The 57,671-nt window shown below is 68.1% G+C and carries 43 protein-coding genes (1 of these 43 running past the window's edge); 14 read left to right on the top strand and 29 right to left on the bottom strand.

The window, feature by feature from the left end:
- From H6726_31745 to H6726_31665, 17 genes are all read right to left on the bottom strand, one after another.
- On the bottom strand, positions 1-1,833 hold the 5' portion of the coding sequence (locus H6726_31745) for a phenylalanine--tRNA ligase subunit beta (protein ID MCB9662259.1). 720 nt of this gene lie to the left of the window's left edge; only the first 1,833 of its 2,553 coding nucleotides appear in the window; its start codon is at positions 1,831-1,833; its stop codon lies beyond the left edge, outside the window.
- A gap of 9 nt (positions 1,834-1,842) precedes the next feature.
- Positions 1,843-2,931, bottom strand: coding sequence for a phenylalanine--tRNA ligase subunit alpha (gene pheS / locus H6726_31740; GenBank protein ID MCB9662258.1), 1,089 nt, complete (start codon positions 2,929-2,931; stop codon positions 1,843-1,845).
- Between the two features lie 84 nt (positions 2,932-3,015).
- Positions 3,016-3,360 carry a 50S ribosomal protein L20 gene (rplT, locus tag H6726_31735; GenBank protein ID MCB9662257.1) on the bottom strand — a complete coding sequence of 115 codons (345 nt, stop codon included), beginning with the start codon at positions 3,358-3,360 and terminating at the stop codon, positions 3,016-3,018.
- A gap of 9 nt (positions 3,361-3,369) precedes the next feature.
- A complete protein-coding gene (gene rpmI / locus H6726_31730; GenBank protein ID MCB9662256.1) occupies positions 3,370-3,564 on the bottom strand; it encodes a 50S ribosomal protein L35 in 195 nt (64 codons plus the stop codon).
- Positions 3,565-3,652: 88 nt separating this feature from the next.
- Positions 3,653-4,351: a translation initiation factor IF-3 gene (locus H6726_31725; GenBank protein MCB9662255.1), complete on the bottom strand. Its 699-nt coding sequence runs from the start codon at positions 4,349-4,351 to the stop codon at positions 3,653-3,655.
- A gap of 169 nt (positions 4,352-4,520) precedes the next feature.
- A complete protein-coding gene (locus H6726_31720; protein ID MCB9662254.1) occupies positions 4,521-5,390 on the bottom strand; it encodes a serine/threonine protein kinase in 870 nt (289 codons plus the stop codon).
- Between the two features lie 19 nt (positions 5,391-5,409).
- Positions 5,410-7,362, bottom strand: coding sequence for a threonine--tRNA ligase (gene thrS, locus H6726_31715; protein ID MCB9662253.1), 1,953 nt, complete (start codon positions 7,360-7,362; stop codon positions 5,410-5,412).
- A gap of 140 nt (positions 7,363-7,502) precedes the next feature.
- Positions 7,503-7,706: a hypothetical protein gene (locus tag H6726_31710; GenBank protein MCB9662252.1), complete on the bottom strand. Its 204-nt coding sequence runs from the start codon at positions 7,704-7,706 to the stop codon at positions 7,503-7,505.
- A 585-nt stretch (positions 7,707-8,291) separates the two neighbouring features.
- Positions 8,292-10,406, bottom strand: a complete 2,115-nt coding sequence (locus H6726_31705) for an enoyl-CoA hydratase/isomerase family protein (GenBank protein MCB9662251.1) — start codon at positions 10,404-10,406, stop codon at positions 8,292-8,294.
- 88 nt (positions 10,407-10,494) lie between these two features.
- Positions 10,495-11,706, bottom strand: a complete 1,212-nt coding sequence (locus H6726_31700; GenBank protein ID MCB9662250.1) for an acetyl-CoA C-acetyltransferase — start codon at positions 11,704-11,706, stop codon at positions 10,495-10,497.
- Between the two features lie 287 nt (positions 11,707-11,993).
- Positions 11,994-22,133: a tetratricopeptide repeat protein gene (locus H6726_31695; GenBank protein ID MCB9662249.1), complete on the bottom strand. Its 10,140-nt coding sequence runs from the start codon at positions 22,131-22,133 to the stop codon at positions 11,994-11,996.
- 88 nt (positions 22,134-22,221) lie between these two features.
- Positions 22,222-23,088: a tetratricopeptide repeat protein gene (locus H6726_31690; protein MCB9662248.1), complete on the bottom strand. Its 867-nt coding sequence runs from the start codon at positions 23,086-23,088 to the stop codon at positions 22,222-22,224.
- 156 nt (positions 23,089-23,244) lie between these two features.
- Positions 23,245-25,311 (bottom strand): TonB family protein, encoded by a 2,067-nt coding sequence (locus H6726_31685; protein ID MCB9662247.1) that lies wholly within the window; start codon positions 25,309-25,311, stop codon positions 23,245-23,247.
- Positions 25,312-25,356: 45 nt separating this feature from the next.
- Complete coding sequence (locus H6726_31680) at positions 25,357-25,704, bottom strand: hypothetical protein (protein ID MCB9662246.1); 348 nt, start codon at positions 25,702-25,704, stop codon at positions 25,357-25,359.
- 135 nt (positions 25,705-25,839) lie between these two features.
- Entirely contained in the window at positions 25,840-27,255 is a 1,416-nt protein-coding gene (locus H6726_31675) for a tetratricopeptide repeat protein (GenBank protein MCB9662245.1), read from the bottom strand.
- Positions 27,252-30,848: a tetratricopeptide repeat protein gene (locus tag H6726_31670; protein ID MCB9662244.1), complete on the bottom strand. Its 3,597-nt coding sequence runs from the start codon at positions 30,846-30,848 to the stop codon at positions 27,252-27,254. Before H6726_31670 ends, H6726_31675 begins: the two co-directional genes overlap by 4 nt.
- A gap of 3 nt (positions 30,849-30,851) precedes the next feature.
- Entirely contained in the window at positions 30,852-32,510 is a 1,659-nt protein-coding gene (locus H6726_31665) for a hypothetical protein (protein ID MCB9662243.1), read from the bottom strand.
- A 376-nt stretch (positions 32,511-32,886) separates the two neighbouring features.
- Here H6726_31665 and H6726_31660 point away from each other — a divergent pair, with 376 nt between their 5' ends.
- Positions 32,887-33,297 (top strand): hypothetical protein, encoded by a 411-nt coding sequence (locus tag H6726_31660; GenBank protein MCB9662242.1) that lies wholly within the window; start codon positions 32,887-32,889, stop codon positions 33,295-33,297.
- 78 nt (positions 33,298-33,375) lie between these two features.
- Here H6726_31660 and H6726_31655 read toward each other — a convergent pair whose 3' ends face one another.
- The 3 genes from H6726_31655 to H6726_31645 form a co-directional block, all read right to left on the bottom strand.
- Positions 33,376-33,741 carry a YraN family protein gene (locus H6726_31655; GenBank protein MCB9662241.1) on the bottom strand — a complete coding sequence of 122 codons (366 nt, stop codon included), beginning with the start codon at positions 33,739-33,741 and terminating at the stop codon, positions 33,376-33,378.
- Positions 33,742-33,804: 63 nt separating this feature from the next.
- Positions 33,805-34,422, bottom strand: a complete 618-nt coding sequence (locus H6726_31650) for a hypothetical protein (protein ID MCB9662240.1) — start codon at positions 34,420-34,422, stop codon at positions 33,805-33,807.
- A gap of 127 nt (positions 34,423-34,549) precedes the next feature.
- Positions 34,550-35,380, bottom strand: coding sequence for a HEAT repeat domain-containing protein (locus H6726_31645; protein ID MCB9662239.1), 831 nt, complete (start codon positions 35,378-35,380; stop codon positions 34,550-34,552).
- A gap of 253 nt (positions 35,381-35,633) precedes the next feature.
- On the opposite strand from H6726_31645, the gene H6726_31640 reads away from it, so the two are divergent.
- Positions 35,634-36,125, top strand: a complete 492-nt coding sequence (locus tag H6726_31640; protein ID MCB9662238.1) for a UPF0262 family protein — start codon at positions 35,634-35,636, stop codon at positions 36,123-36,125.
- Positions 36,122-36,805 carry a hypothetical protein gene (locus tag H6726_31635; protein ID MCB9662237.1) on the top strand — a complete coding sequence of 228 codons (684 nt, stop codon included), beginning with the start codon at positions 36,122-36,124 and terminating at the stop codon, positions 36,803-36,805. The genes H6726_31640 and H6726_31635 overlap by 4 nt, the downstream gene beginning before the upstream one ends.
- An 81-nt stretch (positions 36,806-36,886) precedes the next feature.
- Here H6726_31635 and H6726_31630 read toward each other — a convergent pair whose 3' ends face one another.
- The 5 genes from H6726_31630 to H6726_31610 all read right to left on the bottom strand — a co-directional run bounded on the left by H6726_31630 (position 36,887) and on the right by H6726_31610 (position 42,915).
- Positions 36,887-37,696: a 4-hydroxy-tetrahydrodipicolinate reductase gene (locus tag H6726_31630; protein MCB9662236.1), complete on the bottom strand. Its 810-nt coding sequence runs from the start codon at positions 37,694-37,696 to the stop codon at positions 36,887-36,889.
- Positions 37,697-37,879: 183 nt separating this feature from the next.
- Positions 37,880-38,806, bottom strand: a complete 927-nt coding sequence (locus H6726_31625; protein ID MCB9662235.1) for a methyltransferase domain-containing protein — start codon at positions 38,804-38,806, stop codon at positions 37,880-37,882.
- Between the two features lie 36 nt (positions 38,807-38,842).
- Positions 38,843-39,988, bottom strand: coding sequence for a citrate synthase (locus H6726_31620; protein MCB9662234.1), 1,146 nt, complete (start codon positions 39,986-39,988; stop codon positions 38,843-38,845).
- Between the two features lie 57 nt (positions 39,989-40,045).
- Complete coding sequence (locus H6726_31615) at positions 40,046-40,534, bottom strand: DUF2752 domain-containing protein (GenBank protein ID MCB9662233.1); 489 nt, start codon at positions 40,532-40,534, stop codon at positions 40,046-40,048.
- 482 nt (positions 40,535-41,016) lie between these two features.
- Positions 41,017-42,915, bottom strand: a complete 1,899-nt coding sequence (locus H6726_31610; GenBank protein MCB9662232.1) for a protein kinase — start codon at positions 42,913-42,915, stop codon at positions 41,017-41,019.
- Positions 42,916-43,070: 155 nt separating this feature from the next.
- Between H6726_31610 and H6726_31605 the strand changes: the two genes are divergently transcribed.
- Together H6726_31605 and H6726_31600 are read left to right on the top strand one after the other, a co-directional pair.
- The gene (locus H6726_31605; protein ID MCB9662231.1) at positions 43,071-43,838 is read left to right on the top strand and encodes an RDD family protein; all 768 of its coding nucleotides are present in this window, start codon (positions 43,071-43,073) and stop codon (positions 43,836-43,838) included.
- Complete coding sequence (locus H6726_31600) at positions 43,838-44,833, top strand: stage II sporulation protein M (protein MCB9662230.1); 996 nt, start codon at positions 43,838-43,840, stop codon at positions 44,831-44,833. Before H6726_31605 ends, H6726_31600 begins: the two co-directional genes overlap by 1 nt.
- Before the next feature lie 15 nt (positions 44,834-44,848).
- Here the strand turns inward: H6726_31600 and H6726_31595 are convergent, their stop codons facing one another.
- The 3 genes from H6726_31595 to sppA form a co-directional block, all read right to left on the bottom strand.
- Positions 44,849-46,246: a gliding motility protein gene (locus H6726_31595; GenBank protein MCB9662229.1), complete on the bottom strand. Its 1,398-nt coding sequence runs from the start codon at positions 46,244-46,246 to the stop codon at positions 44,849-44,851.
- Between the two features lie 3 nt (positions 46,247-46,249).
- Positions 46,250-46,834, bottom strand: coding sequence for a hypothetical protein (locus H6726_31590; GenBank protein MCB9662228.1), 585 nt, complete (start codon positions 46,832-46,834; stop codon positions 46,250-46,252).
- A gap of 97 nt (positions 46,835-46,931) precedes the next feature.
- On the bottom strand, positions 46,932-48,788 hold the full coding sequence (gene sppA, locus H6726_31585) for a signal peptide peptidase SppA (protein MCB9662227.1): 1,857 nt from the start codon (positions 48,786-48,788) through the stop codon (positions 46,932-46,934).
- 361 nt (positions 48,789-49,149) lie between these two features.
- Here sppA and H6726_31580 point away from each other — a divergent pair, with 361 nt between their 5' ends.
- Both H6726_31580 and H6726_31575 read left to right on the top strand, forming a co-directional pair.
- Complete coding sequence (locus H6726_31580; GenBank protein MCB9662226.1) at positions 49,150-49,632, top strand: roadblock/LC7 domain-containing protein; 483 nt, start codon at positions 49,150-49,152, stop codon at positions 49,630-49,632.
- Between the two features lie 9 nt (positions 49,633-49,641).
- Positions 49,642-50,238: a GTPase domain-containing protein gene (locus H6726_31575; GenBank protein ID MCB9662225.1), complete on the top strand. Its 597-nt coding sequence runs from the start codon at positions 49,642-49,644 to the stop codon at positions 50,236-50,238.
- A 117-nt stretch (positions 50,239-50,355) separates the two neighbouring features.
- Here H6726_31575 and H6726_31570 read toward each other — a convergent pair whose 3' ends face one another.
- The gene (locus H6726_31570; protein ID MCB9662224.1) at positions 50,356-51,099 is read right to left on the bottom strand and encodes a hypothetical protein; all 744 of its coding nucleotides are present in this window, start codon (positions 51,097-51,099) and stop codon (positions 50,356-50,358) included.
- 116 nt (positions 51,100-51,215) lie between these two features.
- Here H6726_31570 and H6726_31565 point away from each other — a divergent pair, with 116 nt between their 5' ends.
- The 7 genes from H6726_31565 to H6726_31535 form a co-directional block, all read left to right on the top strand.
- Positions 51,216-51,866 (top strand): polyhydroxyalkanoate synthesis regulator DNA-binding domain-containing protein, encoded by a 651-nt coding sequence (locus H6726_31565; GenBank protein MCB9662223.1) that lies wholly within the window; start codon positions 51,216-51,218, stop codon positions 51,864-51,866.
- An 81-nt stretch (positions 51,867-51,947) separates the two neighbouring features.
- Positions 51,948-52,688, top strand: coding sequence for a sigma-70 family RNA polymerase sigma factor (locus tag H6726_31560; protein MCB9662222.1), 741 nt, complete (start codon positions 51,948-51,950; stop codon positions 52,686-52,688).
- Positions 52,685-53,473 carry a zf-HC2 domain-containing protein gene (locus H6726_31555; protein ID MCB9662221.1) on the top strand — a complete coding sequence of 263 codons (789 nt, stop codon included), beginning with the start codon at positions 52,685-52,687 and terminating at the stop codon, positions 53,471-53,473. Before H6726_31560 ends, H6726_31555 begins: the two co-directional genes overlap by 4 nt.
- A 119-nt stretch (positions 53,474-53,592) precedes the next feature.
- Positions 53,593-53,934 carry an ATP-dependent Clp protease adaptor ClpS gene (locus tag H6726_31550; protein MCB9662220.1) on the top strand — a complete coding sequence of 114 codons (342 nt, stop codon included), beginning with the start codon at positions 53,593-53,595 and terminating at the stop codon, positions 53,932-53,934.
- Positions 53,934-56,309, top strand: a complete 2,376-nt coding sequence (gene clpA, locus H6726_31545; GenBank protein MCB9662219.1) for an ATP-dependent Clp protease ATP-binding subunit ClpA — start codon at positions 53,934-53,936, stop codon at positions 56,307-56,309. The genes H6726_31550 and clpA overlap by 1 nt, the downstream gene beginning before the upstream one ends.
- Positions 56,306-57,022, top strand: coding sequence for a DUF1669 domain-containing protein (locus tag H6726_31540; GenBank protein MCB9662218.1), 717 nt, complete (start codon positions 56,306-56,308; stop codon positions 57,020-57,022). The genes clpA and H6726_31540 overlap by 4 nt, the downstream gene beginning before the upstream one ends.
- The coding region (locus tag H6726_31535) for a leucyl/phenylalanyl-tRNA--protein transferase (protein ID MCB9662217.1) at positions 57,007-57,671 on the top strand (665 nt) is incomplete at its 3' end. The genes H6726_31540 and H6726_31535, both read left to right, overlap by 16 nt.

Genomic DNA, 57,671 nt, shown 5'->3' with positions numbered 1-57,671 from the left:
GAACAACGCGATGGACCGTGCCTGGTGTCGCTGCGCCGCCCCCGCCGCCATGAGGAGTGAGGGCAAGAGCGACGTCCGCATGACGCTGCGCTCTTCGGAGAGCGGGTTCGCAAGGGGGACGGCGTCCGTCGCGACACGGGCCCGCGCAAGATCGGGCGGGGCAAGGAAGCGATAGTTGATGGCCTGGTGCATGCCAGCCGCCGTGCCCGCCAAGAGTGCTCGGCGACGGAACGTCACGGCCGGTGGGGTCCCGATCTCGGACGGTCGGACACGCGGGGTGCGCGCGGGGATGCGATCGAAACCGTGGATGCGCGCGACCTCCTCGATCAGGTCCACCTCGCGGCCGAGGTCTGGGCGGAAGGTGGGTGCGTCCACCACGAATCCATCGGCCGTCGCCTCCAGCGGATCGCAGCCGATGCCGCGCAGGACGCGCTCGGCCACCTCGCGCGGGATGGCGACACCGAGCAAGGCTTCCAGAGCATCCGTGCGCAGCGGGATCCGCGCGGCGGGGACGTCACTGGCGACCACCTCGGCCGCGGCGGCGTAGGCCACGCCGCCGCCCAGGTCCGCGATGAGCTGCGCGGCGCGCGCGAGCACGCGACGCACGGCGCGGCGGTCGACGCCCCGCTCGAAGCGGTGGCTGGCGTCCGTGTGCAGGCCCACCCGCCGAGAGGTGCGCCGCACGCACTGGGGCTGAAAGTACGCGCACTCGATCAAGACGTCGCGCGTGTCGTCCTGGATCTCGCTGTCGAGCCCTCCCATCACACCGGCGAGCGCCACCGGGCGCTCGTCGTCGCAGATCAGGAGGTCGCCCTCGGCCAGCGTGTGCTGGACGCCGTCGAGGGTGTGCATCTGCTCGCCCGCATGGGCGCCGCGTACGATGATGTGCGATCCCCGCACGCGCCCCAAGTCGAAGCCGTGGATGGGGTGTCCGTGCTCGAGCATCACCAAGTTGGTGGCGTCGACGAGGTTGGAGATGGCCCGCACCCCGAGGTTCTGCAGTCGGTAGCGCAGCCAGAACGGACTGGGAGCCACCGAGACGCCACGCACGAGGGCCGCGCCATACCGGGGGCACCTCTCCGCATCCTCGATGGTGATGCGCACAGGCGCTGCGCCCGACCCAGCGTCCGTGCCGCCCCCGTCTGGCTCACTCACAACCGTCGCCGCAGCGAAGGAGAGCTCGAAGCGCGCGTCGTCAGCGACGTCGAAACACGCGGAAGCCGCTCGCACGACTCCGGCACGCGGGGCCGGCGCGACCGGCGCGACGAAGGGCGCACCTGCGGCAAGCGCGACCTCGCGTGCGAGACCGATGTGCCCGAGGCAGTCCGGGCGGTTGGGGGTCAGCCCGATCTCGAAGATGACGTCGCGCAGCCCGAGCGCGTCTGCGACGGGCGTCCCCGGAGCGGCGTCCGCATCCGCGGGGAACACATAGATGCCCTCACCGCCGGGGCCGATCTGCAGCTCGCCCTCGCTGCACAGCATGCCGCACGAGACGATGCCGCCCAGCTCGCGCTCGGCGATGACGAAGTCTCCGGGCAGCACAGCCCCGAGCTTGGCCAGGATCACGCGTCCACCAGGGGCGGGGACGTTCGCCGCGCCGCACACGACCTCTTGCTCGCCCTGGCCGTCGAAGACGGTCACCAGGCGCAGCTTCTCGCGCGCGGGATGCGGACGAATCGCGCGCACCTCGGCTACGACGACGTGGTCCAGCCCCTCGCCTTTGCGGGTGAGGGACTCCACCTCGAGCCCCCCGGAGGTCAGCTTCTGGGCCATCTCCTCGGCGGAGATGTCGACGCCGCTCAGCGCCTTCAGCCATTCGTAGGATGCAAGCATGGGAGGTCCTCAGAACGCGGAGAGAAAGCGCACGTCGTTTTCGTAGAGCAGCTTGATGTTGGGGATGCCGTACTTGAGCATCGCGAGGCGGTCCATGCCCATGCCGAGCGCGAAGCCGCTGACCTCGGTGGGGTCGTAGCCGACGTTCTCGAACACGACGGGATGGATCATCCCGCAGCCCAGCACCTCGACCCAGCCAGAGCCCTTGCAAACGCGACAGGCGGCGGTGCGTGCGGCGTCGCCTTCCCAGGCGCGACAGAACACGCAGCCGAAGTCCACCTCGCCGCCAGGCTCCACGAACGGGAAGTAGCTGGGGCGCACGCGCACGCTGATGTCCTTGTGGAACAGGCGCTGCGCGAACAGCTGGAGCACGCCCTTCAGGTCCGCGAAGGTCACGTCCGTGTCCACCACGAACGCCTCGATCTGGTGGAACATGGGCGAGTGTGTCGCGTCGTCGTCGCGGCGGTAGACCGTGCCGGGCGCGACGATGGCGAGGGGCGGCTTGCGTCGCGACATCTCGCGCACCTGGATGGTGGACGTGTGCGTGCGCAGGAGCGTGGTCGCCGCGTCTCCCCGCTCGCGCTGGGTCACGAAGAACGTGTCCTGCATGTCGGTCGCGGGGTGATCCGGCGGGAACCCCAGCTTGTCGAAGCAGTTCTCGTGGAAGTCGATGTCCGGCCCATCCGCCACCTCGAAGCCGAGCGTCTCGAAGATGTCGAGCAGCTCGTGCTGGATGCGCTGGATGGGGTGCAGCCGCCCGATGGGGCGCGCCCGCGAAGGCAGGCTCACGTCCAGCGCCGGCCCCTCGAGCTCGGCCTGCCGGATGGCGCGCGCGATGCGGTCGAGGTGCCCCTCGAACGCCGCCGCGATGGCCTGCTTGAGCGCGTTGCCCTTCTGGCCGAACTCTTTGCGCCGGTTCCCCGGCAGCTCGGGCATGCGCTTCATCAGCAGCGTCAGCGAGCCCTGGGCGCCCACGAAGCGCGCGTTGGCAGCGCGCAGCGCGTGCTCGTCCGCAGCCTGCGTGAGGGCCCCCTCGTACTCGCCCTCGATCTGCGCGAGGACCGCCTCGAACTCCACCATCGGGTCGACTTCACTCATGCACGTAACTCCAAACAGAGACGCCGTGACCAGGAACCAACGGTTGTTCCCGAGTCACGGCGTGCTGCACTTGTCCTGCGGAAACTAGCGGGCGGCGTCGACGACGGCCTTGAACCCAGCCGGCTCGTTCATGGCGAGGTCAGCCAGCACCTTGCGGTCGATCTGGATGTCCTTGCTCTTGAGCGCGTGGATCAGCTTGGAGTAGCTGATGCCGTGCTGGCGGGCGCCTGCGTTGATGCGCGTGATCCACAGCTTGCGGAAGTTGCGCTTCTTCTGGCGGCGATGCGCGAAGGCGTCCTTCCACGCGTGGCGCACCTGCGACACGGCGCTGCGAAACTGACGGCTGCGAGCGCCGTAGTAGCCCCGGGCGAGCTTGAGGACACGGTTACGGCGGCGGCGGGCTTTGAACCCTCGTTTGGCGCGTGGCATGTCTTTACCTCAGCCCTGCAGCAGACGAATGATGCGCGGCGCGTCGGCGCTGCTGACCATGTCGTTCTTCTTGAGGTTGCGAAGGCGGTTGGCGGACTTGCCGCGCATCAGGTGCTGCTTGCCAGCCTTGCTGCGCCGAATCCGGCCTGTACCGGTGAGCTTGAAGCGCTTGGCCGCGGCCCGCTTCGTCTTCATCTTGGGCATCTGTGTTCCTCACTGAAAAGCTCGGACGCCAGCGAACACGCAGCGGCGAGCGGAAGGGGGCGTGGTGTACGAGGCAACGAGGCCTGAGTCAAGTCTCGTCGGACTCGTCCTCGTCCATGTCGTCGTCATCGTCGTCGTCGAGGACGTCCTCCACGTACTCCTCGTCGTCATCCGCCGCGGCGTTCGCCTGGTCGGAGCGGCCGCCACCATCACGCTGCTCGCGCGCGGGGCGCGGCTTGGGCTTCATGCGCGGCGCCAGCATGGCCGTCATGGTCCGGCTCTCCATGCGGGGGTAGAGCTCCACCACCGCCACGTCGCTCACCGCCTCGACGATGGCCGCGATCTGACGCTCGGCCGTCTCGGGGTGGGTGATCTCGCGGCCGCGGAAGCGCACCGTGATCTTCACCTTGTTCCCGTCCTCGAGGAAGCGCCGGGTGTGCTTCACCTTGAACGCGATGTCGTGATCATCGGTCTTCGGGCGGAGCTTGATCTCCTTGAGCTCGACCTGCGCCTGCTTCTTCTTGGCCTCGTTCTGCTTCTTCTTCTCTTCGTACTTGAAGCGACCGTGGTCCATGATCTTGCAGACCGGGGGAACCGCCTTCGGGTTCACCTCGACCAGATCTAGATCAGCCTCCCTCGCGATGCGACGCGCCTCGTGGGTCTCGAGCACCCCGAGCATGGCGCCGTCGGGTCCGATGACACGGACCTCGGGGACGCGGATGCGCTCGTTGACTCGGGGACCAAAAGGACTCTGGCGGTCACGGGGATCAAATCGACGGCTAGCGATGGTGGCTTCTCCTGAAAGGATTCTGGCGCCTCTTCTACTCACTTTCGGCTCTGTGGCAAGTGAAGCGGCGCGCGTAGCCTACCCCGGGCCCCTGGAAAGCGGAAGCGTCCTCGCGCGGGGCCGCGACGAAGGCATCGAGCGCATGGCACGTGGCGAGCGGGCGGCCCACTCAGGCGAGGAGGCCGCGCAGGGCCGCGAGCGAGGCCCGCGCGCTCAAGAAGCGGTCACTCGGGTCGACCGCTAGCGCCATCGCGACCCAGTCGTCCACCGCAGCCGGGAGCTCGGGTCTGCGCTGGTGCAGGCTCGGCCGTGGCGCCTCGGTGCACAGCCGAAAGGTCTCGATCGGGTGCTTCCCACGGAAAGGCGGCTCTCCCGCGAGCACACGGTAGATCATCGCGCCGAAGCCGTAGACGTCCATGCTGGGCATCACGGGCTGGTTGCGCCATGCCTCGGGCGACAGATAGCTGGGGGAACCTGCGACGAAGCCATCCGCCGTCAGGCTGCGTAGGTGGCCAAACTTCGCGAACCCGAAGTCCATGAGCCGCACGTTGCGGCCCGCCTGCTGCGTGAGAAACACGTTGGCCGGCTTGAGGTCGCGGTGCACGATGCCGAGCGCGTGCGCGCGCCCGAGGGTGTCGGCGATGGGCTCGAAGATGGCCAACGCGTCCGGCACCGCCATGCGACCTCCGCCCTGCTCGTTGCGCGTGAGGAAGTCGTCGAGCTCTTCGCCGTCCAGCAGCTCGGTCACGAGCGCGAGGTTGCCGTCGTCGGTGAAGCCCTGGTCGAGCACCTCGAGCGCAGCCGTACCGGCCAGCACCATCAGCGCCCGCGCCTCGCGCACGAGGCGTTCGCGCTGGTTCGGGTCCTCGGCCACCTCCGCGTGCAGGATCTTCACCGCGACGTGGTCTCCGTCACGCTCGTCCACGGCGCGATAGACGGCGCCCTGCCCGCCCGACCCGACCACGTCCACCAAGCGGTAGCGCCCCTTGACCCGCTGACCGAGCCGTCGCCTGAGCGTCTGTGGAGATGGTCCCGCCATGCGCGCCCGAGCCGCTCGCCTAGGAGCGACGGCTCGGTGGCAAGGACTCTACACGCATACGGGCGATGACGTCGGCGAGAGACATGAAGCCGAGGTCTTTGTTCTCGTCGCGCGAGCGAATGGCCAGGCCGCGCCCTGCCGCCTCGGCCTCGCCGATGACGCCGATGTAGGGGATGCGCATCAGTCGGCCGTTGCGGATCTTGGCCCCGAGGCGGTCGCGCGAGAGATCGACCGTCACGCGAAAGCCCTGCTTGCGCAGCTCGGCCGCTGCCTCTTCGGCGTAGTCGTTGTAGTCGGTCGCGACCGTCACAAGGTGCAGCTGCTCGGGCGCGAGCCACGTGGGGAACGACCCCCCCACGTGCTCGATGAGGACGCCCAGGAAGCGCTCGACGGACCCGAGCACGGCACGGTGCAGCATCACGGGCTGATGCGTCGTGTTGTCCTCGCCCACGTACGTCAGCTCGAAGCGCTCCGGCATGTTGAAGTCCGCCTGGATGGTGCCGAGCTGCCACGGACGACCCAGCGCGTCCTTGAGGTGGAACTCGATCTTCGGGCCGTAGAAGGCGCCCTCGCCTTCCGCGATGGTGTACGGCAGGCCCTTGGCCTTGACCGCCTCCTCCAGCGCGCGCTCGCTCTTGTCCCATACCTCGTCCCCGCCCATGCGCTCGTCGGGGCGCGTGGCGATGACGATGCGGACCTCGTCGAACCCGAAGTCCTCGTAGACCTTGTAGACGAGGTCGAGGAACTGCTGGATCTCGCCCTGCACCTGGTCGAGCGTGCAGAAGATGTGCGCGTCGTCCTGCGCGAACGTGCGCACGCGCGTGAGCCCCTGGACCACGCCGCTGCGCTCGAAGCGGTGCAGGCGTCCGAAGTCGGCCACGCGCCACGGCAGATCGCGGTAGCTGCGGTGCCGCATGCCGAACACCAGACAGTGGCTGGGGCAGTTCATGGGCTTGATGCCAAAGCGGATGGCCTCACTCAGCGCGTGACCGCACTCGTGGGCGTCCTTGGGCGGCGTCTCCACCAGCGCTTGGCTGGCCTTCTCGAGGTTCTCGATGGTCGCCGCCATGAACATGTTCTCTTCGTACGAAGGCAGGTGTCCGGACGTGACGAACAGCTCCTTGTCGAAGATCTGCGGCGTGATGACCTCCTCGTAGCCCGTGTCGGCGTAGAGGTCGCGCACGTAGTCCACGAGGCTGTTGTAGACCTGCGCGCCGCGCGGGAGGAAGAACGGCGACGCTGGCGCCAGCGGATGGAACGCGATCAGGTCGAGCTCCTTGCCGAGCTTGCGGTGGTCGCGGGCCTTGGCTTCCTCGATTTGCTTGAGGTGCGCCTTGAGCGCCTTCGGCGACGCGAACGCCGTGCCGTAGATGCGCTGGAGCATCGGGTTGCGTTCGTCGCCACGCCAGTACGCGCCCGCTACGGACGTGAGCTGGAAGGCCTTCAGGAAGCCCGTGCTGGGCACGTGCGGGCCCTCGCAGAGGTCCACCCAGTCCCCGTGCCGGTAGACCGAGATCTGGCCCTCGAGGCGCTCCAGGTGCTCGAGCTTGAACGGCTCGTCCAGCGCGCGGAGGATCTCACGCGCCTCGTCCTTGGTGACGTTCTCGCGCCTGAACGGTGTGTCACCGTCGATGATCTCCTGCATCTTCGCCTCGATGGCGCGCAGGTCGTCGTCGCTGAACGAGCCGTCGGGACGGCTGTAGTCGTAGTAGAAGCCGTTCTCGATGGCGGGGCCGAAGGCCACCTTCGTGCCCGGGAAGAGGCGCTGCACCGCGTCGGCCATGACGTGGGCGCTGCTGTGCCGGATGATGGCGAGTGCGGTGTCTTGATGCGCTTCGATCGGCGTGAGCTTGCCGTAGGTCTCGGGGAGCTCGGTGTGCAGGTCGAAGACCTTGCCGTCCACCATCGCCGCTACCGTCTGCTTGCTCAGCTGCTCGTTTGCTGCGAGCGCCGCTCGTGCTGTCTCAGCCATCTCTGCGCCTTGTGTTCGGGCGACCTCAGCGGGTCGCGCCCGGTGCTTTTACGGCGCAGAGCCGCTGCTGACAAGGCCGCATCACACGCGCGCGCGTGACGCGGTCTCGTAGCGTCGGGACGTGCGGGTGGCGCTGACGCTCAGGCCAGGCCGCACTGCCAGGAGTCGTCGTCCATCTCGAACACCTCGGCCGTCGCCTGCTCGGCGGTCACCGCGGAGAGCAGCTCCTGGACGTCGAACTCCGTGCTCTCCGTGAGCGCCGGGGGCGCCTGCGAGATGCGCGCGAGGTTGTCGAGCAGGTCGAGCTCCGCTTCGGTCTGGTCGCTGGGGTCGCTGGCGAACATAGGTGCCTCGTTTCGGTACGGTGGACGGCTCGCCGCGGGCTGCGACGCGCTCGCCCGGTCAGTTTACAGGGGCGTTGCTCTCCGTAAACCGATGGTACCGAGAAAGATTCACCCTGCCGGTCGCAGAAAGCTCTGTGACCCGGGGGTATCGGGGCCGCCGACAGTCCGCATTCGTCCTAAAAATGGGGCACCCCGGACTAAAGCCCGGGGCAGCGATCTCAGGTGGTCGCTCGCGCGAAGTCCGCCCCCTGCGGAGGCGGACTGCGTCTCGTGAACTGCGGTCGGGTGTTCGGCGCGACGGCTGCGTTCTTGGATTTGCGGTGGCGCCGAGCAAGACAGTCCTCCCCCTTGTGGGGAGGACTTTTCCGAGTGCCCGGCGGTAGCCGGGCGCTCGGAAGGATGCTGCCCCGGACTTTAGTCCGGTGTGCCCCCAATTCGGGACAACTGGCCCTTCTCTGAACTGGTTCGGAGACACCCTCTTTCAGCCCGGGGTGCCCTCATTCGGGACGACTAGCGGTTCTGAGCCAGCCTCTTCAGGGACAACCCTGTTCTGGGACAAATCGCACCTTTCGGGGACTGCCGCTTTCAGTAGAAGGTCTTGCCTTCCGCAGCCATGGTGCGCAGCAGCTGCGGCGGCGCGAAGCGCTCCCCGTACTCCGCCGCCAGCGCATCGGCGTCGGCCACGAAGCGCGCCACGCCGTAGTTGTCGATGAACGTGAAGGGGCCGCCCGTGAAGGCCGGGAAGCCGACCGCCATGATGACGCCCACGTCGCCGTCGCGGACGTCGGTGATGACGCCCTGCTCCAGGCAGCGCGCCGCCTCGAGGCACTGCGTGAAGAGGTAGCGCTGGCGCACCTTCTCGCCCGTGGGCTGGGGCGCATCCTGCGCGATGAACTCCGCCAGCGCCGTCTCCAGCTCGGGCCAGATGCGCTTGGTCTTGCCCTCGTACTCGTAAAACCCGCCCGCGGCCCGTGGCGTCCCGTCGTCCTTGGGCGGCGGGTACGCGCCCCAGCGGTCGTAGGTCTCGATCAGCTTTGCGATGACCCCCTGTGCGGGCGAGGGCTTCCACTCCTTGCCGGCCGCCTCGTGGTCCTTCTTGGCCTGCAACGCCACCTTGTGCATGGTGCCGAGCCCCACCTGGTCGCTGATGCTCAGCGGAGGCATGGGCATGCCGGCCAGCTTCGCGGCGTTCTCGATCAGCGCGGGCTTCACGCCCTCCAGCAGGAGCTGGTTGCCCTCGGTGATGAACGTGCCGAAGACGCGGCTGGTGTAGAAGCCGGGGCTGTCGTTGACGACGATGGCGGCCTTCTTGATGGCCAGAATGAAGTCCCACGCCTTGGCCAAGGTGGCCTGTGAGGTCTTCTCGCCCATGATGACCTCCACCATCTGCATCTTCTCGACGGGGGAGAAGAAGTGCATGCCGATGAAGTTCTCAGGGCGCACGGACGCCTCGGCCAGGCCCGTGATGGGCAGGCCCGACGTGTTGGTGGCGAAGACCGCGTCCGGCCCGAGCACGGCCTCGGCGGCCTTGGTGACCGTGGCCTTGATGCCGCGGTCTTCGAAGACGGCCTCGACCACCAGGTCGCAGCCCGCGAGGTCCTCGTACGCCGAGGTCGCGTGGATCCGCGCAAGCAGCGCGTCCATCTTGGCCTGTGTGGTGCGGCCCTTCTCGAGCGCGCGCTGCAGCGAGCTGGCCACACGCTGCTTGCCGCGGTCGGCGGCCGTCTGGTCACGGTCGAGCAGCACCACGTCGATGCCGACCTTAGCGGACACCTGAGCAATGCCCTGCCCCATGAGACCGGCGCCGATGATACCGATCTTCTTGATGGTGGCGCGGGGCACGTCCTTCGGGCGACGCGCGCCCTTCTGGCACTCCTGCAGGCTGAAGAACAGCGTGCGCAGCATGCTGCGCGCCGTGGGGTCCTGCAGCAGCGTAATGAAGTAGCGCGTCTCCACCTTGCCCGCGCGGTCCATCGGCATGCCGAGGCCCTCGTAGATGGCGGACAGGATGGCCTGCTGGGACGGCATGTTCCCGTACGTGTTCATGTGGGTCATCGCGATGGTGCCCATCATGGTCTGCAGGAACTTGGGCGACTCGGCGCCGCCGCCCGGCACCTGGTAGCGCTTCTCGTCCCACGGCTGCACGGCGCTCCCGCCCTCCGTGATATAGCGCCTGGCCGCGCTGAGCAGCTGGTCGGCCGGGACGACCTCGTGCACGACCCCCTGCTTGAGCGCGTCTTCGGGCGCCAGCTGCTTGCCCGTCATGATCAGGCCGAGCGAAGCCTGCACGCCGATCAGGCGCGGCAAGCGCTGCGTGCCGCCCGCGCCCGGCATCAGACCCATGCCCGCCTCGGGCAGCCCGACCTTCGCGTGCGGCGAGTCCACCACGATGCGGCGATGGCACGCCAGCGCCACCTCCAGCCCGCCGCCCAGGCACACGCCGTTGATGGCGGCGACCACGGGCTTGCCGCACGTCTCCATGCGGCGCAGCTGATCCAGCACCAGGCTGGTCTTGGCGAGCAGGTCGGCCGCGTCGATGGGGCCGCTGCCGAGCGCCTCGATCTGCTTGAGGTCCCCGCCCGCGACGAAGATGCCCTGCTTGCCGCTGGTGAGCACGACGCCCTTGACGGCCTCGTCGGCGACGGCCCGTGCGATACCAGCGTCGAGCTCCGCGAGCGACTGCCCGTTGAGCACGTTCATGGGTTGGTCCTGCTCGTTCCACGTCAGGATCGCGCAGCCGTCTTCTACCTTGTAGTCGATGATGGTCACTGTCGTTCTCCGTGGTCGCTCAGACGCGCTCGATGATGGTGGTGGTGCCCATGCCGGCGCCGACACAGAGGGTGATGAGGCCGCGCTTGAGGTTGCGGCGCTCGAGCTCGTCGAGGACGGTGCCGACCAGCATGCCGCCAGTGGCTCCGAGGGGATGACCCATGGCAATGGCACCGCCGTTCACGTTGGTGACCTCGTGGGTGATGCCCATGGCGGACATGAAGCGCAGACACACGGACGCGAAGGCCTCGTTGATCTCCCACAGGTCGATGTCGGCGGCGGTGAGCCCGGCGCGCGCGAGCGCCTTCTGCGCCGACGGCGCGGGACCGGCGAGCATCAGGCAGGGCTCGGTGCCCACGCTGTACGACGTGATGATGCGGGCGCGCGGCGTGAGGCCGAGCCGCTTGCCGGCCTCGGCGTTGCCCAGCAGCACGGCCGATGCTCCGTCCACGATGCCGGAGCTGTTGCCGGCGTGGTGGATGTGGTTGATCGCCTCGACCTGCGGGTAGCGCTGGATGGCCACCGCGTCGAAGCCGTAGTTCTCGCCCATGACCTTGAAGCTCGGCTCGAGCTTGCCGAGGCTCTCGACCGTGGTCTCGGGGCGCATGAACTCGTCGTGCGCGAGCATGGTGACGCCGATGACGTCCGCGACGGGCACGATGGACTTCGCGAAGCGCCCCTCGTCCCAGGCCTGCTTGGCACGGCGCTGGCTCTCGACGGCGAAGCTGTCCACGTCATCCCGCGTGTGGCCATCCAGCGTGGCCAGCAGGTCCGCGCTGATGCCCTGCGGCACGAAGTGCGTCGGGAACGCGATGGCCGGGTCGGTCGCCCACGAACCGCCCGCTGCGCCCATCGGCACGCGGCTCATGCTCTCTACGCCACCGCCGATCACGAGGTCGGCGTCGCCCGCCTTGACCTTCGCCGCAGCGAGGTTGACCGCCTCGAGCCCGGACGAGCAGAAGCGGTTGACCTGGAAGCCCGGGACGCTCTCGTCGAAGCCCGCGGCCATGGCGGCCAAGCGGCCGATGTTGGCGCCCTGCTCCATGACGGGCTCGACACAGCCCAGGATCACGTCGTCGATGGCCGCGCTGTCGAAGCTGCCGCGCACGGGCACGGCAGACAGCACGGTCTTGGCGAGGTGGAGCGGCGTGGCGTCGGCCAGGCTGCCGTCCTTCTTGCGACCCTTGCCGCGCGGCGTGCGCACGGCGTCGTAGATGAAGCACTCGGTCATGGAGGTACCCTAGGGGCTCGGGCTCGGGGAACGGCTGCACGCGACCGACGGATACGGGCGCGGCGCCAGAGTGAAACATGTTCTAGTTCGAAGGCGCGCGTCGGGCAAGCCCTCGGCGCGCAAACGTGCGGAATGCGCCCCGTCCTTCGCGGCACGTCCGACACGCGAGCGCGGCGCTGAACCTCCACGACGTCACCAAGCGCCAACGAAGGCCGCCTGAAACGCGAAGACCCCGACCAGAGAGCTCTCTCGTCGGGGTCCGCGTCAGAGCGCTCCGGGCTGTGCGCTCACACCTGGATCTGGATGCCCAGGCCCTCACGCAGCGCGAAGTACTGCTCGGAGATGCTGAAGAGCACGAGCTCCTTCAGCTTGTCGCCCGGGGGCAGGTCCGCGGTGCCGGCCGGCGGGAGCTGGCGAACCAGGTTGGCCGCCGTCTCGAGGTCGTTGCAGAGCAGGAAGCCCGCGCGAATGGCCGTGGACTCCACGCACTGCATCCACACCTTCACGTCGGCCGCGCCACCCGCGTCGATGAAGCGACGGCACAGACCGCGGAGGGTGTCCACCTGCGCCTGCTGGAAGTGCGGCACCAGCTGCTGGGCCCACTGGTCCACCTGCGGATCCGCCGCGCCCACCCCAGCGATGCGGAGGGCGGCGAGGAGGACCATGCGCAGCTCCGTGTGCGACTGCAGCATGGTGCGGATGAAGTGCTCGCCGCGGTAGTAGGCCAGGTGACGCCCAATGAGGAACGTCAGGTCCTGGGGCTTGTAGCCCGTGAGCACGCCGTTGCCGGCCACGACCGAGGGCAGCGGCTTGCTGCACTGGTCTGCCATGCCCCCGGGCACGTTCTGCAGCACGAAGAGGCGCGGCTGGATGGCCAGGTTCATCACCTGCATCACGAAGCCGAACGTGCGCGCGAACATGACGTCCGTGTTGGCGACGTCGACGGCCTTGTGCTGGTGCAGGTTCAGCGCCTGGTCGGACGCGCCCTTCACCGCGAAGAGGGGCACCGCCATGAGCTCGAAGATCTTCGAGAGCACGAGGTCCTCGTCCGGGTGGAAGAGGAGCTTCAGCCAGCGCTCGTTGTCGATGCGTGCCGTGGGCCGGATCATGCCGTCCTGCTTGTACTGCTGGAAGAACTGCTGCTGCTCGTTGTCAGCCTTCTTCAAGAACGACAGCGTCGCGGCCACGCACCAAGCCTTGTCGTAGGCGCGCGCGTCGAAGTACAGCTTGTACAGCGCGCGGTAGGACTCGACGCGGTTCGGGTCGCGCTTGAGCAGCCACTGATGCTCGCCGATGGCCTCGGCGTTCTTGCCGTCCATCGCCGAGTAGAGCTCGGCAAGGATGACGTGCACGGTCTCGGCGTCGGGGTTGATGCCCGATGCCATGCGGAACGCCTCCGCGGCCGAGTCGAAGTTCTTCTGACGGTCGCGGTAGATGATGCCCAGCGTGTGCAGCAGGTTGAACTGCAGCTCCTTCATGTCGGGCATGTTGATGATGCGGTGGAGCATCTTGCGGTAGGCGCGCTCGAGACCCTTCCAGTCCTTCTTCTCGGTGAGGATCTTGTTGATCGCCTCGAAGGCCTTGAGCTCCTTCGGGTTCGTGTCCAGCGCCTCGTTGAACTTGTCGATGGCGCCGTCCACGTCCTTCAGCTCGTCACGCCGGATGACGGCGATGGTGTAGCTGAACTTCGCGCGCGCGGCCTCACGCTTGTCGGCTGCGGAGATCTGTTCGATGATCTCGATGGCCTCTTCCCACTGCTTGGTGCGCTGGTACGCGGCCAGCAGCTTGTGCAGGACCGGGTGGTCGTCCGGCTTGAGGTACGTGGCCTCGCGGTAGGACTCGATGGCCTTCCCGGGGTTCTTCTGCTTGTCGTTCCAGAGGTCGCCGATCTCGACGTTGAGGTCGAAGCGCTCGTCCTCGGTCTCGGCCACCTCGAGCAGCTGCTTCTTGTAGTGGATGACCTGGTCCCACTTCTGCTGCTCTTCGTACAAGCCGATGACCGCGAGCAACGTGGGCCGGTGGAAGGCGTCCTCTTCGAGCGCCTTGTCGAACATGTTGAGCGCCTTGCGCTTCTCGTCCTGCTCGCGCTTGACGACACCGAGGCGGTAGAAGATGTCGGTGATCTCCTCGCGCCCGAGCGAGTCGCGGTGGTGCACCAACAGCATCTGGTAGAACTTGAACGCCTTCTCCCAGTCCTGCGCGGCGTAGTAGGCCGCGGCCACACCCGTGAGCGAGGGCAGGTGCGCCGAGTCGATTTGGTAGGCCTTGTTGTAGGCCTTGATCGCCTCTTCGGTGTTGCCCACGGCGAGCGCGGACTCACCCAGCATGAGCGCCAAGCGGTGCTGCTCGTCCTGCTCGCGCTTCGAGGCGCGCTTGCCGAGCATGTAGAGCAGCGGGTACGCCTCGGCGTGGCCGCCCAGGTCGAAGTGGTGCTGCGCGAGGGGAAGCGCAGCGTCCTCGTTGTCCTCGTCGAACGCGAGCGCCTGAGCGAACGACTGCACCGCCTTGTCGGGCTCGTCCAAGTTGTCCGCGTATACGCGCCCCAGCTCCACCAAGAGCTCGGACTTGACGCGTGGCGCCTCCGTGTACTCCACCTCCTGCTGGAGCGTCTTGGCCGCCGAGAGCCAGTCCGCCGAGTCGAGGTGGATCTTGCGCAACGCCTCGAGGGACGGGAGATGGCCGGGGTTGACGTCGAGGGCCGCCTCGAAGTGCTCGAGCGCGCCGCCGCGGTCCCCCAGCTCGTCCTCGAGGATGCGACCCATGCGGAAGCGCAGGTCGATGATGCCCTCGGGATCGTCGATGAGCTTCACGAGCTGACCCATCATGTCGAGCGCGGAGCTGTGATCACCGCGCTCCTCGTACAGCACGGTCAGGGCGCCGAGCGAGTCGACCTCTTCCTCGTCCACCGACAAGGCGTTGAGGTAGCTGTCGATGGCGCGGTCGACGTCCTTCAGGTTCTCGGCGAACACCTCACCAGTCGCCTTGAACAAACGGATCTTCTCCGCGCGCTCGGGCGTCGCTTGCACGTGCCGCTCGTAGGTGTCGATGAGCTTGTCCCACTCCTGCATGCCGCGGTAGAGGCGCGCCAGGCCGTTCAGCGAGGGCTCGTGGTTCGGGTCGATGTCGACCACTTGCTCCAGGCGGTCGGCGGCGATGGCCGGGCGCACGAACTCCTCTTCCTGCATCAGCGCGATGCGCGTGAGCAGGGTGATGCGCTCACGCTCCGTGTCGGCGATCTCCAGCTGCCGCTCGAGCACCTCGAGCAGACCCTGGTACTGCTCGGTCTGCGCGTAGAGGCGCTCGAGGCCCTTCATGGCGACGAGGTTGGTGTCGTCCGCCTCGAACACCTCGCGGTACACGCGGATGCCTTCCTGCGGCTGACCCAGACGGTCCTCGAACACCTCGGCGACCTGCAGCTTGGCGGCCAGGATGTCGGGCTGCTGCGTGAGCGCGGCGGCCTTGCGCTGAAGGATGCTCAGCAGCTCGGGGTAGCGCCCCTCGCGACGGTGCACGCCCTCGAGCGCGGTGAGGGCAGCGACGTTCGCAGGTGCTGCCTCGAGCGCTTGGACGTAGTACTGACCCGCCTGCTCCGGGATGTTCAACTGGGTCTCGGCCAGCTGACCCATCTGCACGTAGGTATCGGCCAGGACGTCCGGGTCGTCGGTCATCTCGACCAGACGGCCGAGCACCTGGGCCAGCGTGTCCCACTGTTTCGTCGACCGGTAGAGCGCCGCCATCTGCTGCATGGCCGGGACGTTGTTCGAGTCGATGGCCAGGATCTGCTGATAGTACGGGATGGCGTACTCGGGATGCCCGAGGTCTTGTCCGTACCACTTGGCGCAGTTGAGGCAGATCGCGATCTTGGTGGCCGGGTCCTCCGTCTCCTGCAGCGACGCATTGGCCGTGGCGAGCAGGTCGTTCCACTTCTTCGTCTTGCGGGTGATGTCCTCGAGCTGGTCGGCCGTCTGCTGGTTCGTGAAGTCCACGCTCCAGGCGAGCAGCAACGCGTCGAACGCTTGGTCGAGCTGCCGCAGCTTGTCTTCGTTGACGTGCGCCACCTTGCAGAGCAACGCGACCTGCTCCTCTGCGCTGCCCGTGTTCTCGACACGCTGCACGTAGACCTCGATCAGGTCTTCCCACCGCCCCGCCTCGGTGTGCAGGGCCTCCAGGCGCGCAAACGCGACGTTGTGCATCGGCGAGAGCTCGGTGATGCGCTGGAACGCGCTCGTGCCGCGGTCGGCGTCGCCGTACTCGCCTGCCCACGTGTTCGCGATGGCGAGCAGCTGCGCGATCTTGTCATTGTCGTCCGGGAGCGCGTTGACGCGCTGCTCCATGACGCCGATGGCGTCCTCCCACATGCCCTCGTTGCGGTAGATGACCTCGAGGGCCGCGAGCGCATCGAAGTGCGCGGGGTTGACGTCCAGTGCGTTGCGGTACGCCTCGGCGGCGTCGAGCGGTTGCTCCAGCTGCGTGGCGTACAGGCTGCCGAGCTGCATGTGGACGTGCGTGATGCTCGCGTCGTCCATCGTGGCCGCGCCAGCCTCGACGGTGCGATGGAGCGCGTCGGCCAGCTCGTGCCACTGCTGCGCGGCGCGGTAGATCTCGCTGATGTTCGCCAGGGCGACGATGTTCCCCGGCTCGATGGCCAGCACTTCTTCCCAGGCGTCGAGCGCGTTGCGGTCGCGCTGCAGCTTCTCGTACCAGACGCGCCCGAGGTCCGTGTAGATGGCCTTGCGCTGCTCCTGGTCGTCCGTGATGGCGACCTCGCGGTCGAGCACGTCGACCAGATCCTTCCAGTTCTCCGCGTGGGCGTAGATCGAGCCGAGGGCATTGAGGGCCTCGACGTCCTCTCCGCGGAGCTCGAGGACCTGCTTCCAGAGCGTGACACCCTGCTCGGGATCACCCAGCTCCACGGTCGCGAGACGCGCCATCTTGGCGGTGATGTCGCCCTGCTGGGCGTCGCCGAAGACCACCCCCAGCTCCTTCTGGAACACCGCGAAAAGGTTCGTCCAGTCTTCTTGCCGCGTGTAGATGACCTGCAGCGCGCGGATGCTGTCCGCGTGCTCCGGCTCCAGTTCGTCGAGGATCTTGCGGTAGACCGCGATGGCCTCCTCCGTGCGCCCGAGCTGGTCCTCCAAGACCGACCCCAAGCGGAACGAGAAGTCGACCTTGTCCACCGTGTCGTCGGAGGCCGCGACGCGCAGCTTCAGCACCTCCGACAGCGCGTGCTGCGAGCCGTTGGCGACGTAGATGCGGTCGAGCGCCTCGAGCACCTCGTGGTCGTTCGGGTCGACGCTCAGCACGTAGCGGAACGTCTCCTCGGCGCGCGCGACGTCGGCCAGCTCCTCCTCGTACACGCGCGCCAGACGCTTCCCGAGAGCCACCTTCTGCTCGGTGTCCTCGGTGCGCGCGAGCGCGTCCACGTAGGTGTTCGCCAGCTGTGCCCAGTGATCGAGGACGGAACCCAGGCGCTCCACCTCGGCGAGCGTCTGCTCGTTGCTGGGATCCTCGAGCAACGCGCGCTGCACCCAGACGTAGGCCCGGTCGTGATCGGCGGCGCGCTCTTCCGCGATCTCCGCGATGCGTTGCATCATGTGCACGCGCTCGTGGGGGTCGCTCTGGTAGTTCAGCTGTACCTCGTGGACGTTGAGCAACCGGTCCCACGACTCGCTCATCCGGTAGATGGGCTCGACGATCTCGCCGATCACCAGTGGACGCACCCCCTCCGCGAACAGCAGCTCGAGGGCGCTCATGGCGGGCTGATGCTCTGGAGCCGCGGCGAGGATCTCACGGTACTGCTCGATGGCGCTGTCCACGTCGCCGAGGTGGTGCTGATACACTTGTCCCAGCCGGAACTGGTTGTTCAGGATGTCGTCCGGGGTCGCGGCGACCTGCACCTGGCGCTGCAACACGCCAGCGAGCTCCGCGTAGCGCTGCGTGCTCTCGTAGAGGCGGTCGAGCGCGTTGATGGCCTCCAGGTTGGTGTCATCCGCGCTGAGCACGATGCTGTAGCGATCGATGGCGCGGTCCACGTCGCCAACCTGGATCTCGTAGATCTGCGCGGTGCGTAGCGCCATGTCGACGACGTCGTGCGGCGCGTCCCGACGGATGCGCTCGACCTCGACGTCGTACAGGCGCGTCACGTCGTTCCAACCATCCACCACGTCCGCCAAGCGCTGCAGCGAACCCAGCGTGACTTCGTTGGCGTGGTCGAGCGGGAGCGCGCGGGCGTACGCGTTGAAGGCCTCCTTGGTCTGGTCGAGGTGCAGCTCGTGCAGCTCGGCGACCTGATGGAGCAGCTCCACGGAGCGGAGCGGATCCTCTTCGTGCTGGATCTGGACTTCGTGCACCGCGATCAGTCGCGCGGACTCGCCCAGCTGCCGGTAGATGGGCTCGAGCACGGACGCGGCGGCCACGGGCTCCGTGCCTTCGGCGATCATCGCTTCGAGCGCGGCCGTGGTGGGAGCGTGCGAGGGGTCGACGTCGAAGATGTCGCGATAGATATCCACCGCGCGGTTCGGATCGTTCAGGCGGCGGTGCCACAGCTCCGCGATGCGGTAGCGATAGCTGATGACCTCCATCGGCTCGTGCGCCAGCTCGGCCTCACGCTCGAGCACGCTCATCAGCTCCGACCAGTTCTCGGTGGTCTGGTACAGCTGGTCGAGGCGCTGGATGGCCGTGAGATCCTCGGGGTCGATCTCGAGGATGCGCTGGTACGTGTCGATGGCCTTGGCGACGTCCTGGAGCTCGCGCTCGTACACCGCGCCCATCTCGACGTAGATGCGCTTCTTCTCGTCCGGGTCGTAGACGATGTCGGCCTTGCGCTCGTAAACCGAGAGCAGCTGCGGCCACTGCTCGAGCCGCAGGTGCAGCTCGATCAGCTTGTCGAGGGCCTGCTGATCCTCCTGGTCGATCTCGAGCACCTTCCCGTACACGCCGATGGCGGCCTCGGGGCGCTCGAGCAGCTCCTCGTAGATCTGCGCGCCACGGAACAGGTGCGCCTTCTGCTCGTCCGGGTCGGCCAGCATGCCGGCCTTGGTCATGTAGATCGCGGCCAGGTCCTCGTAGCGCTCGCTGAGGTGGAACAAGCGCTCGAGCGCGCTGGCGGCCTCGAGGTGCTGCTCGTCCAGCTCGAGCACCTTGCGGTAGTGCTGGATGGCGCGCTCCGTGTCGGCCAGCTGCTCTTCGCGGATCTCGGCTGCCTTGACGTAGAGGCTCGCGGCGAGGACGGGGTCCTCCACCGTCGCCACGCGCTCTTCGTAGACGGCGGCGAGCTGCTCGGCGCCGCCGATCATCATGTTGAGTCGGTCGAGCTGGGCCTGCGTGGTGGCGTTCGCTGGGTCTTCGGCGAGCGCGCGTGCCATGGCCGAGAACGCGCCCTGCGCGTCGTCCAGAGCCTCCTCGTGCAGCTCGCTGATGCGATGCAGTAGCTCCACCCGACGCTCGGGCGAGCTGGCGTGCGTCGCCTGGATCTCGTGCACGCCGATGAGCTTCTGGTACTCGTGGTGCGAGAGGTAGATGGGCTCGAGGATCTCGGCGATGATGACCTGATGCTCGGGCTGCTGCAGCAGCCGCTCGAGCGCCTCGGTGGCGGGGCCGTTGGAGGGGTCGCGATCGAGGACGTTTCGGTAGATCTCGATGGCCGCCTCGGTGGCGTTCATCCGCGTCTCGCGCAGCTGCGCCAGCTGCAGCATCAACGCGATCTGTCGGTCCGGATCGTCGGCCATCGCGAGCTGCCGGTCGACGTTGTCGGCCAGCTCGGTCCACATCTCCTGGCGAGCGAACAGGCCGTCGAGGGCGGACAGCGCGTTCTGGCTCGCGGGATCGATCTCGAGGATCTCGCGGTGCAGCGAGATGGCCGACTCCGGCTCGTTCAGGTACTCATCGTGGATGAGCGCCATCTGCGACAGGATCATCTCCTGCTCGCCGGGATCGACGGAGATGGACACACGGCTGCGCAGCACGCCCACCAGGTCGCTCCAGCGCTCGGTGCGCCGGTAGAGGTTCTCGAGCGCCTCGAGCACCTCGAGGTCGGCTGGATCCAGATCGAGCACCTTGCGGTAGGCCGTCACCGCCCCGTCGACGTTGCCCAGCTGGGTGTCGTAGATCTGCGCCGCCTTGATCCACAGCGTGCGGGCCAGATCGGTGTCCTCGACGCTGCCGGCGAGCTCGCCAACCAACTCCACCAACGGCGCGAAGCTCTCCTGCTCGATGGCCATCGCCTCGAGACGCGCCAGCGTGTTGGCGTCCGAGGGCACCTCGCGGAGAGCCTCACAGAACGCGTCGAACGCCTTCGCGGGGTTCTCGATCTGATACGCGTAGACGTCCCCGATCTGCGTCAGCAGCTCGAGCCGCTCGTCCGCCACGTCGGTCCCGCGATGGAGCACGCGCAGCGCGCGAATGAGCCGCTCGTTCTCCTCGCGGACCTGGTAGATGGGCACCAGGATGCGCGCCGACTGAACGCCAACCGTCTCGTCCACCAGCAACGCCTCGAGGGCCTCGCGCGCCCCGTCGTGCTCGGGCAGCGCGCTGACCACCTCGTGGTACAGCTCGACGGCCCGCGTCTTCTGGTCGAGGTGCTCTTCCAGCGCTCGGCCGAGCCGGAACTTGAGGGCGGCCTCCTCCTCCGGCGACTCCGCCAAGAGGATGCGTCGCTCGACGATGTCCGCAAAGTCGGCCCACCGCCCCTGGCTCTCGAACAGCTCGTCGAGGGCGCGGTACGCGTCCACCTCCGCATCCCCGTACTCCGCGAGGATCGCCTGGTAGGCCTCCACGGCGTGCGCTGGATCCGACAGCTCGTTCACGAACAGCGACGCGCGCGCGTACGCCATCTGGCGCCGGGCCTCGGGATCCGACTCGAGCTCGATGCGGCGGTCGTAGATGCCCAGCATGTCGCTGAAGCGCTGCGTCTGGCGATACAGCTCGGCCAACGCCGAGATGGCCCCCTCGTGATCGGGCACGTCGTCGTAGACCACGCGGTACTGCGCGATGGCGTCGTCGATGCGCTCGGCCTGCGTCAGCACGGCGCCGAAGCTCATGCGCAGCTCGGTCACCTCCACGGGGTCCGTCCCGGCTTCGATGGCAGCGGCGTAGGCCTCGATGACGCGCCCCACCCCACCCTCGACACCCGCGGACAGACGATCGACGTCTTCACGCACCACCTCCTGATGCGGCGCCACGCCGAACGCCTCGAGGTACTTTTCGAACGCCTGCTCCGGTGACCGCAGCCGCTCCTCGTAGAGCAGACCCGTCTCGCGCAGCAGCGCCACGCGTTGGTCGGGATCCGTCACGTGCCGCAGGCGCACCTCGTACACGGCCACCAGCTTGCGGGGGTCATTGGCGCTCTCGTAGATGGGCGAGAGTGACTCCGCTGCGCGCAGGTTGTCCGCGTCGATGTCGAGCACCTTCTCGTACGCGCGCGCCGCTCGGTCGGGCTTTTCCTTCTTCTCCTCCCACAGACGGGCCGCGCGGAACAGGAGATCGATCTTTTCCTCGTCGGGCGTCTCCTTCCCGTCCGCCTCTTTCTCGATCAGACGGATGAGCTCGTCCCACTTCTCGCTGTCGGCGTAGAACAGCTCGAGGTCGTCCCAGGCCTTGAGCGCGACATAGCGGCGCTTCAGCTGCTCCTGCGCCCGACGGTCGTTCGGATCGAGCGCCAACACGCGCTGGAAGGCGCGCACGGCTCCGGCGTCATCACCGATCTTGTCGGCGTAGATCATGCCGAGCTTCTGCAGGTCGGCCAGGAGCTTGCTCTCGTCCGCGTTGCCCTCGCACAGGACCTCGAGCACACCGGCCAGTGGCTCCCACTCGCGCGCGCGCTCGTACAGGTTGGACAGGGCGTCGAGCGCGGACCCGTTCGACGGGTCTACCGTGAGCACCCGCTTCCACAAGTCGATGCAGATGTCGGGCTTGCGCAAGCGCTCGGTCGCGAGCTCGGCCATCTCGACGAAGCGCAGCGGCCGGTCGGCTGGGTCGAGCATCTCCGCCTCGCGACCCATGATGCCAATCAGGCTCTCCCAGTCGCGGCGCTTCTCGTACATCTCCTTGAGTCGCGTCATCGACTCGATGTCGTTCGGAGCGACCTCGAGGACGTGCTCGAAGCACTTGATGGCCTCGGCTTGGTTGCTCGAGCGGTCGAGGTAGAGCATGCCCGCCGCGCGATACAGGTTGGCCTTCATCTCCGGATCGCGGAAGATCTCGGCCTTCTGCAGCAGCGTGCGGATGTAATCCGACCAGCGCTTCTGCCCCTCGAACTTCTCGAGCGCCTCATCCAGCTCGGCGATCTGAGCCTGCTCTTCCGCGGTCAACTCCATGGAGACCTCTTCCTGTTCCTCTGCAAGGGGCGCTGGAGCGGACGCTTCTGCGTCCGACGTGTCGTCTGCCATCTCTGCTGCTGCGGTGTCGTCGATCTCGTACTCGTCGGACATGCTCTTGATTCCCGCTGAATGATGGGGTCGCGCTCTTCACGCTCGGAAGGAGCCGCGCCCTGCGTCTCTGAGTTGGGGGGTGGGGGGCCTACAGTGAAAGCTGATCCAGCTTGGAACGCGCGGCGCGCACGTAGTGCTCGGAAGCGTTCTGCCCCGCGCCGGCCACGTACATCTCCAGGTACCGGACGGCCTCCTCACGCTGGTCCATCTCGGCGTACGTCCAGCCGATGGAGAACAGCGCATCGCTCATGCCCGGCATGATGTCGAGCGCCGCGCGGAAGGACTCCACCGCGGCCGCGTAGTTGCCCTGCTCCTGCTGGATGGTGCCCAGCACGTGATAGAGCTGCGCCTGCTCGTCCGTACGCGGAATGGCGACGTCGAGGCCGCTGCGCAGCACGCGCGTGGCGAGCTCCGGGAAGCCCTGGTCCGCATAGAGACGACCGAGGGCGACGTACGCCTCGATGAAGCGCGGGCCGCGTCGGGCCGACTCGGTGTAGTTGACCAGCGCGCCGTGTGGGTCGTCGAGTCGCTCGAGGCACTGCGCCAGCTTGTAGTACGCCTTGAAGACGTTCGGGTCGGCCGCGATGGCGCCCTCGAAGGCCTCCTTCGCGCGCTCCCACTGCTCGAGCTGCATGCGCACGGTGCCGAGCTTCTCGTGATAACCGGCAGGCTCGGGGTTGACGGTGATGGCGCGGCTCAAGTGCTCTTCCGCCACCTCCCACTCGGACAGCTCCATGTGGACGATCGCGAGGTTGAAGAACGCCTGATCATTCGTGGGATCGAGCGCGATGGCGCGCTCGAGCTCCTGTTTCGCGTCTGCGTAGCGTCCCGTGCGCGCTGCGGCGACGCCCACGTTCATGTGGGTCATCGACTCGACGCGCGCGCGGGAGCAATTGCCGCCCGTCAGAATCACGAAAAAAACCAGTGAAAAACCGATGGTCTGAAGCCGGCTCATGGGGCACCGATGGTACGGAATTCGGCGAGCAGATCACAATGCAAAACTTTGCTCACTTGCACGATGTTCGGGGAAGACACGCTTGGCACATGCGTGCACGCCACGAAAAACGGCGCCCTCTGAGGGGCGCCGTTTTCTTTGGGAAGCCGCGTGGGCTCAGTTGGATTCGAGCGTGAACGGATAGGTGACCGAGACCAGACCGCCACCATCCGGCGCCGGGAAGGTCCAGCGACGCACCGCCGACGCAACGCAGCTCTCGACGCGTGCGCTGCCGAGCGTGGACCCCGACACGGTGGAGGTGGTCACCGACCCGGTGGGCGAGATGATCCAGCGTACGGAGACCGTACCGCGGAGGTCAGGCTGCGAGTTCAGGGCCTGCTCATAGCAGAAGCGCACCTCGCCGAGGTGGCGACGCACCACGCGGCGAATGACGTCCGCCGAGAGCGAACCACGAACCGCCGCCGTACCCGGGCGGATCTGCGGGCGGGACGCCTGACGATCGCCGAGGCCGCCTCCGTCACCGATGCCGCTGCCCGTTCCACGGCCGCTGCCGTGACCGATGGTGCCGATGGTGCCCATGCCGATGGTGCCCTGGCCGAAGCCGCCACCACCACGACCGGTGCCCGTGAGGCCGAGGCCGCCCATGCCGAAGTTGGAGCCCGCCTGCGACCCCGTGAGGGCGCCTAGCGCGCTGATCTCCCCCGCGCCAATGGCCTGGTCGCCACCGTAGGGCGAGGTCGGCGACATGAACGAGCCAGAGAGCGCGGCCAGTGCGCCGACGACACCAGCGGTGGCCGCCTGCTCACGCGCCTCCTGGCGCGCCATCTGTTGATCCTCTGGGTTCGCGTCACCCTGGATGGAGTAGTGGTTGTCCGTGCGCTCCGCGCGCTCGTCACCCATCGCACCGCTCTCCCCCTCGTGCGCCGTACCGGTGCCACCAGCGTCCTCGCTCGGCGCCTCCTCTTCTTCTTCGGGCGGCTCTTCCGTCTCGGGGGGCTCGATGATGAACTGCGCCAAGCGGCTGTTCGGGTCGATGATGTCGTTGTTCAAGCCAGCGACGGGCGGAGGCGAGAAGTACATCGCCGTGAGCAGTGCCCCGACGAACAGCATCACGCCGCCCAGATAGGCGAGCGGTACCCAGTCGAGCGAGAAGCCCGTCGCGACCTTCTTACCCGCCTTGACCGAGCGCACCATGAACGTGAACCCCTTCCAGTTCACGCGCACCATCGCGCCGTCCGGGACGAGGTACTGCTGGGCGTTCGGAACCTCCGGGCACGCGCCGAGGTTGATGCTCTCGATGGCCGTCGTCTGGTCGCCGATCATCACCTCGCCAGTGGCTCCCTGTGGGAACACCATCGCGGTGGATCCGCCGCTGACCACGCACACGGGCATGCGCGACATCCCGAGGATGTCCGGAGCGATGAGGTAGTCCACCTCCTCTTTGCCCTCGGGCTCACCCACCCAGAACGTGCGAGCTGGCTTCAGGTGGTCGACGTGGAGCACGGACTTGCCCCACATGACCATGACCTCGAGCGCCTGCTCCGCTGTCTCGACCTCGTTGGGGTCGACCGGGGGGCCGCTCGCGACGACCCCATAGGTGAGCTTCTCCGGGTCGATGGTGCTGAGGTCCACGTCCTCCAGCGAGCGACTGCTCGTGGTCGGGGGTGGTGCGAACGGATTCGGGAGCGCCTTCTTGGCCGCCCCAAAGGGGTTTGGGGCGGCTGCGGAGGCCGCGAACGGGGTGGCCGCGGGCGCAGCAGGCTTGGGCGGCGGAGGCGCGGCAGCAACCGCAGGCGCCGCGGGGGCGGCCGGCGCGGCCGCGGCCGCGGGCGCGGGCGGCGCCGCCTTGGCGATGGGCGGAGGCGCGGGGGCACGCGGCGGTGGAGCAGCCGGCGGCGGAGCGGCAACCGCTGCGGCGGCCCCGATCTCGACGACGACGCGGCTGCCACCCAAGGTCAGCTCGTCACCGGAGTTGAGCTGAGCCTTGTTGACCTTCTTGCCGTTGACGACTGTCCCAGACGCAGACCCGAGGTCGATGATGAAGACCTCCGTCGGGCTGGTCACCTCGATGACCGCGTGCATGCGCGAGACGTTGTCGTCGTCGATGCGCAAGTGCGACGACTGCAGCTTGCCGACCTTGATGATGTCCTGCGTGAGCGACTCGGTCCGGACGAGCTCGTCGCCGGCGTAGATCTTGAACGAGATCGGGATGTTGTGTGCCACTAGCTTCTCCAGACAGCCGTTGCTGGGCGGTCGTCAGACGGGATCTCAGAGGTCTTCGACGGACTTGAGCATCTCGGGGATGAAGTGCTCGCGAATCCGGATGAGGGTCGAGCGGCGCCCGCGACGCCGCACGTTGAGGAGCTCGCCGTTCGGTCGCACGAGATCGCCAGTCACCAGATCACCGTCTTCGAAGTTGAATTCGGTGGTCTCCGGCTCTTGGGCGGACGCGTTGGACGAGCCAAACGACAAATCGACGAGCAACAGGGCCGCACCCAGCACTACGAGTTTTGCGATTTCTTTCATGATCTTCCTCTTGTCGCGCTGCCGAGCGAAGGAACTGCGGCGTACATGGACCGACGTCGCATCGTATCCCTTGCGGGCTCCGATGGTCAACGCTCTAGTGCGGAGAACGAGACCAGCAAGAGAGGGATACGCCGGTGTGACAACGCCGCTCGGCGAAAGTTCCCCGGCCACAAAAAAGGCCTCGCAGGAAACACCCACGAGGCCTCTCCGGTTGCCGGACTGCGATCAGCCGCCCTCGGCCGCAGCCTCACGCTCCAGTGCCTCTTGCTGGCGCTGCATCTCCTCGACCTCGCGCTGCATGGCCTCGCCCTCGCGGACGGCGGCGATGATTTGCTCGATCTGCTGAATGCGTCCGGGGGCGCAGTTGGAAGCCCGGCCGCGACGACGGCGACCGCGCTGGGGAGCCTCCTCTGCGCAACGGTTGGTCACCAATGTGACCGTCTCCGCGTAGCGCGGCGCTCGCCCGGCCTTCTGCACGAACTGCTCGTAGTACTGCTTGGCGCGCTCCAGCTCGGGGATCGAGCCACCGCGGTACTCGTGGTAGAGGATGCCCAGGTTGTAGTAGGCCTCTGGACGGTTGGCGTCGAGCTGGATCGCGCGGTTGTACTGCGCCTCCGACTGCTCCACCTCGTTCAAGCCGCGCAGCGCAGCTCCGAGCCCGAGGGCGGCATCGTAGCTGTTGGGCCGCAGCTCGAGCGCGCGCGAGAACGCCCCGCGCGCGTCCGCGTAGCCGCGGAACGAGAAGGTGATCTGCCCGAAGTTCATCTGCGCTTCATAGAGCGAGTTGTCGATGACGATGGCACGCGCGAAGAAGCGCAGCGCCCCGTTGACGTCACCCCGCGCGACCTTGATGAGACCCCAAGTGTTGTAGATGGGGGCGTAGGTGTCCGTGAGCAGCTGCGCTTGCCGGCACACGATCTCCGCCAGGTCGTACGCGGCCGGGTTGTTCCGCTGACCACGACGGTAGTACAGCAGCGCCATCTGGTTGTAGGCCGCCATGTCGGCGGAGTCGATGGCGAGCGCGCGACGCAGGTTGTTCAGCGCCTCCGTCTCGGTGTTGTCGCGCGCCTCGCCCTGCTGCCCCGCCGCTTCGCGGCGCTGCAGGATGGCGAGGTTGGTGTAGCCCGACGAGCAGGTGGCCGGGTTGTCCGCGATGGCCTGGGTGAACGCGGTACGCGCCTCGGCGACGTTGCCCGCCTCGAGCGACATCAGCCCGAGCGCCACGCGTGGCTTGCACATGGTGGACGTGACCCCGAGCGCTCGCTCGAAGTGACGTCGCGCCGCGGACTGGTCACCGCAGCGGGTCATGGTCAGACCGGCCATGTAGTGGGCCTCGGCCAATGAGCGCTGGGCGCCCAACGTGGCCTCGTACGCCTCTTCCACTTCCTCGCAGCGGCTCTCGTTCCAGCCCTGCTCTTCGTAGCGTGCGAACAGCTCGTTGGCGTTGGTCCAGCGGTTGTGCGCTTCGACCGAGACGGTGTCACCCGAGGCGCTCGTGACCGTCGCGCCTCCATCCGTGACGGCTGCCTCGCCGCCGCTGCTGCCCTCGCCGCCACCGCCGCCACCGCCGCCGCAACCGACGCTGGCGGTGGCAAGGCCGAGGAGTGTGAGGCCCGTGCTGATGTGTCGAAGAGTCTTCATGACTGATCTCCCGATTCGCCACCCGCTGCGCCGGTGGTCTCTGCGCTGTCACCCGATCCCAGCTCTTCCATGCCCGGTCGCGACGGGGGCTCCACGACGAAGTCGGGGGGACCCCGCAGCTCGGCGGACATCGGGTACTCACGCGGGTTGAGGCGGTTCAGGTTGGCCTCGCAAGCGCGGGACCACTGGTTGAACCAGCGCACGTTCGTGGCCGTGGTGAGGCAGAAGCGGTACTTGTCGATCGCTTCCACCAAGTAGGGTTGAGACGCGTTGTCGAGAGCGTCCGCATAGATGCCATACAGCTCCTCGTCGCGCTCGATCTCGGCCGGGATGGGCGCCTCGCGGAAGTTCTGCACGAAGCGATCGAACATCTCACCGATGCGCGACGCAGCAGCGATCTGCCACGGAGGCGAGTCGATGGTGCCCGTACCCTCGATCTCCACCGTGACGGTGGCGATCTTGTTGTACTCGTTGATCGCTGCACCGATGGCCGCGAACTTGCGCTGCACCCACTGCGTGAACTCCGTGGTGGCCCAGCGGTTCACGCGGTCCAGGCTGCGTCCACCCCGGTACTCGGGGAAGCGGATGGCCTGGGCCTCGTGGAACTTGTACTCCGCGAGGTAGAAGAGGGCCTCCGCGGTGGCGTCGACTGCCTGTCGCACCCACTGGACGCGCTCCTCCTGCGAAACATCCTCCATCGCGAGGATGCGCCGCGCAGCGTTGTTGCGCCACGCCGCCGCTGCCGCACGGAAGTTGCCCGCCGCGCCGCCCTGGTCGTCCTGGGCCCACATCGCGCGACCGATGGCCGTGTTGGCTTGGATGATCTGATGTGGCGCCGCCGTGCGCGAGAAGTCCCGCAGGAAGTGGCGGTAGTAGCGGATGGTGTGGTCCGGCTGGTTGGTGCGCTCGTAGATCGAGCCGATCGAGAAGTGCACCTGAGCCGTCTCGCGAGGCCGCGTGCGGGCATAGTTCGTGGAGAACAGCTCCGCGTTCGCGATGGCCTGCTCCGTGTCGCCGAGGCCCATCCGGAACAGAGTGGCATTGCGGAGGGCATCAGGAGCGCTGGGACACAGGTCGTCCGCACGCTCCTGGTCGGTGCAGCTGCTGCCGTCCATGCGCGGGTACTCACGGGCGAACCGCTCGTAGAACTCCGCGGCGCGCTCGTAGAAAGCTAGCGACTGGTAGTTCGCGCCGATCAGGTAGACCGACTTGGCCGCCAGCGGGCTGTCGGGGTGGAGGCGGATGAGGTTCTGGCGCGCCTGGATGGCGAGACCCACCAGGTTGGCCGCCTCGAGGTTCAGCGCAGCGTTCCACAGCAGCTCGTCCTTGGCACCGCAGTCCTGGAACTCGACGTAGATGTCGCGATACACACCGGCTGCCTCGCGGTAGCGGTGGTTGCGCTCGAAGAGCTCGGCCTGCTTGCGGCGCAGCTGACACTGGATGGTCGTGAGCACCGGACACAGGTCCTGGAACTGCTGCTGGCGAGCCGGCGTCGCACAGTAGAGCTGCGTCAGCGGCGGGATGGCCTGCTCCATCTCGGTCAGACAAGCCGCGTTGCCGCTGCCGATCTGCGTCCCGAGCACGTTCAGGCTGTCCAGGTAGAGGTTGGCCGCAAACTCCGCCTGCTCCGCCTGCGGGTGGTTCATGGCGATGTCGCGGAACGCGATGGCGGCCTCTTGATAGTGGTTCGCCTCGTAGTAGATGCGGGCGCGACGGTACTTGACCATCACCACCTCGTCCGCCTCGGTGACGAAGCACAGGTAGCGGTTGAACGCGCGCACCATGCCCGCCTCGAGCGGCGTCAGCTCGCGCGACGCGAACTGCGCTGCCGCCTCCGCGCTGCCCTCGGCCGCCGGCGTGGCCGAACGGACCTCGCCCTCGCGGCTCTGGTACTGCGCCTGGTACAGGTTGTTGTAGCAGAGCACGGCGGCGTACGCGGCGTCCGCCGTGTACTCGCCCCGTGGGTCGAGACTGACCACCGCGTCGAACGCCGGACCGCAACGCTGCCAGTCCTGCATCTTCCACAGGAGCTCGGCGGCGTAGTAGCTGATGCGGTATCGCGTGGGGCGGTCACGCTCGTCGATGTCGGAGAACTCGAGCTCGTCCAGGTCCGGATACCCGTCCAGGATGAGCTGGTAGAGCGCCGCTGCCGCGCGCATGGTCTCCACGTTGTTGGTGCCGGGGTGCTCTTCGTCGGCACCCACGGCCTCACGGTGCAGACCGACGGCCTGCCACAGGAGCACGGTCGCCGTCTCCGCCTTGCACTCGTTGCGTGCGGACGCGGGGTGCGACTCGTCGGCCACGAAGCGCGCCTGGATGTCGCGCAGGCGGCTGAGCTCGCGCACGTGGGCCTGGCGGTCCGAGTTCTTCGAGATGGTCGCGTTGGTGACCTTCGACTGCCACTTGCAGAGGTGGTCGCTGTTGGGGCTCTCCGCCATCAGCTGGTGATAGACGGCGATGGTCTCGTCCCAGTGACCCGTGTCGTAGTATTGCTCTCCAAGGGACTCGAGCATGCGCAGGGCCTCGGCTTCGTCCGTGGCGTAGCGCCGGAAGAAGCGCAGGGCCTGGTTGGGCGAGCCCGTGCGGGCGTACGGCATGATGAGCTCGAGGCGCGACTTGCGAGCCAGGTTGCCGCCGTCCGTGGCGGACTCGTTCTGCGTCGCGAACTCGATGACCTGCACGAAGGCCTGGAGCGACCCGCGGAAGTTCTCGTTGTTGTACTGGGCCCAGGCGGTCTTGTAGAGCGCGTAGCCATAGACCGAGTTGTTCTCGGGCGGATACTCGACGACCTTGGCGTAGAAGCGCAGCGCCGCGTCCATGTCGCCCTCGTCGAAGTAGTACTCGCCAAAGCTGAGGTACGCGTGCGGGACGAAGCGGCTGGTGGGGTAGTCCTGGATGAGCTTGAGGTACACCTCGCGCGCCTGGTCGTGCTCGCGGATCTCGCTCAGACCGAAGGCCAGCGAGAAGAGCACCTCGTCCATGCGCGGGTAGTCCGCGTGCTCCGTCATCAACTGGTAGTAGGCGCGGATGGTGTCGCGCTGCGCCTCGGAGAGGCGGTCGCGCGCGGCCTGCTGCGCCTGACGCTGCTCGGTGCAGCGCTGACGGTTCGGGTGGTTGTTGCAGTGCTCGTAGATCGGCTCGTTGTACGACTGCACGTCCGCGTTGAGCGCCGACTGGTACTCGAACAGCGTCGACGCGAGACGCAGGAGGATCTCCGGGCGGCGCGCGTCGGTCTGGCGCGTGTTGCGCACCAAGCGACGCAGCAGCGTCACCTCCTGCTCCACCAGGGCGCGCTGGCGCGCCTGGATCGCCTGCCCGCGGGCTTCTGCCTGACGGTCGATCTCGTACCCGGGACCAGCCGACTCCTGTGCGGCCCGCTGATCCGGCCCGACGCCGGAAGGCGCGCGCGAGCCTGCGCGCACCTCACGCCGCTCGAGGCCCTCCTGACACGACTCCACCTCTTCGCGGACGTTCGGCGGGATGCACACCCCACCGGTCTGCGCAGCGGCCACGGCCGGCCCGAACGCCGCCGCGTAGACGGGGGCGGCCAAGGCCAGCAGCACACCAACTCGAGTATTCTGGTTTCGTTTCATCGCTCACCTACCGCACTGGTTGGTGACCTGCTGACGGTAGAAGCCCAGCTCATCGCGCCAGTACTCACCGTCGAACGGCCACATTTGGTGCTCTTCGTCCACGACGACGTCGCCGCGGGCCGCGGTCCGGATCTCGGACAGCTGCTGCTGCTGCTCTTGGTCGAGCTCGTCACGGCGGAACGAAACGATCTCGACCTCCACCGTGTCCACCTGGTTGCTGAGGTCCATCAGCTCGTCGATCAGGCGGTTGTAGCGGCCGCGGGCCAGGTCGCCCGTCTGGTCGACGGCGAACGACTTGGCCAGGGCGACGTCTTGCAGGACGCGGCCGCCCGCGCCCGAGTTCTGGAACGCCTCGCTCATCTCGTTCAGGCGCGCCTCCTCGGAGTCCAGCAGGCGGACGTACTCGACGTTCTGCAACAGCGTGCGATCGGACATCGCCGAGGTGATGAGGCCGCGAATGCGCGGGGACAGGTCCGCCTCACCCGAACGCACGCGCTGGAGGAACTCGAAGAACGCGGTGTTGTCCTGGAACTGCTGCAGGGTCGCCTCCAGCTCGTCGCGCACGGGATCGTAGCGCTCGTGGAAGCTGCGGATGGTCGCCTCGGCGTTGTCGATCTGGCAGTTGACGAAAAACGTCACGGCCTTGATGACGAGGGCCTCGGGGTAGTAGGCCTGCGGGAAGTACGGCGACTCGAGGCTGTGCACGTTGCCGAGCGCGCGGGAGAACTGGTCGGCCAGGAAGAACGCCCAGCTCGACTCGAACATCGCGTCCAGCCAGTACTCGGAGGACACCTCCACCTGGTTCCACGACTCGACCGCCTGACCGAGGATGGTGCCGTCGACCTCGCGGTCGCCCGTGGCTGGGTCGACTCGGTTCGCGGCTGTGTAGTAGACGCGCGCCAGCGAGATCCAGGCGAGGTTGCGTACGCGGTCCGGATCGTCCGTGCGCACCGTGCCGGCGTCGAGCCCCTCGAGGATGGCACGCAGCGCGCGCACCGCCGGGCGAGCGCGACGCAGACGCACGTTCGTGATGCCCTGGAAGAACTTGGCGTCGACGAAGTAGATGGAGCTGGGCGGCACGCGACCGAAGAGCTCCGCGGCCTGCTCGAAGTCGCCGTCCTGGTACAGGTAACGGCCCATCAGGTAGAGCAGCTGGTGGTACAGCTCGGCCGACGCGGGCGTGTTGAACGCCTCCAGCGACGCGACGCCGTAGCGACCGATCTTCTCGATGATGCCCGCGGGCTCGGGCAGCTGCGATGCGAGCTGCACGAGCCACTGGAGCGTCTCGGCGAAGAACAGGTGGCCCTCACCCAGCTGGCCGATCTCGTCGAAGATGACGAGCGCCGACTGGTAGAAGCGCAGGTGGTAGAAGCACTTGCCGAGGAAGAACTGGGACTTGTGCACATTGCCAGCGTTGTCGGTGGTCTCTCCATCGATGATGCGCTGGAAGATGATGGCCGCCTGCGCGTACTCGTTGGCAGAGTACAGCCGCAGCGCCTCGGAGAGCTGAGGGGACGGGGGGCCTTCGGTGGGGGCCTGCGGAACCGTGGCCACCTCCTCTTCACCGAAGGTCATGTCCTGTGCGGCGGCGGACGAGGCCATCCCGGCCAGCGCCATGGCGGTCGTGACGAACCAGATTCCCAGTAGACTGCAACGAGTCATCGTTTCGCTCCTCAAGGCGGGCCAACGTACCGCGTGCACAGGGCCACGGCGGCGACCCTGAATCTTCAATAAAAACGGCAAGTTGGACCTAAATCGGGAGGCCATCATAAGAAGACCTGGCTGCGAATGTCAAGCATCGTCTTCCGGGCGCTCCGACCGCGAGTGGATGCGGCTTCGTTCGTCGCTCGTGCTGCTTGACGCGTCATCGTGAGATTGAGTAGGTTCCGGAGTCATGTCGGGCACCGAGTGAGTGAGTGGTGCGCCGACGACACCTCTCCTTGACCTAGACACCCATCCTCGACGACTCTTGGGTCTTGCCGCGCTGGTCTCCTCCGCGGGCCCACACCGAGGCCTGTTTTCACTCTCCGGAGCATCGATGTCTCAGCTTTTCCCTCGTTCTCCAAAGCTCCTGCGAGCCGCCGCCTCCCTCGTGCTCGGCCTCTCGCTGCTCGCCTGCGCTCCACCGTCTGGCGTAGGCGATCCGTGCGATCCCGAGAGCGTCCCTGGTGGTGGCTTCGATCCGAACGAGGTCTACCTCGAGACCAGCTCGGTCCAGTGCCGCACCCGAGTCTGCATGGTGTACAAGATCGATGGCCTGCCCTCGGACTCCACCGAGAACGAAAACAGCGTCTACTGCACCTGCCGCTGCGACGCGCCGGCGGGCTCCAACACCCCCACCTGCAACTGCCCGAACGGTTTCGTGTGCGAGACGATCCTCGAGCAGGGGGGCACGGGTATTCAGGGCGGCTATTGCGTCCTCGAGGAAGATACCGTCCCCGAGATGTGAGCTGCCCTCGACAGCAACTCGACATCGGCGCCGCCTCACAAGGGTGGCGCTTTTCTTTGCGCCCCAAGCCCGACGAATTCAGAGGGCGCCCTCGTAGTACTCCATGCGTCCCACGGTCGCCTGCGGTCCATCGAACGTGAGCGCCGCCGCATCCAACCGCACGGCCTGTCCCAGACGCCCTTCCCGCTCGAGCCAACGACGCGTGGCCTCACGTACGCGCGCGACCTTCCGGTAGTCGATCGTCTCGGCAGGTGAGCCGAACCGATCGCTGCTGCGTGCTCGAACCTCGCACACCACGACGAGCCCGCGACGCTCGGCCACGACGTCCAGCTCCAATCGCCCTGCGCGGACGTTCATGCCGATCACGCGGAAGCCCCTCCGCACCAGGTACTCCGCCACTTGCTCTTCCGCGCGGCGGGCGAGTCGTTGTCGCTCGAGAGTCATGTCCCAGCCGTAGCGCGACCCTGTGACATGCCCTCCCGCCTCGGTCCGACGGCGGCGTCCGTATCAGTCGATCGCGGCCTGCATACGATCGCGGACGCCCTCGAGCGCCACCAGCTGCTCCGCTGGGACACCCGCCTCGCGCGCGTGTGCGATGGCCGCATCGAGCTCGGCGATCTCCTTCGCTTGGGCTGCCCGGAGGGACGTGATCATCTCCGCGAACGCCTCGAACACCTCTTGCAGTTCGTCACCCTTGCGGAGCTTGCCCATGATCTTCAGCTTGCCGCTGGCGACCTCGTGGATGAGCAGACGAAGCTTGTAGGCAGGGCCCACCAGGCGGTGGGTGACGACGATCCCGGTGCAGCCGAGCACGAGGCCCATCAGCACGATACCCCCCACGATGCTGAGGAGCACTTCCCGATCGCGCTCCGCAGACATCTCCTCCAGGCTGCCTTGTAGCGACCCATCGAGGTCCATCATCGCCATCTGGATCGTGAGGCTCTCCGTTTGCGCCTTGGACGACCTGTACGCGAACGTCCCCAGAACCGAGGCGACCACGACGGTCACCAACACCACCATGCCCGTGTACTTGAGCTGGAAACGCGGATCCAGCAGGTAGTTGCGGAGGTGACGCTTTGGTTTTCCGCCTTTGGGCGGGCTGGCTGAAGGGGCCTGGGAGGTCATGTGTCGTTCATCCGTCGGGAGCCACCGCACCGGCCAGCGCGGCTGCGGGGATCGTATGCCGCAGCGCCCAGGGCCTCAACTTCTCGGTCACGTCGCCCTCACGATGGTGAGTCGCTCAGGCTTTCGCTCAGCGCGAGGCACGTGCCCCGCTGGCCTCCATGGCCTGTGACAGTCGCCGCAGAGCGCCCTGCACAGCCCCCTGCACCGCGCGCTGGACGGCGTCGGCGCCGCGCGCGTTGGGGACCCGCGCCGAACCGCTGAGCATCGCCCGCATGTCGCGCCCTGGGTATGTCGCGAGGATGACCGAGACCCGGGCCGACGTTCCGTCCGCGGCCTCCTCGACGCTCACCACCGAGGCGTCGATGAAGTAGCCGACCAGGCGGTTGGAGCGGAGCGCTCGCGTCCCGGCCGCTGGGGTCTCGCCCGCGGGGGCCAGCACGACCCCTTCGACACCCCCCACTTGATCGGTGATGTAGCGCTGCAGGGACGCGACCTGGGTTGCGCTGAGCGCCGACGAGTTGTCGCCCGGCTGCCCGATGGCGACGTAGTAGCGCGGGGTCCCCGTGCTCCGCGGTGTGGTCGTCGAGCCGGTCGACGCGGTCGCGCTGCTGCTCCCGCTCGTTCCGGCAGACTCCAAGCTCGCGATCGCGCGACGCTCTGCATCACGCACGGTGGGGTCGCGCTCGGATTGCACCGCGGACCGGAGCGTCGCGAGGAGCTGCGTGTCTGCCTGGCGTTGGATGGCGGACGCGGCGGCCGCGCGCACGGCGGGCGCCTCGTCCCGCAGCGCCGCCGTCAACGCGGTCCGCACATCGTTGGACGGAGGCACGCGGCCGAGCGCGAGGGCGGCCTGCGCGCGCACGCTGAACGACGTCGATGTGCCGAGCAGGTCGATGAAATACTGCGTGCGATCCGACTGCGCGCTCGCGACGGCGGACGCCAGCACGAGCGCGCCCAAGAGCGCGAGCCAAGTGCCATTAAGTCGTCGCGTTCCATCGCGTCGCGCCATACCAGCGTGCTCCTCGAGTGTCCGTGTCGCTGCCCGAACGACCTCGGGCGCCGCGTCTCCGACGTCGGCCACGGATGAATGTTCACCTCGCGGCGAACGAGCAGAGTATCGCCCGATCGAGCCCTTCTTTCCAGAGGGAATAGGCAGAAACCCTGACAATGGATCAAGCCGTCGTGATTGAAAGCCTGATACCCTCGCCAACATGTCTCTCCGTGACATCGTCATCGACGCCGAGACGCTCGCAGCGGCCAGCGAGGTCCGCCAGATCGAGTGGGAGGCGAACGTCCAGGAGCTCCTCGAGCCCGGCCACGCGGTCGTCGCAGAGGGGGGCGACGTCTTGAGCATCGCCCACACGGAGCAGCAGTTCGCCCTGACGCTATACGACGCCCACGGGGCGGCGTTGGCCGAGGCGCGTGTGTTGCACCACACCCTTCGCGATGGCATCCACGAGTACGTGGACTTGGTGCGTCAGATCGCGAGCCTCGACCAAGACGGGGGCGGTGTCATGCGCCTCGAGGCGCTCGACATGGCCAAGAAGGCGACCCACGACAAGATCGCTCGCACGCTGAAGCGAGAGCTGCGGCCCCTGGGGATCGACCACGACACGGCGCGGCGGCTGTTCACGTTGCTGCTCTCGATCCGAGTGGACACGACCCGCCTGCACGGAGTGCATGGACATCGGAGGATCGGATGAGCGCAGTCGACGTGCTGGTCGTGGGGGCGCACCCACCCGCCTTGATTGGGCTGCGCGACCACCTGGGGCAAGCGCTGCATGGTTCGGTCTTCGGGCTGACGGTGAGCGCCAAGGTGTGCGGGGTCGGCATGGGGGTCGCGGGGGCGTGGACCGCGAAGCGCTTGGTGCAGCTCGGGCCCCGGGCCGTGGTGTTGGTGGGCACCGCCGGGATCTACCCTGGTCAACCGGGTTTTCAGCCGTTGGACGTCGTCGTGGCCGAGGAGCTGCGCCTACTGGACCACGCAGTGCGCGGCGGCCACGCCGTGTATCCCACCCCGATGCAGACCCAGATCGAGGCGCCTAGCGCGATGACCGCTGGCCTGCTGGGGAACCAACGCACTCGTGTCCACCGCGTCAAGCTGGCTTGCCCTCTGTCGGACACGCGCGATCCCGAGTTCGCCTCCAGCGTTCCCGGGCAGCTCGGCTGTGCCGCCGAGTCGTTGGAGGCGTTCGCCGTGGCGCAGGCCTGCCAGCTGATGAACGTGCCCTTCGGGGTCGCCTTGGGCGTGTCGCACGTATTGGGTCAGCACGCCGAGACCGACTGGCAGCGATACCACCGCGACGCATCCCGCGCCGCGGCCACCGCCGTGCTCAACTGGGTCCACGCGGGGGCAGCGGGCATGCCACACCAGCGCGCCTGACGCCGCAGAGCAGCTTCGGGCGTGGGGTGATGGTCCGGGCTCCGATGGGCGAGGACTGGGTGACCCCACCGCGGGGACGGCTCAGCGCGCGACACCCATCACGTCGAACATGTCGTAGAGCCCGGGTGGCTTGCCTACGACCCAGGTCGCAGCTCGAACCGCGCCGCGCGCGAAGATGGTGCGGTCGGTCGCGCGGTGGGTGATCTCGATGCGCTCTCCTTCGCCGAACAAGAACAGCGTGTGCTCCCCCACGACGTCCCCGCCGCGCAGCGCGAAAACCCCAAGCTCGTCCAGCGTGCGGGCCCCGACCTGCCCTTCCCGTCCGTAGACGCCCGCCTCGGCGAGCTCGACCCCCTTGGCTTGCGCCACGACTTCTGCCAGTCGGACAGCGGTGCCCGACGGCGCGTCCACCTTGTGGCGATGATGAATCTCGGTGATCTCCGCCTGAAACGCTGGGCCGAGCAGCTCGGTCGCACGCTTCGCGAGGTGAAAGAGCGCGGTCACGCCCTGACTGTAGTTGGGGGCGAACACGACCGGCAGCTCGCGCGCGAGGGCTTGCACGGCGGCCTTCTGCTCGGGACCGAGGCCAGTCGTGCCGAGCACCAGCGGCACACGCGCAGCGCGACACGCCGCCACGACGCTCTCCGTCGCGACCGGTAGGCTGAAGTCGATCACGACGTGGGAACCCTCGAGCGCTGCCGCGAGGTCACTCCCGACCACGACACCACGCGCGGCGCGCCCCGCCAGTACGTGGGCATCCGTGCCGAGGCACTTCGCCTGCGCGTGCTCCACGGCAGCACGCAGCGCCGCGTCCTGGGACTCGTCCAGCACACCAATGATGGCGCGCCCCATGCGCCCTGCGGCGCCGTGCATCGTGACCTGGAGGCTCATGCGGGCGTCGTGTCAGATGGCGCGCGGCGCGTCAACGCCCGCGCGGAGTGCGGTCGCGACGCGCCGTGGTCGTCCAAGAACAGAGCGCCGTCGAGCACGGCGTCACCCGTGGCGAGCGCCCTCGACTCGAGCACCCGGCAGGGACGGCGGCCCAAGGCTTCAGCGGTGCGAGATCGCCGCGTGTCAGCGTGGACGCAGCAGCGCCATCACCTGCACGAAGAACACCTGAAGCTCGCGCGCGCTGTGCACCCGCAGCCAGGGCACGTGGTCCGCACGACCCGCGATCTGAAAGCGCGCCTCGCCGGCCAGCTGCCCGAGGATCTCCGGGGGGCCATTTTGTAGCCCGAGCGCGGGGTCCGGTGTGCTCAGGAGGAGCGCCCCGCGGGGTGCCAGCGCCTCGTGGGCACCCTCCAAGAACGCCAAAGGATCGCTCAGGACGTCCACCAGGTGGAGCGCGACGACTGTCTCTGACGCAGCGGCCCGGAGCGCCAGCTGCTCCGCATCCATGACGGCAGCGACGACCACGTGGGGGTCGCGTCGCGCATGGTCTCGCGCCAGCAGCACGGCGCGGAACGAGCGGTCCGTGATGACCAACCCGTCAGAGCGTGCCGCGAGCGCGGCACTGGAGGCCCCGGCGCCACACCCCACCTCGACGGTGCGCCCGAGCGGTCTTCCGTGCAGACGCAGGAGCTCCGCGAGCGGTGTACGGACCGCGGCGTCCTTCAGAAACCCGTCGAACGCCTCGCTGAAGGACGCGACGGGCGTCTGGTCCCCGGCCTCCTCGTCGCGCGTGAAGTCGTCGTCGAAGAGCCGCTGCGTCACGGCCCCGCGACGTCGCGCCCAGCGCTCGACAGTGGCGACATCGAGGGGGTCGAGCTCCGTGAACTCCACCAGGGCGGCCAAGAGCGCAGCGCGGTGTTCGGCGACGTAGCCCACGGGATCGGCCAGCAGCAAGGGGACCCCTGCTACCACGGGGTACTCGGCACCGCACGACGAGCACGTGGTCTCGTGCTCACCCGCGACGGACGAGAGCCGTCCGGCGCAGGCTGGGCAGCCGAGCAGCGCGACCGCGAGCGCGGCCTCCGCGGTACTGTGGTGAGCTGTCGCCATGGTCGGAGCGGGCAGCCGAGCCCGCCCGTCGCGCGTTCAGCGCTTGCCGATCTCGACGAACGGCACGTCCACGTCGCCCACCCACACCTGCGAGGGACGGTAGATGCGGTTGTCCTCGAGCTGCTCGAGCAGGTGCGCCAGCCAACCCGCGACGCGCGAGATGGCGAACACCGGCGTGAACAGGTCCACGGGGATGCCGAGCTTCTCGTAGACGATGCCGCTGTAGAAGTCGACGTTGGGGTAGATGCCCTTGCGGCCGACCAGCTCTTCCATCTGCTTCTCGAGCTCGACGGCGACGGCGTAGACCGGCGTGTTGCCGTACTCGGCGAAGAGGCGCGTGGCGAGGCCCTGCAGGATGGTGGCGCGCGGGTCCTTCACGCTGTACTCGCGGTGCCCGAAGCCCATGATCTTGTCCTTGCGGGCAAGGCGATCCTCGGCGTAGTTGCGCACCCCCGTGGGCGTGGTGTCCGGGATGGCGCGCAGCACCTCGAGCACCCGCTCGTTCGCGCCACCGTGCAGGCGACCGGCGAGGGCGCCCACGGCGGAGGCAACGACCGCGTACGGATCGGTGAGCGTGGAGCCCACCACACGCGCCGTGAACGTCGAGGCGTTCATCGAGTGCTCCGCGTGGAGGATGAGCGCGACGTCCATGACGCGCGCTGGAAGCTCCTCGGGCTCTTCGCCCTCGAGCATGTAGAGGAAGTTCGCGGCGTGCCCCAAATCCATGCGCGGCTTGATGGGGTCGTCCCCGCGGCGGATGCGGTGCCAAGCCGCCACCACGGTGGGCAGCTTCGCGATGAGGCGGATGACGCTCAGGCGGCGGAACTCCGGGTCCACCACGTGGTCGCCAGGGTAGAACATGCCGAGCGCAGCCACGGCGGCCGTCAACGCGTCCATCGGGTGGCCGCTCTCGGGGAGGGTCTTCAGCACGTCGATGATGCGGAACTTGAGCCGACGCTCGCTCGCAAGCTCGGCGCTGAACTTGTCGAGCTCGGCCTGGGTCGGCAGGTGGCCGTTCACCAGCAGGAACGCGACCTCTTCGTACGTGCAGCGCTCGGCGAGGACCTCGATGGGGTAGCCCCGGTACTGGAGCTTGCCGACTGAGCCATCGATGTAGCCCACCTTGGAGCGTGCTGCGGGCACTCCCGCGAGACCTGGACTGAACTCGGACCTATCCGCCATGTGTCGACCTCTCTCTACGTTGAGCGGTCCATAGCGCGCATGTCCGCACCATGCACGCTAGAACCACCACCGAGTGACCCAGCCGTCATGGAACGTCACCGGGTCCGGATGGCCCCCCAGGCCGCCCGTCAAGCGTACGGCGTATACCACCCAGAGCGCGATCACCAGCCCGACGAGGAGCGCCGTGAACAGTCGCCCTCGAGGCACGAGCCAGTCCGGAGAGACGATCCCGACCCGCACCAAGAGAGGTCGCAGCAGGACCCACCCGAGGACGGGACTCACCACGGGCGCAAGCGGGTGGAAGCGATACACCCCAGCGAAGTCGAGGGAGAGCATCGCCAACGTCGCCCGTGTGAGTCCGCACCCTGGACAGGGTGCCCCGAACGCCACCTTGAAGAAACATGTGGGGAACGGCCCAATCAGGACGATCAGGACGACGCCCACCCCGATCGTGGCGATCGTCCACGCGCTCTTGACACTGGAGCTGTGCGAGCGGTCCGCTGGCGTGGGGGAATAGCTTGGAGCCCGGTCGGGTTGCTGCGTCATGCTCGGCAGCTTCCGCGGCGGCGCGTCAGTTGGCGCAGAAGAGAATGGCGCAGTTTTTACGATGTGCGTCGCGGACCCGGTTGCACAGCTCGGCGAGGTCGCTGTCTACGTCGACCAGGTCACCCCCACAGGCGCGGCCGAGATCGTCATACGAACAGCCACGCAGAGCCACCCAGCGGCCCTTGCACTCCGGGTTGGAGCAGATCTCATCCCACGTCATTCGGTGTGCCATTGACGACTCTCTCCCCCCGGTGACGTCGCGGGCCCTCTGGGGGCGGCCTTCACGACATCGGCCGGGGTTGTCAGGTCACGAGACTTTGCGGTTCCATCCGTCGGAGTAGTGCTGGAGGGGGTGAGCCGTCAAGTTTCCGGCTCACCAGCAAAGCGACCTGGATCCCTGTGGTGGATCGAAACGATGCCGGAGTATTCCCACCGGCCTGCGACGGGTGCAAGGCGATTCTGCCCAGACCCTGAACACCACATCAGGGGCGGCACCAATCGCCGAAGTGCTGGCGGGCGCTGCCCGCCGCGTTGACGCCACGCAGCTGACGGTAGAGCGCCCGCGCCTGATCGCAGCGACCCATCTGAATCAAGATGCCGACCTTCGTTCCGCCGCGCTGGGCGAGCTGGCTCCGCACGGACGCGACGTCGCTGTCGCTGCTTCCGAGCGCACGCTGAGCAGTCCGCAGAGCGGAGATCGCGCGCTCTACGTCGTTCTGCCCCACGGCGGCGCGCGCAGAGGCGAGCGCCGCCTGCCCCGCCGCGCGGTCGCCGCCGGACGACCCCGAACTCGAGCTGCGGCCGGAGCTGCGCCCCGACGTGGTCTCGGGCTCCTCGGGCTCCTCGGCAGGTTCCGGGGTGGGGGTGGCCTCGACGGTGGTGGGTGGAGGCGTCGCCGTCGGCACCTCGGCGGGTGGCGTGGCGGTGGGCGTGGGCGACTGCACCTGGGTGGGAGGCTGTGGCGGGACAGCAGGCGGCTGCGGCGTCGCGGTGGGCACGGCCACTTGCGCACCAGGCGGCGGCGCGACGGGCTGCGGCTGCGCCACCGCCGTCGGGTCGGACGTCTGCGACAGCACCCACACCAGGATGACCGCGCCCGCCCCCCCGACGAACACGACCAGCGCAGCCGCGATGGCGAGCCAGCGGCCCATCCCCCCGCCCTGAGCGGGCTGTGGTCCCGTCTGGTAGAGACCCCCCGTCTGCGTGGGGTCGTAGCCGATGCTCCCGGGCCCGGAGCTCGCGTGCGTGCCAGGCTGGCTCGGATAGAGCGGCTGGTTGCCCGGCTGGCTGTGCATGGGCTGCGGCGTGCCCACGGAGGGGCGCGACACTGGCATCTGCGGCGCCGTGTTCATCGGTGGGTTGGACGCGGACGTCCCCGCCGCGATGCCGGCGCTGGTGGCCATCGTCCACGCAGCCTGCGCGTCCTGGATGCCCGTGAAGTCGTTCAGGAACTCCATCACGGTCGCGTGTCGGTCGTCTCGGTTCTTCGCGAGGGCGCGCATGATGGCGGCCTTCTTGCGCGGCGGGAGCGAGGCGCCGCCAGGGTACGTCTCGATCGGCGTGGGGGGCGCGGTCAGGTGCTTGGTAGCCCACTCCCACGGCGTGCGTGCCTCGAACGGGAGATGACCCGTGAGGATCTCGTAGGTCATGACGCCCAGGGAGTAGATGTCGCTGCGCGCATCCAGCGACTGACCGCTGAACTGCTCCGGGCTCATGTAGGGCGGCGTACCCAGCACCATGCCTTGCTTCGTGAGCTTGGCCTGCGACTCGTCCTCGGCCTCGTTGCGCTTCGCGATGCCGAAGTCCAGCACCTTGACGAAGTCGGTCTGACCCCCACGCTGCGTGAGGAGCACGTTCTCCGGCTTGAGGTCGCGGTGCACGACGCCCATGTTGTGCGCCTCGAAGAGCGACCCGCAGATCTGGATCAGCAGGCGGTCCGCACGGTCGGGCTCGATCGCCCCCCGCTGGAGCGTGTGCGCCAGGTCCTCGCCCTGGATGTACTCCATGACGATGAAGAGGGTCTTGTCCTCGAGCTCGCCGAAGTCGTAGAACTGCACCGTGTTGGGGTGGTGCAGGTCGATCACGGTCTCGCACTCACGATGGAAGCGGGCCACGAGCTGCGGATCGCTGTTCAGCTCGGAGTGCAGCGTCTTGATGGCGACCGACCGCGTGGCGGTGCCCATCTTCTGCTCGGCCAAGTAGACCTTGCCCATGCCGCCCTCGCCGAGCAGCTTCGTGATGCGATAGCGGCCCAAGAGGATGCGTCCGACCAGCGGGTCCACCCCCTCGACGGCCTCCTGCTCCAGCATCGCGCCGCACTGATGACAGAATTTGGCGTCATCGACGTTTTGGTACTCACACCTCGGACAGGGGCTCGCCATTCGTTTCCCAATCTGCGCCTGTGGACGTGACACAGAGGCAAGGAGCCCCCGCGCCAATCCGTAGACCACGAGCATACCCCCAGCCTTGGGTTCGTCCAAGGTCTGCGCCGAGTGATTGTGAGATGACACGCGAGAGGGCATGCTGGCGCGACCCGATGCGGGAGCTGCGCGACATCCACGAGACCGTCTCGGTCACCACGCCCGAGAACGTCACGTTCCAGTTCGAGCTGGCGGGCCCCAGCACCCGCGCGGCGGCGTGGCTCGTCGATCTGGTGGCGATGTCGGTGCTCCTCTCCGTCGTCGGCATCGCCGTGTCGTTCGGCGGACCGGCGCTGGGTGCGGTCGCGGGCGTCATCATGCTCGTCACTTCGTTTGTGGTGCTGTGGTGGTACGGCGCCCTGCTCGAGTGGTGGTTGCGAGGCCAGACCCTTGGGAAGCGGCTCTTCGGGCTGCGCGTCCTGCAGCTGAGCGGCCTCCGGATCACCTTTCCACAGGCGGTCATCCGAAACCTCGTGCGCATGGTGGACTTGCTCCCCGTCGCCTACTTGGTCGGGGGCGCGGCCATGGTGCTCGACCGCCATGGTCGACGGCTGGGGGACCTCGCCGCCGGAACGATCGTCGTCCGAGAGCGTACCCTGCCAGCGCCCGCGACGGTCGTGCCCCCGGCGCTGCGGTACAACACGTTCATGGACGACCCGAACGTGCGACACGCGGTGCGGCGCGTGACGGCACCGGAGCGTGACGCCATGGTCGCCCTCGGGATGCGCCGCGACACGCTGCCGCTGCACGTGCGCCACGACCTGTTCGAGCAGCTGGCGACCCACCTCGAGGTGCGGCTCGGCCTGCCTCGCCCGCCGCAGCTCTCCGCCGAGCGCTACGTGCTCAACATCGCCGCCCTCGTGCTCTCGGGGGCCGGCGCCTGATGGAGGGTTTCGACGTCAACCGCTTCATCACACAGCGGACCCCGGGGTGGCGCAGCCTCGAGGCGCTCGTGCTGGACATGGAGCGCCGCCCTGGCACGCAGTCGCTGGACGACGTGCGACGCTTCGCCAAGCTCTACCGTACCGCGTCGAGCGACCTGCTACTCGCACGCACGGAGCGCGTGGACGCCGCACTCGTGGACTATCTCAACGCGCTCGTCGCGCGCGCCTACGCCGTCGTCTACGCCACGAACGATCGGCGCGACCGGCGCCTGTGGCAATTCTTCGCGCGCGCGTTCCCCATCCTGTTTCGCAGGGAGTGGAAGGTCATCGCCGTGTCAGCGGCCCTGCTCTTCGCGGGCGCCGTGGTCGGAGCGGTGGGCATCGCGCTCGACCCCGGGTCGCGGGCCGTGCTCATCCCGGAGCAGCACCAGGCCTTCTCGCCCGACGAGCGAGTCGGCCGTGACGAGGGACACGTGGCGGGAGCGGGGGAGGCGTCCGTGTTCTCGGCGTTCCTGTTCACCCACAACATCAAGGTCACCTTCTTCGTGTTCGCGTTGGGCGTCACGTTCGGGGTGGGCTCGGCCCTGGTGCTGTTCTACAACGGACTCCCGCTGGGGGCGTTGGCCATGCAGTACCACATGGCGGGCCAGGGGCTGTTTTTCTGGGCATGGATCCTCCCACACGGGATCCCCGAGCTGACCCAGATCTTCATCGCCGGAGGCGCAGGGCTCATGCTGGGACGAGGCATGCTGGTCCCAGGGCGGCGGCGCCGTGGCCAAGCGCTACGCGCGGAAGCCCAGCAGGCCGTCCTGTTGGTAGTCGGCGGCATGCCCATCTTGGTCCTCGCGGGCGTCATCGAAGGCACGATCAGTCAGATCCACGCCCCCACGCTCCCCTACTGGGCCAAGCTCACGTTCGCAGGGGTGGTCGGCGTCGGGCTCTATGCGTACCTGCTCGCCGCAGGTCGCCGAGAGGGTTCGAAGACGCGCTCCTGACGCTCGCCCTGCGCGTCAGCCGCTCGCCAGCTCCACCTGACGCTCGCGGAGCTCGACCAAGAGCGCCAGCGCCGATAGCGCCTCGCGGCCCTCGAGCGTCTGCCCCGCTCGCGCCCGACTGCAGACGTCGCGAAAGCGGACCCAACGGCTGGGCGAGATGCCGAGCAAGGACGCCACGAGCACACCGTGTCGCCCCTGGTCCGGTAGCTCGAGCCGCTCGGCGACATCACGGAGCGTCCGCTGCACGAGTCCGTCCAGCCGAGCCAGCGCCTCGGCGATGCGCCCCTCGGACAGATCGAGCTCGACCAGCCGGACCCCAGCGGCCTCCCCGTCGAAGAGCGGCGCCCAGCTCGGTCCGCCAACGGGGAGCGGCGTGGTGGTGAGCGCTGGCCTGCTCGGGGGTTCCGACACAAGGCGTGGGGGGGCGACCGTCTTGGCGTCTCGGGTGTACGTCACGCGGCTGACGCGATCCTCGCCCGCCCCATACGCTCCGGGTTCCTCCGCGGCGCCATCGATCCGGGTCGCCCCGCCACCCGCCGTCCCCACGCTACCCAGTTCCAGCGGGTCGGCCATGGGCCGCAGCGCGCCGAGAGGGATGACGGGTGCGGCGTCCGGCACCACAGCGACGGAGTCGTCAAGGTCTTCGAAGTCGTAGCGCTCGCTCGTGTCGTACGTCTGGAACGAACGCGGCGGCGGGTCGGTGGGATACCCGCGCTCCTCGTCCGCACGCCACACCTCTGCGCTCGCGCGTCCAATCTCGTGCTCGAGCGCCTCTTCGACCCGGTGGAACTCTGGCTCGACGCGCGGCTTCGGTTCGGCGCCGAGCAGCTGGCGCCCCTCCAGGTCGTCCATCACGGCCTGCACCAGAGCGTCGAGCGCCTGCAGCACGCCCTCGCCGTCTGCTGCACACGTCGGAAACGCGGGCGCCCCATGAGGGTTGAGCGATTCGTCGAGCTCCTCGATGTCCATCACGTGCGGTAGGTCCCGTTTGTTGTACTGCAACACGAGGGGGATCTCGCCGAGGCCGCGGCCATGCGTCTCGAGATTGGCCATCAGGTTCTCGAGGCTCTCGAGGTTGGCGTCGTGGCGCTCTCGCTGCGAGTCCGCCACGAACACAACGCCATCCGCTCCTGTCAGCACGAGCTTGCGGGTCGCGTTGAAGTACACCTGACCGGGGACGGTGAAGAGCTGGAGCCGGACGTGATGCCCCCGGACGCTGGCGGCTCGCAGCGGCAAGAAGTCGAAGTACAGCGTGCGATCCACGGGCGTGGCGAGAGACACGATCTGACCTCGCGTCTCAGCCGGTGACGCCTGGTGGATGCGCTGGAGCGATGTGGTCTTCCCACCGAGCCCGGGCCCGTAGTAGACGAGCTTGACCAGCAGCTCGCGGGTGAGCGGGTTGACCTGCGCCAAGGCTCAGAGCTCGTCGTCGGACGACGATGCGCCTTCCTCTGCGTCTTCGTCCCAGCTGATCTCGCGACCCGTCGCCGTCGCGCGGCTGCCATCACACGTGTCGGGTCCTTGGCGGCGGCGCTTGGTCGCCGTCCAGGGGCCACCGCCTGTGCGATCGTCCCCCATGCCCCACTCACCCTCGATGACGTTGTCTTCGTCTTCGTTGAGGCTCAGGCGGAAGTAGCCACGCCCGTGGACCTCGACGGGGTTGCCGGGCACGTACGTGCGCGACTCCTCCCAGGTGAACCAGAGGATGTCCCCGTCGACCTCACCGCGGATCTGCCCCGAGCGCTCGTTCTTTACGTAGGACCCGATCACGTGGCGCCCCGTGACACAGAGGTGCATGTCACCGTATTGGGGAGAGACCCACGCGCCATGGAACGACCCCCCTTGCGGCATCTGACCGGGGTGGACGCCACGCGCGCCGTTGCCACCACAGGCGGCCAGCGCCGTCACGGACAGCAGCGCGAGGGCGCGCAGCAGCGAAGAACGGGAGCGGAAGGCGGACGGTGCGGGCGAAGGGGTGTGGGAGCGCGACGCAGGGTGCATGAATCGAGAGACCTCCAGGGCCGCGAGGATAGACGAGCCAGACCGAAATGGAAACTGGGTCGGCGTCATCGATCCTCGTCGCACCGTGAGCGTGGGACTATCGGATGTCGGGGATGCCCATCGCGTAGTAGAGGAATTGTTCCCCCCCCAGCAGCCCCATCAGCTCGGCGAGCTCTGGCGCAACGGGACTCAAGAGCCCACGCACCGCGCCGGCGACGCGAGGGAGGCCCGCGCCCGACACCGCCGCGAGGTCGTCCGTGAGGGAAGCGTCCGTGTCGACCAGCAGCCGCCGCAGCGCGCCGTCGCCCACGAGGGGACGCATCTGGAGGACGACCGGCTCGAGCCCTGCTCGCTGCGCGTCTGGCACGTCCGCGCGGCGGCGCACCTCGTCGAACGCCACGTCGAAGCCCCCCAGCCGGTCGACCAGGCCGTGCGTCGCTGCGTCTCGCCCAGACCAGACGCGCCCACGGGCCAGCGGCTCGATGACGTCCACGGAGCGGCCGCGCCCCTCGGCGACGAGCCGCACGAAGTTCGCGTAGAACGCGTCGAGTTCGGTGTCGAGGATGGCGCGTTCGTCGTCGTCGAGCTCCCTGGCCGGGCTGAACATGTCGGCGTGCGGGGCCGAACGGAGCACCTCGGTGTGGACGCCCACCTTGGCGAGCAGATCACGCGCGAGCAGGCGCGCGGAAACCACGCCGATGCTGCCCGTGATGGAGACCGGCTGCGCCACGATCGCATCCGCCGGGGCTGCCACGTAGTATCCCCCGCTCGCCGCAACGTCCTCGAAGTAAGCGACCACCGGCTTCGCCTGCTTGAGCCGGACGACCTCTCGGTGGATGCGGTCGGACGCGAGCGCCGATCCGCCCGGCGAGTTCACGAGCAGCACCACCCCGACGCACCCGTCGTCCTCGCGCGCAGCGCGCAGCGCCCAGAACGTCTGGCGGATCCCGCGGGGGTCCTCGTCGTTGTCACGGATGGCCCCCTGGACGCGCACGACGCCGACGTAGGGGCGGTCACGCAGGCGGTAGAAGAACTCGTGCTCCGCCCGCGCGAGGAACGTCCCTGCGCCGTGCAGCGCCACCTCTGGTTCCGCAGGGGCCAACGACCGGCGCTTCGGTGGCCCCTTCCCCCACCGCGGCGCCTTGGGCGCCGCCTTGCGGGGGTGGCTCGGGAAGAGCCGCGCGAGCGTCTCGCCGAGCTGGTCTTCGTAGGCGAACGCGTCGCAGACGCCGGCCGCGATGGCGGCCTCGCCACGCAGAAAGCCAGCCGCGAAGACGGCGTCGACGCGCTCCGGGGTCATCGCGGGCCGCGCGGCGAGGGCGTCCACCAACTCGCCGTGGAGCGTTGTGAGCAACGCGCCGAGTTGTTCACGCTGGGGCTCGCTCATCGCGTCGCGGGCGGCGGTCTCCGCGGCGGTCTTGAACTCCTTGCGCGCGAAGGGCTCGACGCTCACCCCCAGCTTGCCGAGCATGGTCTTGATGTAGCGGCTCTCCATGGAGAGCCCGAGGGCCATGAACGTCGCCTCGGGTCCGAGGATGATCTTCGATGCTCCAGCGGCGACGTAGAGCTCCAGGTTGCCCCCACCACGGGGCAGGTACACGACCACCTCCTTGCCTGCGTCCCGGAGCGTGCGGAACGCGTCGCGCACCCCTCTCGCACGGGACCAGCCAGTGGCCAGCGGCGGCAGCTCGACCAGCACGCCGAGCACGTGGGGGTCGTTGCTGGCGGCCTGGGCGAGACGGCGGAGCGCCGACAACGCCGTGGGTTGTCGCTGCGCGAGCTCGGGCACGAAGCGCGCGAGGCTCGGCAAGGCGCTCTGGAACTCGGTCAGCCGCGGTCGCAGCTCGAGGTGCAGCCACCCCACCTGCGGCGTGCGGCGCCTCGCCAGGGCGTACACCGGGTAGAGAGGGGCCTTGAGCACGTTGGCGACGGCGCGGATGGGGGTGGTCAGCAAGACGGGCTTCCTCACAGTTGGAAGGCGGCACCATGCGCACCCCCCGGGGCAGTGACAAGTCGGGAGGGGTCCGAGACCCCGCGCCCGCGACGCCCCCCGGCCCAGCACACACGTCGCGTGGCGTCGGAGCGCGTCGCATCCCGTCGCAGGGCCGCGCCGGAGCGCCCCGTCCCGCGCGCCGTGAGAGGCCGGGGATCGGGTGCCTTCGGGTGCTTGGGGCTTTACCGAGTGGGGGGGCATCTGGTAGTACCTGGGCTCCGCGCCCCCCGTGAGCGCCTCACCAAGAGCGTCCCTCGGGGCCGGCGGAGTCAGTACCGATGCAGCGCACCCAACTCGAGCTACGGATCGCCAGGAGGAGTTCATGACGAACCCGCAGATGGTGATGTACGAGGAGGAGTTCAATCAGATCCAGACGATCGTCGATCGCCTGGTTCGTGAGGCGAACGCCCAAGTCGTATTCATCATCGACAAGAACGGCCAACTCATCGCCAACGCCGGCGAGACCGAACAACTGGACACGACCTCGCTCGCGTCCCTCACCGCCGGCAACATCGCCGCCACGGGCGGCATTGCCAAGTTGCTGCGCGAGAACGAGTTCAGCACCCAGTTCCACGAGGGTGAGAAGAGCAACATCCACATCCAGTTGGTCGGCAACCGGGTGATCTTGGTGGTGATCTTCGACAACAAGACCAGCCTGGGCTTGGTGAGGCTGCGCGTGAAGAAGGCCAGCGAGCAGCTCAACCTCATCTTCGAGGCGCTGCTCCAGAAGGTGCAGGATCCCAATCAGGAGACTCCCTTCGCCGAGATCACCGATGACGACATCGACAACCTGTTCAACGATTAGGAGCTGATCGTGTCGTTCATCAACTACATCAACCGCGAGATCAACTGCAAGATCGTCTTCTACGGACCGGGCTTGTGCGGCAAGACCACCAACCTGCAGCACATCTATCAAAAGACGAACCCGGAGGCGAAGGGGAAGATGATCTCCCTGGCCACCGAGACCGAACGAACCCTGTTCTTCGACTTCCTGCCGCTGGCCCTGGGTGAGATCCGCGGCTTCAAGACGCGCTTCCACCTGTACACGGTCCCAGGGCAGGTGTTCTACGACGCAAGCCGCAAGCTCATCCTCAAGGGTGTGGACGGAATCGTGTTCGTCGCGGACTCCCAGATCGCCCGCATGGAAGCGAACATCGAGTCCATGGAGAACCTCCGCACCAACCTCGCGGAGCAGGGCTACAGCTTGGACAAGCTCCCGTACGTCATCCAGTACAACAAGCGCGACATGCCCAGCATCGCGTCCGTCGAGGAGCTGCAGGAGCTGCTCAACCCCAACAACGTGCCGTACTACGAAGCCTGCGCCGCAACTGGCGAGGGCGTGTTCGACACGCTGAAGGGCGTGGCACGCCTGGTGCTCGGAGAGCTCAAGCGGGGCGGCGCGGGCGCCTGAAGCGCGCCGTTGCTCGTCACGCCATCCAGCACGGGGCCGCGCTTCGCTGGGTGGCGTGTTCGTCGTCCGTCTCGGTAGGCCGGAGAGGGGTGCTTGGCGGCCCTCGGGCGCCGCAGCTCAAGGGCGCGTGAGCGCAGCCGCGAAGCCTCGCAACCCCGGTGTGAGTTCCCCGCTCCGACTCACCGCCTGCCGCTCCTTGAGGGTGAGCAGCGGCACCACCCGAACCGCCACCTCCCCGGGGCACCACGGGTTCTGGACCAACGCCAAGCGCACGGCGTGTCGCGGGGACCAGCGGGAGGAGCGCCACACCTCACGCAACACGGCAGGTCGTACGGGGCGCTGCGCGGCCAAGCGGACCACCTGGGCTTCCACCAGGACCGGGTTGCCGAGCAAGATGGCCACCACTGCGGGGTCCGGGTCGCGCAGGACCCGCGCGATGACGTCGGGCTGACGCCCGCGCGCGACGGCCTTCCGCTCCCCCAGCGTCAGGGGGCGGCCCACGCCGAAGTCCGGCACACGCGGGATCGGCTCGTCGGGGGCAGGCTCGACGCGTGGCACGAGATATGTCGCCGCCAGCGGGACGCGCCCGTGCGCTTCGAGGGCAGCCCGCGCGCGCAAGGCATCCCACTCGGGCGCCTCGAGTGCCGCCCCAAGCGCCGCGAGCACGTCGTGACCGTCGGCGCGCGCCGAGACCACGGCGTGCAGCGCGTCGGCGACCAGCGCCACGAGCCCCTGCGCCGAGATCCCTTGAAGCGTCAGTCGCGCGGCGCCGGCACGCAGCCCGACGTCGGAGACCCCGCTCAGGCGTCGGGCCAGGGCTTCGAACTCGCTCTGGTCGTGAGCGGCGGACTGACGCATCATGGGGAGAGTGAACAACCCCCGTGCTTCGCGCCAGCTTGACGCGGTGCGTCGCTGCGAGCTATTTGCACATTCCCCCTCGCGTTGTAGCCGCCCATGGTGAAGTCAGGATGCCCGGAATGAACGAGATCGCCGCTAGCCCCCGGGTGATCAAGCGCTACGCGAACCGGAAGCTCTACGACACGCTCGAGAGCCGCTACGTCACGCTGCAGGACATCGCCGAGTTCGTTCGTGTGGGGCAGAACGTTCAGATCATCGACAACAAGTCGAAAGAAGACCTCACGCGGGTGACGCTGGCCCAGATCATCTACGAAGAGGAGCGCAATGGCGACGAGCGGCGCACCCTGACGAGCCTGCGGTCCTTTGTGCAAGAGGGACGCGATCGGATCGTCAACACCTTCATGGACGGCCCCATGGGCAAGCTGGTGCGACGCGACGAAGATGAGCCGACGCGCCCGAGCGAACCTCCGCCCGCGAAGCCGGTCCCCGTGCCTCCCGCTGGCGAGCGCCTCGACCGCAAGCTGATGGCCAACTCGAAGGAGGCCCTCGACGAGCTACAGCGGAAGGCAGACGACCGCGTGAAGTCCATCGTGCAGAGCGCCATGGGCACCGTGCAGCAGCTGCAGACCGAGGTGCGGAGACTGCAGTCCCGCATCGAAGAGCTGGAGGATCGCCTCGTGTCGGTGACGCGCCGCAGCAAGGATGGCGAGGGGGGGCGGCCCGCCCACGAGGACGACGACCTCGACCCGGACGCGGACAGCGAGTCCTGAGTCGGTCCGGTTTGCCCAGAATCGTCCACGTCTGGCATGCTGGGGCGAATAGAAGTGACCGAGCGGCGTTTCTACTGAGCCATGGGCATTTTCTCCAAGAAATCCAACAACAAGGCTTCCCAGAAGCTGCGCGCCGAGTTCGAGCGTGAGGCCATGCCCCACCTCGACACCCTCTACGGTGCGGCGCTGCGTCTGACGCGCTCTCCGTCGGAGGCCGAGGATCTCGTGCAGGACACGCTCCTGAAGGCGTTCCGCTTCTACGACCGCTTCGAAGCGGGGACGAACCTCAAGGCGTGGCTGCTGAAGATCATGACCAACACGTTCATCAACCGCTACCGGCGCGTCGTGCGCGAGCGGGCGGTGTTCGACGGCGAGATGGCGCGCCCGGTCGGCGAGGCGACGATGAGCCGCGCCACCATGCGTCGCCTGCGTAGCCCGGTGGACGACGTCGAGCGCAAGATGCTCGCGGACGAGATCGAGGCAGCGTTGGTGCGCCTCCCGGCAGAACACCGCGTGATGATCGAGCTGGCGGACATCCAGGAGCTCTCGTACCGGGAGATCGCGGACATCGTCGGCTGCCCGATCGGCACGGTGATGTCGCGGCTGCACCGAGCCCGCAAGACCATGCAGGGAGAGCTCATGGAGCAGGCGCTGGCCCTCGGCATCGTGCAGCCCGAGGTGGCCAACGACGCCGCGGACGCCCCAATCTCTTTGGCGGAGTTCCGCGAGCGGCAGGTCGCCCGTGTCGCGCATGGCCCCCTGCTCGCCGCGGCGGGCGGGAGCACCACCAACAGCGCTCGAAAGGACGCGAACCCGACATGAAGTGCGAGTTGGTCCAGCGGCACATGGGAGCGCTCGTCGACGGCGAGCTCGACCCCGCGACGCAGATCGAATTCGAGCGGCACGTGGACGCGTGCGCAGACTGTCAGGAGCTGGTCGAGCTCGACCGCCTCATCCGCCACGAGCTGCGCGCCCGAGCCGAGGCGACGGTGACACCGAGCAGCCTCGAGGAGCGCGTGCGGTTGGCGCTACAGCAAGCCCCGGCGCAACGCCGCGCGCCGTTCGTCACGGTCTCGCCGGTGCCCCTCAAGCAAGCAGTCCCGATGATGGCTGCAGCGGCGGCGCTGTTCGTGGTGGTGGGTGGCACGGGCGTCACGGACGACGCCAACGTGGCCTCCGCGAGCATGCTGGAGGATGTGGTGCAGCTGCACTCCAGCGAGTTGCCGTCGGACGTGCGAGACGCCGAGCCCACGCAAGTGTCGCGGTACTTCCGCGGGCGTGTCGCCTTTCCGGTGCGCCCTGCCCGCTTCGACCGTCAGGACGCTCGCTTGGTCGGCGCGCGGCTCTCCACGGTTCGCGCCGAGCGCGCCGCGGCGCTGTATTACGAAGTCCAGGGTCGCCGCGTGACGGTGGTGGTCTTCCCGTCCAGCGCGGGTCCCATCGAGGCCGCGCCAGTCCGGCTCGGCGACCGCGATCTGTTCTACGGCAGCGCGCGCGGGTATGCGGTACCGGTACGGCAGCTGGACGGCCTGACCTACGCCTTCACGGGCGACCTCGACCGCGAGTCGCTCATGCGTCTGGCCGCGTCCGCGCAAGTGTCCCCCTGAACGGCCTCGACCGGCCTACCCCCAGAGCCCGGGCCCGCGCGGTGGACTCGGGCTCTCGTGTTCCGTCGGCGCCAAACTCCGCGCATTTCTCAGTGCGCCCATCCTGCTACCCTGAGTCCATGGCCAAGCCCTTCGAAGATGACGGCGACGTCGTAGTCGAGACGCGCACCCGCGAGAAGACCAAGCGTCCCCGCATGTACCGGGTGCTCATGCACAACGACGACTTCACCACGCGTGACTTCGTCGTTTTCGTGCTCATGGGTGTGTTCCGACACACCGAAGCCAGCGCGACGCGCGTCATGTTGCACGTCCACCACAACGGCGTCGGTGTCGCCGGGGTCTTTACGCGAGAGGTCGCGGAGACCAAGATCGACACGGTAGAGAAACTTGCGGCTGAGCACGAGTTCCCCCTGCGGCTGACGATGGAGCCGGAGGAGGAGCCCAAGGACACGGACGACTGATGGCTGGACCAAGCATCGCGAAAGACCTGCAGAACACCCTCCGCGAGGCGTTCGCGACGGCGGAACGCATGCGCCACGAGTACGTGACGCTGGAGCACCTGCTCCTGGCGCTCCTCGACGACCGCACCGCCGGCAAGGCCATCAGCGACTGCGGCGGGAACCGGGCGCGCATGCGGGCACGGCTGAACGAGTTCTTGGAGGAGACGCAGACCCCCCTGCCCCCTGGGGCCACCTTCGAGGCCCAGCAGACGCTGTCGCTGGACCGCGTCATCCAGCGCGCCGCCATCCACGCCCTCTCGTCCCAGATGGACACCATCGACGGGGCGCACGTGCTCATCCAGTTCTTCAAGGAAGAGGACTCGCACGCCCTCTTCGTGCTGCAGCAAGAAGGGCTCACGGCGCTCACGCTCAAGCAGTACGTCTCGCACGGCGGCAGCAACGACAAGATCATCCGCCGCCGCGGCGACCGCGCGTTCGACGACGACGGGCAGGACGAGCTCGAGGACGGCGAGGGGCAGAGCGCCACGGACCCGCTCGAGGCCTACACCACCGACCTCAACGCCGAGGCCGAGGCCGGGCGCATCGATCCGCTCATCGGGCGCGCCGTGGAGCTGGAGCGCATGCAGCAGGTGCTCTGTCGGCGACGCAAGAACAACCCCGTGCTGGTGGGCGAGCCGGGCGTGGGCAAGACCGCCATCGCGGAAGGCCTTGCGCTGCGCATCCATGCGGGTGAGGTGCCCGACGTGCTCGCCAAGGCGCGCATCTTCAGCCTGGACATGGGCGCCCTCGTGGCGGGCACGAAGTTCCGCGGGCAGTTCGAGGAGCGCCTGAAGGGCGTGGTGAAGCGCCTGCGCGAGATCCCGGGTGCCATCCTGTACATCGACGAGCTGCACATGATCGTGGGCGCGGGGGCCACCACCGGCAGCAGCATGGACGCTGGCAACATCCTCAAACCCGCGCTGGCCGACGGGACGCTGCGCTGCATCGGGTCCACCACCTATCAGGACTACAAGCACCTCGAGCGCGACCGCGCGCTGGCCCGCCGCTTCCAGAAGATCGACGTCCCCGAGGCCACCGTCGAAGACACCATCCAGGTGCTGAAGGGCCTGCGCCCGTCCTACGAGGCGCACCACGACGTGACCTATACCGACGACGCGCTGGACGCGGCCGCGCGCCTCTCGTCCAAGCACATCGCCGAGCGCTTCCTGCCGGACAAGGCCATCGATCTCATCGACGAGGCCGGCGCGTTCGACCGCTTGTTGGGGGACGCGCGCCTGAAGAAGATCGACGTGCCCCAGGTGGAGCGCGTGGTCAGCAAGATCGCCCGCGTGCCCATCGAGTCGGTCACCGCCGTGGAGCGCGAGCAGCTGCGCGGCCTGGCCCCCGCGCTGGAGCGCGTGATCTTCGGGCAAGACGAGGCCATCGAGACCATCACCACGGCCATCACCCTGGCCCGCGCCGGGCTGCGCGCCGACGAGAAGCCGGTGGGCTCGTTCCTGTTCGCGGGCCCCACGGGCGTGGGCAAGACGGAGCTGGCCAAGCAGCTGGCCAAGGCCATGGGCGTGCAGTTCATCCGCTTCGACATGAGCGAGTACAGCGAGCGCCACACGGTCTCGCGTCTGATCGGCGCACCGCCGGGCTACGTGGGCTTCGACCAGGGCGGCCTGCTGACGGACGCCATCCGCAAGCACCCGCACAGCGTCGTGGTGCTCGACGAGATCGAGAAGGCCCACCCCGAGTTGTTCAACATCCTGCTGCAGGTGATGGACCGCGCGACGCTGACCGACAACAACGGGCGCGAAGCGGACTTCCGCAACGCCGTGCTGATCATGACCACCAACGCGGGCGCCTTCGAAGCCTCCGCCAAGGTGCTGGGCTTCGGTGGTGAGGCGGCGGAGCGCAGCCTGGGCGAGTCGCGCGCCAAGGCCGCCATGGAGCGCACGTTCACGCCGGAGTTCCGCAACCGCCTGGACGCCGTGGTGTACTTCCACGGGCTGTCGCGCGAGGTCATCCGGCGCGTGGTGGACAAGGAGGTGGCGCTGCTGGCCGGCATGCTGGAGGACAAGCAGGTCACGCTCACGCTCACGGACGAGGCGCTCACGTGGTTGGCCGAGCACGGCTACGACGCGACGATGGGCGCGCGGCCCATGGCCCGCCTGGTCGAGAACAAGCTCAAGAAGCCCATCGCGAAGGCGCTGGTGTACGGCGACCTGCCCGAGGGCGGCCACGTACGCGTGGTGGTGACGGACGACGACATCGCGCTGACGTTCGAGGCGGCACCGCCGGCCGGCACTCCCGGCGGGGACGGTGTCGGGGGCGCAGGCGCTGGCGCTGGAAGCGCGCTGGGGACGCCCAGCGGGGCCGTCGAGGCGTGACCGGCGACGAGCAGCGGGAGGTCGAGCGCGTGCTGCGAGACAGCGCGGAGGATCGACGCCTGTCGCGCGAGGAGCGGACCGACCTGGGGGCGCTCTTCGCGCGGGTGGTGACGTCCGCCGAGGACGCCGCCTTCGTGCGCAACCGAGCCTTCGACGTGGCGCGCGCTGGCGATCTGGCGAACGACGGCCACGCGTTGCTCAAGTGGCTCGAGGACGTGCTCAAGGTCGTGCCGGCCCACGCCCCCAGCAGCGCTCCCCACGGCGCTGCCAGCGAGGCGCACTTCAGCCCTGGGGAGGCTTGTCGGGAACGCATCCGGTCGCTCCTGGACGCGGCGCGTCAGTCGGCCGACATCTGCGTCTTCACCATCACCGACGACCACATCAGCGAGCGCATCCTGGCTGCGCACCGTCGGGGCGTGTCCGTGCGGGTCATCACGGACAACGACAAGGCGCTGGACGAGGGCTCGGACGCGCGGGCGCTGGAGCGGAGCGGCGTGGCCTTGCGCGTGGACCGCTCCGAGCACCACATGCACCACAAGTACGCCCTGTTCGACGGGCAGGTGCTGGTCACGGGCAGCTACAACTGGACCCGCAGCGCGGCGCTCTACAACCGCGAGAACGTCGTGGTCACGCGCGAGACGCGGCTCGTCGAGTCCTTTCAGCGGGACTTCGACGCGCTCTGGGGAGACCTCGGGCGATGGTCTACCTCCTGAGCGACGCGCTCGCGTTCCCGCCGCCGGAGCGCGCGTCCCCCGAGGGGCTGGTGGCCATCGGAGGGGACACCGCGCCCCAGCGGCTCTTGCTGGCGTACAGCCAGGGCATCTTCCCGTGGCCCGTGGAGGGGCAGCCCCTCCTGTGGTTCAGCCCGGACCCCCGCTTCGTGCTGCGGCCCCAGGACGCGATCGTTGGACGCACGCTGCGCAAGCAGGTGCTGAGGGCGCGCTACACCATCCGGGCGGACACGCGCTTCGAAGCCGTGATGCAGGCGTGCGCCACAGTCCGGCGCCCCGGGCAGCACGGAACGTGGATCACCGACGAGCTGCTGGACGGGTACACGCGCCTGCACCGGCTCGGGTTTGCGCACAGCATCGAGGCATACGAAGGCGAGGAGCTGGTGGGCGGCCTGTACGGGGTCAGCCTGGGGCGCGCGTTCTTCGGTGAGTCCATGTTCGCGCTGCGGCCCGACGCGTCGAAGGTGGCGTTCGTGACCGCGCTCGCGCACTTCGTGCGCTGGGGCATCGAGCTGGTGGACTGCCAGGTGCCGACCGCGCACCTGGCCAGCTTCGGTGCGGTCGAGTGGCCGCGTGCGCGCTTCCTCGCGGTGCTGCGCGAGGCGGTGGCGCACCCCACACGCATGGGCGC

Source organism: Sandaracinaceae bacterium, assembly GCA_020633055.1.
Classification (GTDB): domain Bacteria; phylum Myxococcota_A; class Polyangia; order Polyangiales; family Houyiibacteriaceae; genus JADJJE01.
Note: the sequence above shows the minus strand (reverse complement) of the source record. Positions and strands in the feature narration are given on the sequence as shown.

Coding starts and splice junctions, on each gene's coding strand:
- clpA (MCB9662219.1), top strand. CDS start 53,934: ATGGCTGGACCAAGCATCGCGAAAGACCTGCAGAACACCCTCCGCGAG.
- H6726_31590 (MCB9662228.1), bottom strand. CDS start 46,834: ATGCACCCTGCGTCGCGCTCCCACACCCCTTCGCCCGCACCGTCCGCC.
- H6726_31615 (MCB9662233.1), bottom strand. CDS start 40,534: ATGACGCAGCAACCCGACCGGGCTCCAAGCTATTCCCCCACGCCAGCG.
- H6726_31640 (MCB9662238.1), top strand. CDS start 35,634: ATGTCTCTCCGTGACATCGTCATCGACGCCGAGACGCTCGCAGCGGCC.
- pheS (MCB9662258.1), bottom strand. CDS start 2,931: ATGAGTGAAGTCGACCCGATGGTGGAGTTCGAGGCGGTCCTCGCGCAG.
- H6726_31600 (MCB9662230.1), top strand. CDS start 43,838: ATGGAGGGTTTCGACGTCAACCGCTTCATCACACAGCGGACCCCGGGG.
- H6726_31635 (MCB9662237.1), top strand. CDS start 36,122: ATGAGCGCAGTCGACGTGCTGGTCGTGGGGGCGCACCCACCCGCCTTG.
- H6726_31710 (MCB9662252.1), bottom strand. CDS start 7,706: ATGTTCGCCAGCGACCCCAGCGACCAGACCGAAGCGGAGCTCGACCTG.
- H6726_31570 (MCB9662224.1), bottom strand. CDS start 51,099: ATGATGCGTCAGTCCGCCGCTCACGACCAGAGCGAGTTCGAAGCCCTG.
- H6726_31550 (MCB9662220.1), top strand. CDS start 53,593: ATGGCCAAGCCCTTCGAAGATGACGGCGACGTCGTAGTCGAGACGCGC.
- H6726_31665 (MCB9662243.1), bottom strand. CDS start 32,510: ATGACTCGTTGCAGTCTACTGGGAATCTGGTTCGTCACGACCGCCATG.
- H6726_31675 (MCB9662245.1), bottom strand. CDS start 27,255: ATGAAGACTCTTCGACACATCAGCACGGGCCTCACACTCCTCGGCCTT.
- rplT (MCB9662257.1), bottom strand. CDS start 3,360: ATGCCACGCGCCAAACGAGGGTTCAAAGCCCGCCGCCGCCGTAACCGT.
- H6726_31630 (MCB9662236.1), bottom strand. CDS start 37,696: ATGAGCCTCCAGGTCACGATGCACGGCGCCGCAGGGCGCATGGGGCGC.
- H6726_31610 (MCB9662232.1), bottom strand. CDS start 42,915: ATGGCGAGCCCCTGTCCGAGGTGTGAGTACCAAAACGTCGATGACGCC.
- H6726_31620 (MCB9662234.1), bottom strand. CDS start 39,988: ATGGCGGATAGGTCCGAGTTCAGTCCAGGTCTCGCGGGAGTGCCCGCA.
- H6726_31580 (MCB9662226.1), top strand. CDS start 49,150: ATGACGAACCCGCAGATGGTGATGTACGAGGAGGAGTTCAATCAGATC.
- H6726_31565 (MCB9662223.1), top strand. CDS start 51,216: ATGAACGAGATCGCCGCTAGCCCCCGGGTGATCAAGCGCTACGCGAAC.
- H6726_31655 (MCB9662241.1), bottom strand. CDS start 33,741: ATGACTCTCGAGCGACAACGACTCGCCCGCCGCGCGGAAGAGCAAGTG.
- H6726_31625 (MCB9662235.1), bottom strand. CDS start 38,806: ATGGCGACAGCTCACCACAGTACCGCGGAGGCCGCGCTCGCGGTCGCG.
- rpmI (MCB9662256.1), bottom strand. CDS start 3,564: ATGCCCAAGATGAAGACGAAGCGGGCCGCGGCCAAGCGCTTCAAGCTC.
- H6726_31650 (MCB9662240.1), bottom strand. CDS start 34,422: ATGACCTCCCAGGCCCCTTCAGCCAGCCCGCCCAAAGGCGGAAAACCA.
- H6726_31720 (MCB9662254.1), bottom strand. CDS start 5,390: ATGGCGGGACCATCTCCACAGACGCTCAGGCGACGGCTCGGTCAGCGG.
- H6726_31555 (MCB9662221.1), top strand. CDS start 52,685: ATGAAGTGCGAGTTGGTCCAGCGGCACATGGGAGCGCTCGTCGACGGC.
- H6726_31670 (MCB9662244.1), bottom strand. CDS start 30,848: ATGAAACGAAACCAGAATACTCGAGTTGGTGTGCTGCTGGCCTTGGCC.
- thrS (MCB9662253.1), bottom strand. CDS start 7,362: ATGGCTGAGACAGCACGAGCGGCGCTCGCAGCAAACGAGCAGCTGAGC.
- H6726_31695 (MCB9662249.1), bottom strand. CDS start 22,133: ATGTCCGACGAGTACGAGATCGACGACACCGCAGCAGCAGAGATGGCA.
- H6726_31705 (MCB9662251.1), bottom strand. CDS start 10,406: ATGAACGTGCTCAACGGGCAGTCGCTCGCGGAGCTCGACGCTGGTATC.
- H6726_31660 (MCB9662242.1), top strand. CDS start 32,887: ATGTCTCAGCTTTTCCCTCGTTCTCCAAAGCTCCTGCGAGCCGCCGCC.
- H6726_31560 (MCB9662222.1), top strand. CDS start 51,948: ATGGGCATTTTCTCCAAGAAATCCAACAACAAGGCTTCCCAGAAGCTG.
- H6726_31605 (MCB9662231.1), top strand. CDS start 43,071: ATGCGGGAGCTGCGCGACATCCACGAGACCGTCTCGGTCACCACGCCC.
- H6726_31690 (MCB9662248.1), bottom strand. CDS start 23,088: ATGAGCCGGCTTCAGACCATCGGTTTTTCACTGGTTTTTTTCGTGATT.
- H6726_31700 (MCB9662250.1), bottom strand. CDS start 11,706: ATGACCGAGTGCTTCATCTACGACGCCGTGCGCACGCCGCGCGGCAAG.